The following is a 56974-nucleotide window of genomic DNA, read 5'->3' as shown; positions in this document are numbered from 1 at the left end:
TGCGGCCAACAAAGTCCTTGCCTATTCCACGGTCACCAATGACATCGATGAGCTCCGGAAGGCGTCCATCCTGGCCCGCCGCGGCCCACGGAAGTACGAACTGCTCCTCAAGGACTTGGGCGCCTACCGGGAACTCCACCGCACCCGGCAACCCGTCCGCGTCCCGGCGAGGCCGCAGGACGGGCTGCGGGAGCGGGTTGCCATCGCGCTCTTTGCCGGCGAGCGGATCATGGGATACATCTGGCTGCAGGAGACCGGTGCAGGCTTCGGGCCCGACGTCGAATATGTCCTGACCGGGTCCGCTGCCCGCGTCTCGGCCGAACTGATCCGCTACCGCAACCAGCAGTCGGTCCACATGCGGGAAGACCGGATTGCGCGGATCCTGTCGGGTCCGGCAGAAGCCGCCGCCGGTGCGCACAGCGGAAAAATCCCGTCCGAAGCTCCTGCCGCGCTCATCCTGATGGGCATGTCCGACGCCGATTCGCGGGCCGACGACGCCGCCCTCAAGCACGGCGAACTGGCCAACCTCGCCTCCATCCACGCGGCCGCGTACAAGGCTTCCGCCGTCGTGGGCCAGTTCAACGGTGACACGGCCATCATCGTCCCGGACCTGCAGTCCAGCACCGCGGAGCCGGGGCTTCGGTCCCTGGCCGAGGCAATCGTCCGGGACGCCCGGAAACACCTCGGCATCACCCCGTTCGCCGCCGTCGGCCCCCTGGTGCCGGACCTGCTGTCCCTCCACACGGTGACCCGTGTAACGGAGGCGCTGCTGGCCTGCGTGGGCACCGCAGAACCCGGCACCGTGGCGGGAGTGGCCGATTTCGAAGCGGAAATCCTGTACCGCGAGGCGGTCCGCAACTTCCAGGCCTCGCCCTTCCGGCACCGCAGCCTGGCCGCCCTCCTGCAGGAGGACGCCGAGCTCGCCGCCACCCTCCGCGCCTACTTCGACGCCGCCTTCGACGTCGCCGAGTGCGCCAGGAGCATGAACCTCCACAAGAACACCGTCTACTACCGGGTGGCCAAGGCCGCCCGGGTGACCGGCATCAACTTCGGCAGTCCCCGGGACTCACTGGTGGCACTGCTCCATCTCCAGGAGTGGGCTGCCTCCAACAACACTTCAGGCAGGAAATGACCACGACACTCAGCGCACCGCCCCTGGACATCCTCCTCGAGGAAATCGTCCGGGAGCACCGGCCCCGGAAGGAAGCCGGTGCCGTACCCGGCAACATCCCAGTCCTGGCCGCCGTTCCCTTCAACCGTTTTGGCATCGCCGTTGCCACCACCTCCGGCAAGGTCTTCAGCTCCGGCGACGCGGACGTCCCGTTCTCCATCCAGAGCATCTCCAAGGTGTTCACCCTGGCCATGGCGCTGCAGGGCGGCCGGTCCGGCATGCTGTGGTCACGGGTGCTGCGCGAACCATCCGGAACAGCTTTCAACTCGCTGGTCCAGCTCGAAGCCGAGCACGGCATCCCGCGCAATCCCTTTATCAACGCCGGCGCCCTGGTGGTCACGGACCACCTGATGGAAGAGACGTCCGACGCCGTCGGGCACCTCCTGCAGTTCCTCACCCGGCAGGCGGGTACCGGAGGACAACCAGGCCGGGAGGGGGGTCCGGCACCGTACATTGACGAGGCCGCTGCTGCCGGTGAACTGGCCGGCAGCAGCCGCAACCTGGCCCTGGCCCACTTCCTGAAGGACTTCGGCAACCTCACCCAGCCGGCCGCGGCAGTGGTGGAGAACTACGTCCGCCAGTGCTCCATCATGATGACCTGCGTCCAGCTGGCCAAGGCGGGCCTGTTCCTTGCCAACGACGGCCAGGGAGCCCCGGGGGCCGTGTTGTCCCCGAGCGAGGCCAAGCGGATCGGTTCCATCATGCTGACCTGCGGCATGTATGACGCCGCCGGCGAGTTCGCGTACCGCGTGGGCCTGCCCGGCAAAAGCGGAGTGGGCGGCGGCATCCTGGTCATCGTCCCGGGCCAGTGCGCCATCTGCGTCTGGAGCCCCCGCTTGGACGCCAAAGGCAATTCCCTCGCGGGCACGGCGGCCCTGGCCGACCTCTCCGACCGCACCGGCTGGTCAGTCTTCTAAGTTCCCCAACCAACAAGATCTTTTCCGGATCGAAAGGAATCCCCATGCCCAACAACCCCAATGACGAGGTTGAGCCGGACCATTTGATTGATGGTGGTCACGCGCATGCGTCTGAGACTTCCCTGCACGCGGAGGACAAGGGTTACCACAAGAACCTCAAGCCGCGGCAGATCCAGATGATCGCGATCGGCGGTGCGATCGGTACCGGCCTGTTCCTGGGTGCCGGCGGCCGCCTGAACGCCGCGGGCCCGTCCCTGGTCATCGCGTACGCGGTCTGCGGGTTCTTCGCGTTCCTGATCCTCCGCGCCCTGGGCGAACTGGTCCTGCACCGCCCCTCCTCAGGCTCCTTCGTCTCCTACGCCCGCGAATTCTTCGGCGAGAAAGCCGCGTTCGTCTCCGGCTGGTTCTACTGGATCAACTGGGCCACCACCACCATCGTGGACATCACCGCCGCCGCCCTCTACATGCACTTCTTCGGCAACTACATCCCCTGGATGGCCGAGGTCCCGCAGTGGGCCTGGGCCCTGACCGCCCTCGTCGTCGTCCTCGCCCTGAACCTCGTCTCCGTGAAAGTCTTCGGCGAAATGGAATTCTGGTTCGCCCTGATCAAAGTCGCCGCCCTCGTCGCCTTCCTGATCATCGGCACCTACTTCGTCATCTTCGGCACCCCCGTAACCGGGCAGCAAGTCGGCATCAGCCTCCTCTCCGACCACGGCGGGATCTTCCCCACCGGCCTGCTCCCCATGATCATCCTCATGCAAGGCGTCCTCTTCGCCTACGCCTCCATCGAACTCGTCGGCACCGCCGCCGGCGAAACCGAAAACCCCGAAAAAATCATGCCCAAAGCCATCAACTCCGTGGTCTTCCGCATCGCCGTGTTCTACGTCGGCTCCGTCATCCTCCTCGCCCTCCTGCTCCCCTACACCACCTACCAAAAAGGCGTCAGCCCCTTCGTGACGTTCTTCGGCTCCATCGGCGTCCAAGGCGTAGACGTCATCATGAACCTCGTCGTCCTCACCGCCGCCCTGTCCTCCCTGAACGCCGGGCTCTACTCCACCGGCCGGATCCTGCGCTCCATGTCCGTCAACGGCTCCGCCCCCCGCTTCGCCTCCCGCATGAACAAAGCAGGCGTCCCCTACGGCGGCATCGCCATCACCGCCACCGTCTCCCTCCTCGGCGTCCCCCTGAACTACCTCGTCCCCGCCGACGCCTTCGAAATCGTCCTCAACATCGCCTCCGTCGGCATCATCATGACCTGGGCCACCATTGTCCTGTGCCAAATCCAACTCAAACGCTGGGCCGACAAAGGCTGGGTCCAACGCCCCACCTTCCGCATGTTCGGCGCCCCCTACACCGGCTACCTCTCCCTCCTGTTCCTCATCGGCGTCCTCGTCATGGTCTTCATCGACTCACCCCTGACCATGCTCGTCACCGCCATCGCCTCCATCCTCATGACCGCCGGCTGGTACGCCTGCCGCACCCGCATCCGCCACATCGCCGAAACCCGCGACGGCTACACCGGCACCTCCCCCGTCATCGCCAACCGGACACCCATCACCTGACCCGGACCTTCCGCCACCCTTCGAACCAAAGAAAGAACATGACTCCAGAGCCGCAGCCCTCCCTGACCGCATCCCGTTCCCAGCCCGCCGCCGTCGTCGATGACCCGCAGGACCTCCGCCCAAACGTGCCGGAGAACGCGCAGCCAACCCTGAAGTCCGCCGGGCATGTCATTGTCGATTCCCTGGTGGCGCATGGCGTGGAGCGCACCTACGTTGTTCCCGGCGAGAGCTTCCTTGACGTGCTGGACGGCCTGCACGGGTCCGCCATCGAAACCATCGTCTGCCGCCATGAGGGCGGCGCCGCCTACATGGCCGAGGCCGACGGCAAGATGAACCAGCGTCCCGGGGTGGCGATGGTGACCCGCGGGCCGGGCGCCGCCAACGCCCATGTGGGACTGCACACCGCCTGGCAGGACTCCACCCCCATGCTGCTCTTCGTAGGGCTCATCCCGTTTGCGCACCGGGACCGCGAGGCGTTCCAGGAGTTCGATATCAAGTCCTGGTTCGATACCGGAGCCAAGCGGGTCATGGTCCTTGACCACCCGGAGCGGGCCTCCGAAATCGTGGCCGAAGCGATGTTCGCGGCCATGAGCGGACGGCCCGGCCCCGTGGTGGTCGGCCTGCCGGAGGACGTGATCCGGCGGCAGGTCAGCCCGGCCTTGCATCCGGCGATCCCCGTGGCAGCCGGCGGCATGGGCAGCACGGATTCCGCAGCCCTTGAAGCCGCCCTGGCCAGGTCCAGCAAGCCGCTGTTCGTCACTGGCGGCAACGACTGGACCCAGGAAGCCGCCCTCCAGCTCACCGGGTGGCTGGAACGGCACCACATCCCGGCCGCTGCCGAGTGGCGGACCCAGGGAACAGTTCCCTTCGATTCGCCGTCCTACGTGGGCCCTATCGGGTACGGCCGCCCCCGGCCTACCTACGACCTGTTGGAGGAAACCGACCTGCTGGTCTTTGTGGGCACGGTCCCAGGCGATGTCATTACTGATGGCTTCGTCTGCCGGCAGGACTGGACCAAGGAGAACTTCCTGGTCACGGTGGACCCGTCGCTGCGCGGACGGTCCGGCCCGGTTTCCCGGCAAATCCTGGCCAAACCGGAGGCCTTCGTGCGAGACCTCCAGGGCGTCACCCTGCCGGTCAAGGACGAGTGGCGTGACTGGACGGCCCGGATGCGGGCGGAACAGGAACGCTTCGCCGCGCTGCCACCCGCTGCCCCGGGGGCCGGACAGGCCAGGATGGACACCCTGATGGCCAACCTGGTGCCCCGGCTTACCGAGGACGCCGTGGTGACCTTCGGGGCCGGCGAACATACCAACTGGGCGCACCGGTACTTCCCCACCCGCCGCTATGCGTCCATGCTCAGTGCCCGCAACGGCTCCATGGGGTACTCCATCCCGTCCGCCATTGCCGCATCGCTGGCCGAGCCGCACCGGCGCGTCGTGACCATCGCGGGGGACGGCGAATTCCTCATGAACGGCCAGGAATTGGCAACCGCCGCCCAGTATGGCGCCACACCCCTGGTGGTGGTCATGGACAACCAGGAGTACGGCACCATCCGCACGCACCAGGAACGGCATTACCCGCAGCGGGTCTCCGGCACCCAACTCAAGAACCCGGACTTCGGGTTGATGGCCACGGCGTTCGGTGGCTTCGGCATCACGGTCACGGATGACCGCGACGTGCCGGCGGCCCTGGACGCCGCCTTGGCCGCCATCGACCGGGACCGCACGTTCGCGCTGATCCACCTCGTGGTGGACCAGCGCGTCAAGGCGTACTAGGCAGCACCTCTGGGTGCTGCCCTGGTGGGCGGACGACGACGGGCCGCACCCGGCGTCGTCCGCTTGGCTTTAAGGGCCTGCCGACGGCGGTGCTGCCCGCTACAGTGCCGACCATCCGCCGTCGGAAGCGAGCACGACGCCGTTGACGTTCGTGCCGTCGTCGCTGAGCAGGAAGGTGATGGACGCGGCGAGCTGCGCAGCGGTGGCGGGTGTCGGGATGTTCGCCTGCATCAGCGGACCCAGCCGCCCTGCCGCCAGCTCCGAGCCCCAGTTCGCCTCGATATTGGTGATGGTGGCGCCCGGCGCCACGGTGTTGAAGCGCAGCCCCAACGGCCCGTACATGACGGCCGAGTTCCTGGTGAGGCCCACCACTGCATGCTTGGAGGCCGTGTAGGCCGCACCCGCGGCGGAACCCCGCAGCCCGGCCTCCGAGGAGACATTGACCACGGAGCCGGTGCCCGCCTCCAGCATCAGCGGCACCACCGCACGGGTGAGCCGCATCAGCGCGGTGACGTTGATCCGGAAGACCCGCTCCCAGACCTCGTCGTCCACCTCGTGGATGGGGGCGAAATTGTCCATGATGCCGGCAACGTTGGCCAGCGCATCCACCCTGCCGCCGGCAGCCGCCACCACTGCCGCCACAGCCTCTTCGGTGGAGATGTCACCGGTAACGGCAACCAGGTCCAGGCCGGGGTTCCCGGCTGCAAGGCCATCCAGCCGTTCCTTGCTTATGTCCGCCGCGATCACGCGGCCGCCCTCCTTGGCGACGCGCAGCGCGGTTGCCTGACCGATGCCCGAGCCTGCACCGGTGACAATGACGGTCCTGCCGGCGAACCGGCCCGCGGTAGTGGTTTCCTGCCATGCAGCTTCGTTGCCCATGATGTTCCTTCCAACAGAGATATGGTGCACTGGCGTCCCAAACACTGATGGCCGGCATCGAAAACGATGCCGGCCATCAGCCAGGTTTCCGGGCTACAGCCGGTCTGTCCGGTCTTCGCCGCCCTTGTGGCCGGTCCCGCGGAGGTTCTCTTGGACCTTGCCGAACAAATCCTTGATGGTGGATTCGGCGTTGGTGATGACGTCCACGGGAACGAAGACCTCGTGGGCAGCCGGCAGGTCGTACTCATCCTTCAGGTGCGTGCCGTTTCCCACCCCTGCCAGGGAGATGTAGACCATGGCTTCCGTCCGCGCGATTCCTGCGAGCTTACCGAAGACCACCGTGAATTCATTCGGCTGGAAGCTGATTGTCTGCCCGATGTGGCTGCGGCCCAGTTCACCGGCTGTGACTGCCTTTTCCGACTGGCTTCCGGTGTAGTCCATGAACTTCTCCTTCGATCGCCGACGCTTACGCAGGCAGTCTAACCCCGCCCTTCCCCGTGGCACACGGGCCTTCCGGACCCCTGCACCGAGCCGCTGGAGGCCTGCACAAAGAAGAAGCGTGGGGCGTGGTCACTCCTCCATTGAGTTGGGCGGCAGCGTCCCTGTTTGATGGCTTCATTGGGCGGCAGTTGCCGCCGCAACCACGCCGTGCAAAGGAATAACCGTGACTTCAATGACGAGCCGCGTAAAAAGCCCTGTCCGCTGGGACCCGGTCGAGACCGGCGACCTGGTGGAACTCCGCAGGAACGGCCGCGTGGCCTTCAGCGGCGTGGTGGATGACAGGACGGACGACGGCAGCATCGTGTGGGTGACCGCGCCCGCCGGGGGCCGCCGGCTGTTCCACATCGCCGACGGCCTGGACCTGGCAGGGGTGCCGGCATGACGGAGTGCCCCGAGGACTGCCCGTACTGCACCGGACCGGAGACAGACTGAGGATGCCGGATGCCGTCCCGCGGGAGCCCTCCAGTGACCGGATCATCACGATCCGGGCATCAAATTGCCGCCAAGGCAGGTGGCATCGTTGACGCGGGCAACCGGTACGGCGAAGGTGGTGCCATGAGGTCTCAGATAATTTCCCAGGCGATTGCCCTGACGACGGCGGCAGCAGCGGCAACGCTGTTGCTCACCGCGTGCGCTCCAAGCCAGCCGCAGTCCCAAACGACGACGACACCCGCGACCGGGCAGGCCAGCCAGTCGCCCACGTCGTCGGCATCCCCGGCCCCGCCGTCGTCCTCCGCACCTGCCACAACGCCGGAATCCCCGCCCCCGGCACCAGCGCCGCCGGAGCACCTGCCCTGTGCAAGGCGGCCGGACTCACGGCAGCCACCGATGCCTCCGGCGGTGGCGCGGCGGGCAGCGTCTACATGAAGCTCAACCTCACCAACAAGGGAACCGAACCCTGCATCCTCAAGGGGTTCGCCGGCGTCTCCCTGGTTGCGGACGCCGCAGGGGCCCCGATCGGAGCCCCGGCCACGCGCGACGACTCCGCGGGAGTGGTTGACGTCCTGCTGGCCCCCGGCCAGACCGGCACCGCGGTACTGCGCTACACGCAGGCCGGCAACTACATGGACTGCTCGCCGGTGGATGCCGCCGGCTACCGGGTCTACCCGCCCGAGGACACCGACTCCCTGTTCCTCCCGCAGCCCACCAAGGCCTGCAGCAACGCGCAAATCACGTTGCTCTCCATCGGGGCGTTCCAACCGGCCTGACCGCGCACGGCCCGGCGGCCCTGGCCGCGGTCCGGCATCCACGCCGGGTCGCGGCGGGCGTCGAAACCCGGTGTCGGTGCCTTGGGGCATGATGGAGGCATGAACCAGGAACAGCGTCCTGCCGGCAGCGCTTCCGGCTCCGCTGCGCCCATGGCCCAGTTCAGCCGCGCCACCCGGGACTGGTTCCTGGGCGCCTTTTCCGAACCAACACCGGCCCAGGCCGGGGCCTGGACTGCCATCTCGTCAGGTTCCCACGCACTGGTGGTGGCACCCACCGGGTCCGGCAAGACCCTCGCCGCCTTCCTGTGGGCCCTGGACCGCCTCCTCGGAACAGCCCCGGTGCCCCCCGATCCCGCAGCGGAAACCCCGGCCAAAGGAAAGCGGTCCCGGGCACCCAAACGCAAAACGCGCGTCCTCTACATTTCGCCCCTCAAGGCGTTGGGCGTTGACGTTGAACGCAACCTCCGCTCGCCGCTGATCGGCATCACGCAAACGGCCAAGCGGCTGGGGCTCCCGGCACCGCTGATCACCGTGGGCGTCCGGTCCGGGGATACCCCCACAGCAGACCGCCGGGCCCTGCTCAGCAACCCCCCGGACATCCTCATCACCACCCCCGAATCGCTGTTCCTCATGCTCACCTCCAGGGCCCGCGAAACCCTCACCGAGGTGGACACCATCATCATCGACGAGGTCCATGCCGTGGCCGGAACCAAGCGCGGCGCCCACCTTGCGGTGTCCCTGGAGCGGCTCGATGCGCTGCTGCCCAAACCTGCGCAACGCATCGGGCTTTCCGCCACCGTGGAGCCGCGGGAACTCGTGGCGCAGTTCCTGGCCGGTTCGGCCCCCGTGGAGATCGTCGCGCCGCCGGCCAGCAAGAACTGGGACCTCACGGTGTCGGTGCCGGTGGAGGATATGTCGGACCTGCAGGGCGCTGCGGGGGCGTTCGACTCCGGGCCCGCTTCCGGCCTGCAGCCGCAGGCATCCATCTGGCCCCATGTGGAGGAAAAGATTGTTGACCTGGTGCTGGCTAACCAGTCCACCATCGTCTTCGCGAATTCCCGGCGCCTCGCCGAACGCCTCACCGCCCGGCTCAACGAAATCTACGCCGAACGCCAACTGGTGGCCGTGGGCGGCGGCTGGGACGACGCCGCTCCGGAAGGGCTCGACGCCGCGCCGGGCACCCCGGGGGACCGTCGTCGGGCCTTCCCGCTTCAACGGCCACACCCGCGCACATGATGGCGCAAGCGGGCAGTTCCGCCGGCGCGGATCCGGTACTGGCGCGGGCGCACCATGGTTCCGTTTCCAAGGACCAGAGGGCATTGATCGAGGACGATCTTAAATCCGGGCGGCTGCGGTGCGTGGTGGCCACGTCCTCACTGGAACTTGGCATCGATATGGGCGCCGTGGACCTGGTGGTCCAGGTGGAATCGCCCCCGTCGGTGGCCAGCGGCCTGCAGCGGGTGGGCCGTGCGGGCCACCAGGTGGGCGAGGTCTCCCAAGGCGTCCTGTTCCCCAAGCACCGGGCGGACCTGGTCCACACGGCCATCACCGTGGAACGGATGCTGGATGGGAAGATCGAGCGGCTGGCCATCCCGGCCAACCCGCTGGACATCCTGGCCCAGCAGACGGTGGCGGCAACGGCCCTTGGGAGCATCGACGTGGAGGAATGGTTCAGCACCGTGCGCCGTTCCGCTCCCTTCGCGTCCCTCCCCCGCTCCGCGTTCGAGGCCACCCTCGACCTGCTGGCGGGACGGTACCCGTCCGACGAATTCGCCGAGCTCCGCCCGAGGATCATCTGGGACCGGAATGCCGGCACCATCGAGGGCCGTCCCGGCGCGCAACGTCTGGCCGTCACGTCCGGCGGCACCATCCCGGACCGCGGACTGTTCGGCGTCTACATCATCGGCACCGAGGCGGAAGGCTCGGCGTCCCCGGCCGAGGACGGAAAACCGGCGCGTGGGCCCAAGGGTGGCCGGCGCGTGGGCGAACTCGACGAGGAAATGGTCTACGAGTCGCGGGTGGGCGATGTCTTTGCCCTCGGCGCCACCAGCTGGAAGATCGAGGACATCACCCACGACCGCGTCCTGGTCTCCCCCGCGTTCGGCCAGCCAGGCAAGCTGCCGTTCTGGAAGGGCGACTCCCTGGGGCGCCCGGTGGACCTGGGCCGCGCCCTGGGCGCGTTCGTCCGCGAACTGTCCGCGTCCGATCCCGGCCCGGCCACCGAACGGTGCAAAGCCAGCGGCCTGGACGACTTCGCCGCCAACAACCTCATCCAGTACCTCAGCGAGCAGAAGCAGGCCACCGAGGTGGTCCCCAGCGACACCACGCTTGTGGTGGAGCGGTTCCACGACGAACTGGGCGACTGGCGCGTGATCCTGCACAGCCCGTTCGGCATGCCCGTCCATGCGCCATGGGCCCTCGCGGTGGGGCAGCGGCTTCACCAGCGGTATGGGCTGGACGGCTCGGCCATGGCGGCCGACGACGGCATCGTCCTGCGGGTGCCCATGATGGAAGACGAGCCGCCGGGCGCCGAACTGTTCCTCTTCGACCCGGAGGAACTGGAGCAGATCGTCACCGCCGAGGTGGGCGGCAGCGCCCTCTTCGCCTCGCGTTTCCGCGAGTGTGCGGCCCGCGCGCTGCTGCTGCCCCGGCAGACCCCCGGGAAGCGGCAGCCGCTCTGGCAGCAGCGCCAACGGTCCGCCCAGCTGCTGGACGTGGCCAGGAAGTACCCCACGTTCCCCATCGTGCTCGAAACGGTCCGCGAATGCCTGCAGGACGTCTACGATCTGCCGGCGTTGAAGGACATCGCCGCCTCCGTCGAAAGGCGCGAGCTGCGGATTGTGGAGACCACCACCCAACAGCCCTCGCCATTCGCCAAGTCCCTGCTTTTCGGTTACGTCGCCCAGTTCCTCTACGAGGGCGATTCCCCGCTCGCGGAACGCCGGGCCGCGGCCCTGGCCCTGGACTCCACGCTGCTCAACGAACTGCTGGGCCGGGTGGAGCTGCGCGAACTCCTGGACGCCAAGGTCATTGAGGCCACCGAACGCGAACTGCAACGGCTGACCCCGGACCGGCGTGCGCGGGGCATGGAGGGAGTGGCCGATCTCCTGCGGCTGCTGGGCCCGCTCGCGCCGGAAGAGGCAGCCGCGCGGTTGCAGGGCACGGGCCCGGCGGTTGAGTCTGCCGAGACCACCGCGGCAGTTGGGGGCGCCGAAACCTCTCCGGAGGTTGAGGCCGCCGAAACCGGGCAGCCCGACACCCCCGCCACCATCGCCGACGCGGCCGCCCACCTTGCCGCGCTCCAGCGCGCCAATCGCGCCATCAAGGTCAACATCGGCGGGTTTGAGCGGTTCGCCGCCGTCGAGGATGCCGCACGCCTCCGCGATGCCATTGGCGTGCCGCTGCCCATGGGTGTGCCATTGGCCTTCATCGAGCCCGTTGCCGATCCGCTGGGCGACCTCGTGTCCCGGTATGCCCGGACGCATGGTCCCTTCACCGCAGCCGAAGCCGCCACCAGGCTGGGCCTGGGCGTTGCCGTGGTGGGCACGGCGCTGAAACGCCTGGCAGCGGACGGACGCGTCGTGGAAGGGGAATTCCGGCCCCACGTCACCCCGCCCGAGGCCCCACCACTGGAGCCGGCCGGGCACGAATCCGGGCCGGGGGATCAAAGCCGGCCGGCTGGTCAACCGGCACCATCGGGCAGTTCCGCACCTGACGGCCAGCAGGCGGTTGCAAGCGAATGGTGCGACGCCGAGGTGCTGCGCAAGCTCCGCCGCCGCTCCCTGGCCGCGCTCCGCGCCGAAGTGGAACCGGTGGACGCCGCAGCCTATGGGCGCTTCCTGCCGTCCTGGCAGCATGTCAGGGCCCCCGGCGGCGGGCGCGGCCAACCCTCCCTGCGCGGCCTGGACGGCATCATCACCGCCATCGACCAGCTCTCCGGGGTCCCCGTTCCCGCCTCGGCCTGGGAGCCACTGGTCCTGGCAAGCCGGGTATCCAACTACCAGCCCGCCATGCTGGATGAACTCATGGCGGCAGGTGAGGTCCTGTGGTCGGGCGCCGGATCATTGCCGGGAAACGACGGCTGGATCAGCCTCCACCTCGCTGATTCCGCGGAGTTGACGCTCAATCCTGCCCCTGACTTCGAGCCCGGGGATGCCGGCCGGCGCCTCCTGGACCACCTGCGGAACAACGGCGGCGGCTACTTCTTCCGGCAGCTCACCGAAGTGGCTGGCGGCATGGATGCCGTCCTCAGCGACCAGGAGGTGGTCACCGCGCTGTGGGAACTCGCATGGGCCGGCAGGATTACCGGCGACACATTCGCCCCGGTCCGGTCCCTGATCGCCGGCGGACATACAGCGCACCGGCAGGTGGCCCGTGCCCCGCGCGCCCGGGCACCGCGGTTGAGCCGGCTGGGCCGCTCCCACGGCACCGGCCTGATGGGCTCCCCCGGGCTGGCCGGCGGCCGGTACGGAGCGCAGGGCGCTTCAACGCCTCCTACGGCAGCCGGGCGCTGGTCCGCCCTTCCCGAGCCCGAACTCGATGCCACCATCCACGCCCGCGCCACCGCGGAACTCCTGCTGGACCGCTATGGCGTGGTCACCAGGGGCTCGGTCATGGCCGAACAAATCCTCGGCGGCTTCGGGCTCATGTACAAGGTGCTGGCGCGGCTGGAGGAGGCCGGCCGGTGCCGGCGCGGCTACTTCATCGAACACCTCGGCGCCGCCCAGTTCGCCGTTCCCGCCACCGTGGACCGGCTCCGTTCCTACTCGGAGGACACACAACTGGCCAAGGCGGAACCGGTGGCCCTGGCCCTTGCAGCCACTGATCCCGCCAACCCTTTCGGCGCCGCACTCCCCTGGCCCGCACTGCGGGACGACGCCGGTACCGGGCACCGTCCCGGGCGGAAGGCGGGTGCGCTGGTAGTGCTGGTGGATGGTGCGCTGGTGCTGTACGTGGAACGCGGTGGCAAGACCCTTTTGGCATTCAGCGATGACGCCGCCGTCCTGGCGGCTGCCGGCGCTGCCCTGGTGGGGGTGGTCACCCGGGGAGCCGTGGACAAACTGATCATGGAGAAGGTGAACGGGCAGGGAATCCTGGATACCCCCGTTGCCGCGGCCCTCAGCGCCGCGGGCGCCTACTCCACGCCAAAGGGATTGAGGATCCGTGCCTGAGGGGGATTCCGTCTGGCGGGCGGCCCGTCAACTGCACCAGGCCCTGGCGGGGCAGGCGCTGCTTGCCTCGGATTTTCGTGTGCCGCGGTTTGCCACGCTGAACCTTGCAGGGTGGACCGTCGAGGAGGTGGTCCCGCGCGGCAAGCACCTGCTGATGCGGGTGCTGGGCCCGGAGGACAAGCGGCTGACCATCCACTCACACCTGAAAATGGAAGGGGCCTGGCAGGTCTACCCGCCGGGCGGACGGTGGCGGAAGCCCGGATTCACCGCCCGGTGCGTACTGCGGACGGCCGCTGCGGACGCCGTCGGCTTCTCCCTGGGAATCCTGGAAGTGGTGGCCACGGCCAACGAGGACTCCGTCGTGGGATTCCTGGGTCCGGACCTCCTGGGCCCGGACTGGGACCTGGATGAAGCCGAACGCCGTGTCCGGTCCCGCCCGGAGGTACCGATCGGCGTGGCGTTGCTGGACCAACGGAATCTCGCGGGCATCGGCAACATCTACCGCTGCGAGGCGTGCTTCCTGTCGGGGGTGCATCCCGCCACGCCCGTGGCCGACGTCGCGGACGTGCGGACCATGATGACCGACGCAAAGCAGTTGTTAGAGGCCAACCTGGGACCGGGCCGCCGCGTTACGGTCCTCAATGCCCGGGGCCTTCCTGTAGGCAGGATGGCCGGCAGGCCCGGCTATTGGGTGTACGGCGGGGAACGACGGCCGTGCCTCAAGTGTGGAACGCCCATCCAGCGCGGCCTCCTGGGCAAGCCCAACGGCGAGGAGGAGCGGGACATCTACTTCTGCCCCCAGTGCCAGCCGGTGCCTGACTGACAGCAGCTGGCCTGGCGGGGACTCAGCAATTGGCGGGAGCCGGCTTGCTTGCCGCTTTCGGCGGTGCCGCAGGAACCATGAAGCGCGGCAGCAGGACATGGACCAAGGGGCCGATGGCCAAGGCATAAACCACGGTGCCCACGCCCACGGAGCCGCCGAGCAGCCACCCGATGGCCAGCACGGTCACCTCAATGAGGGTGCGGGACAGCCGGACCGACCAGCCGGTCCGGCGGGCCAGTCCGGTCATCAGACCATCCCGCGCGCCGGGCCCGAAACGTGCCCCGATGTAGCAGGCGGAGGCGATGCCGTTCAGCACGATGGCCCCGCCGAGGAGGCCGATTTGGCCGGCCAGGAGGGAAACCGGCGGGATCAACGCCAGTCCAATGTCCGCGAACACTCCCACAAGCACCGCGTTGCACAGCGTGCCGAAGCCTGGCCGCTGCCGCAACGGAATCCACAGGAGCAGCACCAGGAAGCTCACCACGATAACCACCACCCCGATGCTCAAACCGGTCCGGTTGGCCACGCCCTGGTGGAACACATCCCAGGGGTCCAGGCCCAGGCCGGCACGGATGAACATGGCCAGCGAAATGCCGTACATGGCCAGGCCGGTGAAGAGTTGGAGGAGTCTGCGGGTCATCATGTAAACAACCATTCCACGCAACTGGCATTGGAATACATAGCCAGTTTGAGATACTGGCTCTATGGCTGTCCTCACTCCCCAGGCTTTGTCCCGCCTCCTCGGCCCGTGGAACAGCGGCACGGGGCCGGCTTACCGCGAGCTGGCGGACGTAGTACGGCTCCTGATCCTGGACGGCCGGATTGCCCTGGATACCGCACTGCCCAGCGAGCGCTCGCTCAGCTCCGTCCTCGGGGTCAGCCGGACAACCGTTACGGCGGCGTATGCCACCCTCCGGGACCAGGGCTTCCTGAGCACCGGCCAAGGCAGCCGGGGCAAGACCCGCATCCCCGAACTGACCCCGTTCGGGCCGGCGCTATTTGGCCCGCAACCCCAATCCGCGTCCCCGCTGGCGGCACCGGGCCTGACCGCCCCCGAAGGGCTGATCGATTTGGCCTATTCCGCACTGCCCGCCAGCGGCGAAGTGGTGCACCGGGCTTTTGCCGCAGCGCTGACGGAGCTGCCGGCCCTGTTGCCGGGGTTTGGCTACGACGCCTTGGGGCTGCTGCCGTTGCGCCAGGCAGTTGCGGACCGGTACACAGCTGCCGGTGTGCCGACACAGCCGGGGCAGATCATGGTTACGTCCGGAGCCCAGCACGCCTTGACCATCATCATCCGGACCCTGGCCGACCGGCAGGACAGGATCCTGGTGGAGCACCCCAGCTATCCCCACGCGCTGGATGCCATCCGTTCGGCACGCTGCCGCCCCGTCCCGGTGGCCTTCGCCGAGTCCGGCTGGGACCTGCCGGCCCTCGAATCGGCCCTGGTCCAGCAGCGGCCCAAGCTCGCCTACCTCGTGCCGGACTTCCACAACCCCACAGGGATGATCATGCCCGACGAACAACGGCGCCTGCTGGCCCGCGCGGCGGCCGCATCCGGAACAGTGCTGGTGGCGGATGAAACGCTGCGTGACCTCAACCTCGACGGCATCGCCACCACCCCGCTGGCCGGCTTCGGCAGCGGAATCGTATCGATCGGCTCGCTGAGCAAGTCGCATTGGGGCGGCCTGCGCACCGGGTGGATCCGAGCCTCCGAAACGATGATCCAGCGCTTCGCCGCCGCGCGCACCACGCTGGACCTGGGCGGCCCCGTCATGGAGCAGCTGGCCGCAGCCCACCTGGTGCGGGCACTTGAGGAGCCGCTGCCCGCACTGTTGCACACGCTGCGGGGCAACCGCTCAACCCTGCTCGGCCTGCTCGCGGAACACTTGCCCACCTGGCAGACGACTCCTCCCGCCGGGGGCCTCTCCGTCTGGTGCAGGCTTCCCGCCCCCATCAGCACGGCCCTCACGGTCCTGGCGCCGGAATTCGGCATCAGGCTCGCGGCCGGCCCCAGGTTCGGGATCGGCGGCGCCTTTGAACGCAACCTGCGCCTGCCCTTCACGCTCGCACCGGACAAACTGGAGGCGGCGGTACTGGGACTCCGCGCCGCCCAGGACCGGCTGGACGCCGCTCCCCAGCTGCGCCGGTCACTGATCCACGCCCCCGCCGTCGCCATCGCCTGATCCGGCCACCGTCGCCTGACCCGGTCCACCGAAATCGCCGGAGGTGTGCGTAACCGCCGGAACGGAACGGCGATCCCGCACCGTTCCGGCGATCAGGGCGCAAAAAGGGAATCGTGGCTACGCGTACACGTGTTCCAGGAACCCACCCCACGCCTTGGCCGTGGTCTCGGAGTCTCCGGCGCCGCCGAAATCGTGAACCGTCATGCCCACCGGGGCGCCGAAGGCGTTGCGGCCGAAGAACCGGTACAGGGCGTCCTGGGTGCGCAGGCCCAGGAAGTGCTCGTTCGAGAAGTCCACCTCGCCCGCCAGCCGCCCCACGCCGTCGAGCTCCATGTCAAAGCTGTCCCCCTGCCCGGCGGTTCCCAGGCCCAGCGCTTCCCGCAGCTTGGCGAATCCGTCCGGTGCCTGCGAAGCCGCGGGAGCCTGAATGTCGGTGAACACCACGGGACGGCCGTCGAAGTACTGCAGGTATTGGCCCAGCGTGTGCAGGTAGAACTCGGTGTGGCGGCTGGCGCCGTCGTACTGCTCATCCCAGTTGTCGGCGAAAATGCCGCTGTGGACGTAGTGCAGGCGTGCACGGCCGCCGTCCAGCGGCTCCAGGACGTGTTCCAGCTGGTTGAACCAGCCGTCCGGGCCCTCCATCCTGGATACCAGGTGGCTGGGGTACTCTTCCACGGTCCTGACGGCGGGCCACTGGTCCGTGGGGAACATCCAGGCCGGGGTTCCGGCGGTGACGGCTTCCCACACCCGCTCTGGCGTACCGGGAAGCTCAGAGTCGTGGACGATTTCAAAGGTGTGCTTGTTGTTCATTTGTCCTGTTCCTTGCCTGGAGTGGATTCGTTGGTTGCTTTGGGGGCATTGGTTTCTTTGAGGACCGGGTGCAGGGCCACGACCAGCCGGTGCCGCCGCCCGTGTGGGGACCCGTCGTCGTGGTACTTGTCCACCAGCCGGGTGACCTCCACGCCGAGCTCCTCCGCGAAGGCTGCCCGGTCGGCGGCGGTGCGGAATGTAATCTCGCCGTCGATGGCGAACGTTGCCAGTTTCTGCCGGGCAGCGGCCGCACCGGCTATCAGTTTTCCCACTTCCCGGACCATCCGGCCGGCGAGCGCCAGCAGCCAGAATGCGGAGAAACGGTCTGAGAAATGGTGCGGATCCGGCGAGATCGAGGCCAGCGCGGACGGTGAGATCAGGTAGGAAGCTGCGGTGGCCTGGAGCACGCGCTCAGTGACGTTCCCTTTGCGCCGTTCCTCCACCAGCTCCACCAGGCCATGCCGCTCCAGCGCCTTGAGGTGGTAGTTGACCTTTTGCCTGGGCAGACCCACCCGGACCGCCAACTGCGTTGCGGAGCCGGGCCGGGCCAGCTCCCGCAGGATGCTGGTGCGGATGGGGTCCAGCGACGCTTCGGCCGCGGCCGGGTCCTCGATGACTGCAATTTCCTGCATGCCACTATTCTCGCTACCGACAACTTTTATTGTCAAGAACTTTTTTGTCGTCGGTGGTTCGCGGGATCCTGGGCCCGCTGGCCGCCCAGGGGCACCGGTAGAATAGGGCGGTGATGCAATCCCCCCTCCCCGTGCGCGACGGCGTCAACGCCACCCGCCTGCGCCTCCCGGACGAGGGCCCCTGGGACACCGCGATGGACTACATGATGCACCGCTGGGGGCACATCGATCCGCAGGGCATCGAGGACCGGTTCGACGCCGGCGAGATCGTGGGCGAGGGCGGCATCCCCCTGGACCGCAGCACCCCGCTGCGGGACCACACGTTCATCTGGTACTACCGCACGCTGCCGCCGGAGACCCGGCTGCCCGTAGAACTGAGCATCCTGCACCAGGACGAGCACCTGCTGGTGGTGGACAAACCGCACTTCCTGCCCACCACTCCGGGCGGCACCTACATCCAGGAATCCGCCCTGGTGCGGCTGCGGAACCAACTGGACCTGCCGGACCTGATTCCCATGCACCGGCTGGACCGCATGACCGCCGGTGTCCTGCTCTTCTCCACCAACCCGCAGACCCGGGGCAAGTACCAGGTGCTGTTCGAGAAGCGGCAGGTGCAGAAGGAGTACGAGTGCGTCTCCGCCGCGGAGCCCGCACCGGGACATCCCGCCGTCGAATTTCCCGTGGTGGTCCGCAACCGGATGACCAAGTCGCGCAGCTACCTGCTGGCGGAAGTCATTGACGGCGAGCCGAACGCGGAAACCAGGATAGAGCAGCTGGAAACGTTCGACGCCGGCGGCCGGGCAGGTGCCTCCGGCAGCGATGGCAGCGGCACCGGCAGGCGCCGCCTTGCCAAGTACCGGCTGGAACCGCACACCGGCAAGACCCACCAGCTGCGGGTGCATATGGCCTCGCTGGGACTGGGAATCGTCAACGACGCCTTCTACCCTGATCTGCTGGACAAAGCCCCCGACGACTACGCGAAACCGCTGCAGCTGCTGGCCCGCGGCATCCGCTTCGTCGACCCGATCTCAGGCCGGCCGGTAGAGTACCGCAGCGCCCTGGACCTCAGCGAAGCTGTCCGAACACGTCCCTGAACACCTCTTCCACCCCGGACGTGTGGAGCACGAACTCCACCACCTCCAGGTCGCTGGCCGGGTGCAGCGCCTGGAATCCGGCCAGGGCGTCCAGGGCCGCGCGTGCGACCGCATCCGCCGCCCAACCGTAAGCGCCCGCACCCACCGCCGGGAACGCCAGTCCGCGGGCGCCCAGGGAGTCCGCCAGCCGCAGGCTTTCGCTGAAGCAGGACACCAGGAGGGCCCTGTTCGTCTGCCCGGCATGCCGGTTCGGGCCGACGGTGTGGATGACCCAACGGGCCGGCAGCCGGAATCCGGCCGTTGCCACGGCGGCGCCGGTCTGCAGTCCGTCCTGGAGGTCGGTTGCCCGCAACTGACGGCACGCAGCCAACAGTTCCGGACCGGCTGCCCGGTGCAGCGCCCCGTCCACTCCCCCGCCGCCCAGCAGCGACGAATTCGCGGCATTGACCACCGCGTCCACCCGCCGCTGCGTTATGTCGCCCTGCAAAACCGTGATCCGCATGCCGCCAGTTTCCCACTCCACCATCCGTTCCGGGCACGGACGGCCGCGGAGGTATTCCTCCCCAGGTGGGTGCCCGTCACAGGCACCGCCGGCCCGCCAAAAGTGCGGTACCTTGTGGCAATGGACTTCGGCAGCGCTGACAGCTGGGGGCGGCCCTCTATTTCTGGGTCATCCCTTTGGTGGTTGGCGACGCCATTTTCCCGCCCATCCCCTCGGAGATGGTGGTGATTACCGGCGGGGCATTGTCCGCGGATGGCCGGGCCAATGTGTTCCTCGTCCTGGTGCTCGCCGCCCTGGCGTCCTGGATTGGCGACATGGTGGTGTTCCACCTGTTCCGCCGCCGGCTCAGCCACGTACTGGACCGCTGGAAATGGGGGCGCCGAGTGCACGCCGGCATCCATGCGGCACTGGCCAAGGCCGGGCGGTCGTCCACCTATGGCACCATCATCGGCGCCCGGTTCATCCCCGGCGGCCGGCTGGCCACCTCGGCAGCGTCAGGGATCGCAAATGTCTCAGTGCGCGGCTTCGGACTGTGCGCCGGGCTGGGGCGGTCCTCTGGGCCTGCTGGCTCGTCGGACTGGGGTACTTTACGGGATCGACCACCAGGCTGCCGTTCTGGGCCAGTTCCCTCATCGGGGTGGCGGTGGGCCTGGTGATCGGCGCCGTCGTGGGGCTGATCGTCACCCGGCGGCGCGGCGACAGGTCCCCGGTGGAAGACGAGCCCATTCCGGACGCAGGCTAGACGGGCAGCCACTTGCCGCGGCTGCGCCGCAGCACGCTGAGCGCACCTGTCAGCGCGACGCGTTCGACGGCGTCGCGCATCATGCTTGCCGACTCCAGCGCCTGCTGGTTCTCACCGGAGTACTCGGTGGCTTCCACAAGGAACCGAAGGTTGAGTTGCGGCACTCCGCCGGCAATCTGCAGCTGGTGCGCCTCCACGTGGTGGCGGGTGCCCAGCGCCTCCACGGCGGCGTCCATGACGGACTCCGGCGGATTCCCCGGCCGCAGCCCGGTGATCTTGAGGCGGGTCTGGAAAGAAGGCATGCCCTCCACCCTATCCAAACCCCCGCTCACATCCTGCCGCCAAAAAGCCAACCCCCGCTCACATCCTGTCCCCTAAACCCAAACCCCCGCTCACTCTCTTCAAGAGAGTGAGCGGGGGTTGGGGTTGGAACGGCAAAACGTGAGCGGGGGTTTGGGTTGGAACGGCAAAACGTGAGCGCGCGTCGGAAGAAATGCCGCCGGAAGTGAGCGGTCGTTCCTAGCCGGTGTTGCGCAGGCCTGCGGCAACACCGTTCACGGTGATGAGCATGGCCCGCTGGAGGCGCTCGTCGATCTCGGCCCCGCTGATCTCCGCCTCGGTCCGGATACGGCGCATCAGCTCAACCTGCAGGTAGCTGATGGGATCCAGGTACTGGTCGCGGATCTCCAGGGAACGCTTCAGCGTGGGCTGGGCGTCCAAGAGGATGTCCTCGCCGGTGAGCTTGCGGACTTCGGCCACCGTGAGCTCGTACTCCTCCCGGATGGTGCGGAACAGGTGGTGCAGTTCCTCCGGGACCAGGGTGGACACGTAGTAGCCGGCGATGTCCATGTCCGTCTTGGCCAGGGTCATCTCCACGTTGGACAGCACGGACCGGAAGAAGTTCCAGTGATCCATCATCTCCACCAGCTGGGCAGAGTGACCGGCTTCCCGGGCAGCCTTCAGCCCCGAGCCCACGCCAAACCAGCCCGGCACGATCTGCCGCGACTGCGTCCAGCCGAACACCCATGGGATGGCGCGCAGGCCACCGAGGCCCGCGCCCGAATCCGGACGCTTGGACGGGCGGGAGCCGATGTTGAGCGAGCCGAGCTGCTCCACCGGGGTGGACGCCATAAAGTAGGCGGGCAGGTCCGGGTGGTCGATCAGCTTGCGGTAGCGGTCGAACGCGGCATCCGAGATGGATTCCATGACGTGTCCGTACCGCTCCCGCTGGTCCTCGGAGGTCCGGGGGTTGCGGTGCAGGGCCGAACCCTGCAGCACCGCGGCGAGCGAGAGCTCCAGGTTCTCCCGGGCCAGTTCGGGCAGGGAGTATTTGTCCGAGATGACCTCGCCCTGTTCCGTGAACTTGATCTCGCCTTCCAGGACACCGTTGGGCTGGGCCAGGATGGCGTCATACGTGGGTCCGCCGCCACGGCCCACGGAACCGCCGCGGCCGTGGAACAGGCGGACGCGGACGCCGTGCTTGGCCGCGATATCGCGCAGCTTGCGCTGGGTCTTATGGATCTCCCACTGGCTGGTCATGACGCCGGATTCCTTGTTCGAGTCCGAGTAGCCCAGCATCACTTCCTGGACATCCCCGCGCAGCCGCACCAGTTCCCGGTAGGAGGGATCGGACAGCAGCTGGTCCACAATCTCGGCCGAGGCACGCAGCTCCTCCACCGTTTCCAGCAGCGGCGCGAAGCCAAGCTTGGCGTAAGGCTTGTCGCCGAACAGGTTCACCAGGCCGGCCTCGCGGGCCAGGACGGCGGCGGCGAGGACGTCGTCGGCGCCGCGGGTCATGGAGATGATGTAGGTTTCGATGACGTCCGGCCCGTACATGCGCAGGGCCCGCCGGATCTCCCGGAAGACGTCGTACGTGCCGTCGGCGGCGCCGTCGAGCTTGATCGGGTGGCCGGAGAGCGGGCGACGGGACGCCAGTTCGGAGCCCAGCACCTCGAAACGTTCCTCGCGGCTCAGCTCCGCGTAGCGCAGCCCGGGGCCGCCGATCCGGTCCATCAGCTGGCCGACGGCGTCGTGGTGGTGGTCGGCGTGTTCGCGGATGTCCAGCGTGGCCAGGTGCAGCCCGAACGAGGCAATGGCGCGGCGCACCCGTGCCAGCGAACCGTCTGCGGCCAGGGCTGCCGAGTGGTTGCGGAGCGAGAGCTCCAGCAGCTGCAGGTCGGCCATGAGTTCATCGGTGGCGTTGTAGTCGCGCCCGTGCTCGTGGTTCGAATTGACGGCCACCCGCTTGCCCGTGTTGATGAGCTTGGCCTTGATGCAGGTGAGCTTCAGCCGGTAGGGCTCCTGCGCATTCAGTTCCAGGACCCGCTTGTCCAGGCCCGGCAGGTTCTTCAGGTCCGTATCGATTGATTCGAGCAGCGCCCGGTCGGCACCGGCCAGGGCCGTGGAGTTGGACAGCACGGAGATCAGTTCATCGATCATGCCGATGCTGATGCGGATGGCGCTCTGGTTTTGGATCTGGAGGATTTCCCGCGTCACGGCCGCGGTGACGTTCGGGTTGCCGTCGCGGTCACCGCCGATCCAGGAACCGAACCGGATGGGTGCGTCCTTGGCAGCCAGGCTGACCCCGTGCTCGCCCAGGAGGTCGGCGAGTTCGGACAGCATGTGCGGCATGGCGTCGGTGAGGATGCCGCCCAGGTAGTAGATGGCGTTCCGGGCCTCATCCACGGGCGTGGGCCGGACCTGGCGCAGTTCGTCGGTCTGCCACATCTGGTCGATGATCTCGGCCAGCTGCCGGTCCTGCCTCCGCCGCGCCGTTGACCCCTCGGCCGTGGAGTGGGACAGGACGTCGGAGATCTTGCGGATCTTGTCCAAGACCGAACGGCGGGACGCTTCGGTGGGGTGGGCGGTGAAGATCGGACGGACGTCCAGGCCGTTGACCACTTCCTGCAGGACGTCCGGGCCTGCCTGCTCGGCGATCTCCGCGACGGTCTTGGCCAGCCAGCCGTCCTTTTCCGACCGGTTGCGCAGGCCGCGGACCCGATGGACCTGCTCGGCGGCGTTGGCCAGGTGGAAATAGAACGCAAAGGCGCGCACCAAGTCGGTTGCCTGCTCGATTGGCAGGGAGCCGAGCAGTTCGCGGACCTGGGCGACGACGTCGTGCGCGCTCCAGGGGCCGGTGGCGTCTGCGCCGCCGCGCGCCGCTTCCTTGGATTCCTTGGTCAGCAGCCTGACCTGTTCCACGAGGTCCAGGAGTTCAGGGCCGTGCTGGCGGACCAGGGATTCGCCGAGGAGGGTGGAAACACGGCGGACGTCTGCCCTCAGTTCGGAGGCCAGGTCTGTTTCGGGATGTGCGGCAGTGTGAGCCATGGAAGCAATCTTTCGAGGGTTTCGGACTTGGCTCGTACACTGCGCTGGATACTGTGAGCCACGTTACTAGCTAAAGATGCTACCCCCGGTCCGGCGCCACAGTGGAATCCGTCTCAAAAGATGTCGCCACCCGCGGAATGAACAGGAAATACCCGTGGTTGTAGCGTGGGCAGACGCAACCGGAAGGAACCATGTCCACCACCACCGCAGCCAAGCTCGAGCGCTGGCAGCGCTTCCGCACCAACCGGGACAAGGCGCTTGCAGCCCCGCACGGCTGGCTCACCCTCACCTCTTTCCAATGGCTCGAAGACTCACCGGCCGGCGTCGACCTCGCCCCGGGCCTCTGGTCCGTGGACGGCGCGACGGCGGTACTCACCGCGGTCCCGGCGGACGGGCTCACGCTGGTGGAGACGGGCGAAAAGGTGGACGGCGCCGTGTCCGCTGTCCTTGCGGACGAGGAGTCGTTGATGTGGGTCCGGTTCGGCGGCCCGGACGGGAACCAGGTGGTGGTGGAACTGGCGATGCGCGGCGGGAAATACGCGATCCGCACCCGGGACTCGGCCTCGCCGGTGTTCACCGAGTTCGACGCCGTACCCACCTATCCGTACACCCCGGAGTGGGAAGTCACCGGCCGGTTCGTGCCCTACCCTGAGCCGGTGGACGTACCGATCGGAACCGCCAACCCGCTGGTTGACGGCGTGCACCGCAGCGTGGGTGAGGTGGTCTTCGGCCTCCCCGGCAGCAGCCACGAGTTCCGGCTGCAGGCCGAGGAGGAGAAACTGGGCGCCCTGACCGTCACCTTCCACGACGAAACGAATGGCGACACCACGGACGACTGGCGGAAGCTCTCGCTCCCCCGGCCCCGCCCGGACGGCTCCGTGGTGCTGGACTTCAACCGTGCCATCAACTACCCCAGCGCCTTCACGCCCTACGGCACGTGCCCGATGCCGGTCAGGAACAACAGCTTGGATATCCGCGTGGAGGCAGGCGAGAAGCAGCCCTACCCAGGCGCCTGACCGGTTTCGACAGGCTCAACCCCCGAAATCAGGTTCAGCCACCGAAGACAGGCTCAACCACCGAACGCTGACACCCCTGTGATGGCCCGGCCCACGATCAGGGTGTTGACCTCGAACGAGCCCTCGTAGGTGTAGATGGCCTCGGCGTCGGCGAAGATCTTGGCCATCCGGTAGTCGGTGACAATGCCGTTGCCGCCAAGGATGGACCGGCCCAGCGCCACGGTTTCGCGCATCCGGGCGCTGAGGTACGACTTGGCCAGGGCCACCTGCGGCATGCCCGCGGCGCCCTGGTCCTGGAGCCTGGCGATCCCGGCCATCATTCCCATGCTGGCCACGGTGTTGCCCAGCATGGTCACCAGCTGTTGCTGGATCAGCTGGAAGTGGGCCAGCGGCCGGCCGAACTGGTGCCGCTCCACGGCGTACTGCCGGGCTACGTCGAACGCTGCCAGCTGCTGGCCCACCGTCTGCCAGGCCACCATGATCCGCGAACTGCGCAGCAGCTCCTTGGTGTCCTCGAAGCTGCCGATGCCGCCGAAGCGGTCCGCCTCCGGGACCCGGACGTCGCTGAAGACGATGTCCGCGTTCTGGACAGTCCGCAGGGCGATCTTGTTCTCGATCCGGCTCCGGCTCACGCCAGGCAGGTCCGCGTCCACGATGAAGCCCCGGACGGAACCGTCGGCTTCATCGCGCGCCCAGACCAGCATGTAGTCGCAGAACGTCCCGTTGCCGATCCAGCGTTTGGCGCCGTTGAGCACCCAGGTGTCGCCGGCGTCGTCCGCTTCTCCGGTGCCGGAGGAAATGCGCCGGGCACGTGTCTCCATGCCGCCGGCGACGTCGGAGCCGTGCAGGGGCTCGGTGAGGGCGAAGGCACCGGTGATCCGCAGGTCCGAGGCGTCGGCCAGCAGCCTGCGCTTCTGGTCCGCCGAGCCGAAGGCGTGCAGGGATTCGACGAAGAGGTCGTGGTGGACCAGGAAGAACGTGGCCAGGGAGGTGTCCACGCGGGTCATCTCCGCGATGACCAGCCCGGCAAAAAGGTTGCTGTAGCCGCGGTGCGCCGGCGTGCTCAGTTCCAGGGCGGCCAGTTTGGGCAGGATGTGGGCAGGGAACTCGGCTTTGTTCCACCAGTCGCCGGCGTAGGGTGCCACTTCGGCTGCCAGGAAGTCCCGCAGCTCCGCCAGCTTGTAGCGCTCGGCCTGGCCCAGCATGGATTCGACGGCGAAGAAATCCGCCACCGGCAGGTCCGTGATGTCCGGAGCACTCATCGCGGCCCCATCCGGATGGCGCCGTCCAAGCGGATGGTCTCCCCATTCAGCATGGCGTTGCCCACGATGTGCGCCACCAGGTTGGCGTACTCCGCCGGCTTCCCCAGCCGGGACGGGTGCGGTACCTGCGCGCCCAGCGAGTCCTGGGCTTCCTGCGGCAGGCCGGCCATCATGGGCGTTTCGAAGATGCCCGGGGCGATGGTGACCACGCGGACCAGCGAGCGCGCCAGTTCCCGGGCGATGGGAAGCGTCATGGCGGCGACAGCCCCCTTGGAGGCTGCGTAGGCGGGCTGGCCGATCTGCCCTTCGAAGGCGGCCACGGATGCCGTGTTGATGATGACGCCGCGCTCCGGGCCGCCGAGCCGGGTGGTCACGGGCTCGGTGGCCACCATGGCCTCGGCCGCCAGCCGCAGGACGTTGAAGGTGCCCACCAGGTTGACCTGGACGACGCGGCTGAACGCTTCCAGCGGCAGGACGCCATCACGGCCCAGCACCTTGCCGGGAGTGGCAATTCCTGCGCAGTTCACCACGATCCGCAGCGGGCCCAGCCCGGCGGCTGTTGCGACGGCGGCCCGCACCTCGGCGTCGCTGGTCACGTCCGCAGGGGTAAAGAGGGCGGACTGCCCGGCCTGGGCGTGGCTGTTGAGGTCGTCCGCCACCGCCTGGCCGTCCGAGGAGGCGAGGTCCAGGAGCACCACCGAGGCGCCGTCGTCGAACAACCTGCGTGCGGTGGCCGCTCCGAGCCCGGAGGCCCCGCCTGTGACCAGGGCGACGCTGCCTTTGATGTCCATACATCCTCCTTGATGCGCGTGCCTCCGGCCGTGGCGCGGCCTTGGGCAACAGTTAATGAATGTTAACTGAAATACGGCGCCGCCGCACCCACCCCGCGGGGCCGAGGACCCGGCACCGCCGCTAGGGTGGACGGCATGACCTCCAGCAGCACCTCCTTGGCCACCTGGCAGGACCGTGCGAACCACGCCGCCCGCTCCGTGACCGGGCTGTTCGGCCGGAACCTGTTGTTCCTGCCCGGAACCCACCTCGCCGCCGTCGTGTGGCAGGGCAGGCACCCGGCTGGGAAGGGCTCCCCCGCGGCGGGGCAAGAACCCGTTGCGGGGCAAGAACCCGCCACTCCGCCGCGCGAGCGGTGGCTCGCCGCACTCCGCCGCGCAAGGCCCGCCGCGGGACTGCTGCTCCCGTGGCACTACTGGTGGCAGGCGCATTACGTGGACTGCCTGGTGGACACCGGCCTGCGGGAATTGGCCGGCGGAGCCACCCCTGCGGTGCGGTTCAACGGACCGGACCTGCCCAGCGCGGGACACCTGGCCTCACGGCTGGTCACCGGCATGAGGCTCCGCAATGCCCTGACGCTCGTGAACAGCTACTACGACGACATGGCATGGCTGGCCCTGGCGACCCTGCGGCTGGACAGGCTCGCAGAAGAAGCGCAGCGGCCGGGACGCCGGCGCAACGCCCGGGTGCGTTCCGCACTGGCCCTGCAGTTCGACTCCGCCTGCACCGACGATTTGGGCGGGGGGACGTTCTGGAGCAAGAAGCGCGACTTCAAGAACACCCCGGCCACGGCACCTGTGGCGTTGTTCTATGCCCGCACCGGCCGGCGCGGCACGGCTCAGACGCTGCTGGACTGGCTGGACGCCACCCTCTTCGACCAGGGCCAGGGACTCTACCTCGACGGTGCACGGCTGGGTCCTGCCGGGGATGTGCTGGTTGAACGGTCGCTGTACACCTACAACCAAGGCCCGGTCCTGGGTGCCCTCCTGGAACTGGGCGGCGACGCCAACCTTGCCCGGGCCACCGCGCTGGTGGACTCCGTGCAGCGGCTGCTGACCGTCCCGGCAGCCGGCGGCAACGCTGCCGCCGCAACGGTGCTGCGCTGCGAAGGAACGGGCGACGGCGGCCTCTTCACCGGGATCCTCTGCCGGTACCTCGCGCTTGCGGCGGCAGACCGACGGCTACCCGCGACCGCCCGCGCCACAGCCGCTGCGTTGGTGCTGGCCACCGCCGAGGCGTTCTGGGCCGGACGGCGGCCGGTGGGCGCCGGTGAAGCAAAGGCGCCCCTGGCCGGCAGGAGCATCTTCTCCGTACACGCCGGCCAACCCGCGGACCGGACCTATCCGCCGGGAGCGCCGGTGGAGCTCGCCACCCAGCTGCAGGCCTGGATGACGCTGGAGGCAGCGGCCACGGTCATCGCTGCCGGCCCGGCCACCTGACAGGCACGGCCGGCCGAACCGGCGGGACCTGCGCTCAGCGGATACCGGACAGCGGCGTGACCGTGCCGGCTTTGAGCGTCAAGGGCACGTCGGCGGCCAGCTGGACCGCTTTCGGACCTGCCGGCGGGAACATGAGGGACGTCAGGGACTGTCCGTCCACGAAGACCTCCACGGAGGACCGGTCCACGTAGGCTGTCAGCCTCACGGTCCCGCCGGCGGGGCGTGCTTCCACCGAGCGGGGCTGGCGGTACTCGCCACTGCCCTCGGAGGGCTCCTTCCCCTGGCCGCCGGCCACGGCGTCCCCGTCCCGGGTAATGAAGGCCCGGCCGGCGGCGAAGTCGTAGCCGATGGTGGCGTAGGTGGTGCCACCGCTTTGCAGGAGCAGGGTGGCTTTCCCGGTGCCGTCCGCGGGTTCTTCCAGCTCGACGTCCGCCTTGAACACTCCGCTGTCCGGGATGGGAAGGGTCCGGGCATCCCGGACCGGGCCGGCGGGCACCTGGACCGGCGCCCCTTCCAGGGACTGGAGCGCCGGGGTGGGCGACTGCACCAGGGCGGGGCGGCCGGCACCGGACGTGAGCCGGATGTCGCGGACCACCGAGGCGGCCCCGAACCAGCCGTCGGTGGGCAATTGCCGGGCGTAGGCCCAATTGTTCATCCAGCCGATGGCATGCCGGAATGCCTTCCGCTGGCCATCGCTTTGGCGCGGATCATCCCAGGTGACGGCCGCGTAGAAGTCCGCCCCGCCGTCGAGCCACTGGTGGCCACCGTCCGCTGTGAAGGCCTTGCCGTCGAACTTGCCGGTCCAGTAAGCCAGGCCGGTGGTGCGGCCGTCCTTGGAACCGTTGGCGCTGGCGGCCAGGACCCAGGTGCGTTTGGCGGGGTCGCCGTCGATGTCCATTTGGAAGAAGTCCGGGCATTCCAGGATTCCCAGACCGTCCTGCTCGAATCCGGACATATAGGTCCACCGCTTGAGGTCGGGGGAGGTATAGAACCCGATCTTGTGGCCCTCTGCGAGGAGCATGAGCCACTGGTTGTTGGCGTCGTCGCGGACAATGCGCGGGTCCCGCCAGTGCTCCGCGCCAGGGTTTTCCATCACCGGGTTCTGTCCGTAGCTTTGGAAGCTGTAGCCCTGGTCCGTGGAGTAGAAGAGGGACTGGCGCTGCACACCGTCGAGCTGCTGGGTGAGCACAGCGATGACCGCCCCCTTGCCAAAGCCCGCGGTACCTTCAGTGTCCACCACGGCGGAGCCGGTCTCGATGTCCCCCAGTCCGTTGCGGAACTTGGGGATGGCCACGCCCCGGTTCTCCCAGTGCACCAGATCGGTGCTGGTGGCGTGGAACCACTCGGTGCCGTTCCCCTCCGGATAGTCGGCGTTGTAGAGGTAGTAGTAGTGCCAGAGGCCATCCAGGTAGAAGGGCCGCTGGGGATCGTTCATCCAGCGCTGGTCCGGGGTGAGGTGGTAGGCAGGCCGGTAGCCGCTTTGGTCAGCCGGCGGCGCCTGCGGCCCTGGGGGTGCCGTGGATGCTGGCGGTGCCGTGGATGCCGTACCGCCGTGCTGTCCTTCGACCGTCCGGGTGTTCCCGGCGATCACCAGGGCCGCCACCAGGAGCACGGCCACGGCTGCGGCCACCCACAGGAGGGGGCGGCGCCGAAGGGCGGCATACGCGGGTCCGAAAATTTTGGGGAGCATGGGGTCATCGATCCGTCGCTGAACGCACAAGTGCCGTCCCCCGGTTCGGGGAACGGCACCAGCGCAAGTGAACCGTCAATTTTACCCGGCGGGCCGCCCGGAGCCGAATCCGGCGCGTCATGCGGGAGCCGCTAGTCCCGGCCTGCGGGGCGCTTCTTTTGCGGATACGGCGTCTCGCCCCGTGCCAGCATCTCCACGAACCCGGCGATCCGGCGTTCCCGGGTGGCTGCCTGCTTGGCCGTGTTGGTCCGGAACACCAGGGCGAACAGGTTGGTCTTGGTCAGGACATCGAACATCTCCTGCGCTGCCGGGTTCGCGGCGATCGCTGCCGCAAGGTCCGGGGGCACCTCCACATCGGCCTGGCCGCCGTAGGCTGCCTCCCAGCGGCCGTCCGCCTTGGCCGCGGCAACTGCCGCCCTGCCGGCGTCGGTCATTTTTCCCTCTTCCTCCAGCCGGGCGATATGTCCCGCGTTCCGGGCGGACCAAATGCTGCGGGGACGTCGTGGCGTCCACCGCTGGAACGAGCTTTCATCATCGCGGCGCCGGAGCTGCCCGTCGATCCAGCCAAAGCACAGGGCCTCATCCAGGGCCGCCGGATAGTCAAGGCCGGTCACCGTGCCGCCCTTCTTGTGCAGCACCAGCCAGACGCCGGGGCTGGTGCTGTGGTTCGCTTCCAGCCAGGCGCGCCAGGCGGCGGCGTCGGGCACCAGCAGTTCCTCGAGGTCATCAGCCATGGCCCCATTCTGCCGGGAAAATGCCCTGCCACAAGCCCCACTGCGCAGCGGGCCATCACGTGGCATCATGGCCATAGAGCCGCACGCCACCCAGCACCAAGGACAACGCCATGCTCCGAGTCCGCCCCGTCCATTTCACGTCCCGCACCGAGTCCTGGACGCAACTCCTCACCGTCCTGGGCATGGTGAGGACGGAGGACGACGGCGGCTGGCAGGTTTTCGATTCGGCGTCGGGCCGCCTGGCGCTGCACCCGGCCGAGGCCGGTTCGGACCGCGACGGCCGCACCGTCTTTGCGGTGGAAGTGGGCGACGTCGCCGAATTCGCCCGCCGCACCAACGACTCGGCACAGGAGGAGGCAACCCTGCCGGCCGAACTGGTCACCGCCGACCACGGCGAAGCCTGCCGCATCAGCGCGCCGGACGGCTTCAGCTTTTTGGCCGACAAGGCCGTCCACGGCGCCCAGTGTGCCGACGCCGACCCCGCCCTGGCCGTCGTCGCCGTCTGGTATACCGCAGATCCGGAGGCCGCCGTCCGCACCATGCTGCATATCGGGGCGCGGCCGCGGCCCGTGCCGGACGACGACGAAACCGCCGACTTCACGGCCAAGAACGGCGGCGTCCTGCTGGTTCGGGCGGCATCCGGGCCGTCCCGCTCCGGCCTGGGCTTCGAGCACGGCGGCCCGCTGGAACCGTTGCGGGAGCGCCTCGCGGCCGCCGGGATCGCCGCCGGCATCACCGAGGAGGCCTTCGGAAGCACCCTCCACGTGGCCAATCCGGACGCGGGCAGCCCCAACGCGCCCGCCACCGTCTGGATCTCGGAGCGCCGCCCCATGGGGTAGAACTTAACCATGAACGTGCGCACACCTGACCCGAATCCCGGCTGGCTCTCCGAAGAAGACCTCTTTGAGGCGCGCGGGCGGCTGCCCATGGTGTACGTGGAGGCAGTTCCGGTCAGGCTGGACCCGCTGGGCTACGTCAACGAGGTGGGAACACTGCTGCAGGCCGACGCCGACGGGACCATGGTGCGCTCCCTGGTGTCCGGCCGGGTCATCTACCGCGAGACCATCCGCGCCGCCCTGCTGCGGCACATGGAAAAAGACCTGGGCCCCCTCGCCTTCCCCCAGCTTCCCCTCAGCCCGGTGCCGTTCACGGTGGCCGAATACTTTCCGGCACCGTCCCAGACGGGGTTCACCGACGAGCGGCAACACGCCGTGTCGCTGGCGTACATCATCCCGGTCACGGGCGAGTGCGAACCCCGCCAGGACGCCCTGGAACTGACCTGGATGACCCCGGAGGAAGTGCTCAGCCCGGGCGTCCAGATGGAGTTTTCCGGCGGCCGCGGCGGCCTCATCCGGCAGGCACTGGCATTCGCAGGCGTGGGCTTCTGACATCCCCGCCGGGACGTGGGGGTCCCCGGTTTTAGGTGCCCGCCTTTGTAGACTGTAGGGCGGACCGCAAGAGAACTTAAGGACTCCCATGACCGAAACACCAGCCGCCAGGCACCACCGTGAACAGCAGGCTGGATCTCTGACCACCGGCACCCACATCCTCCTTCCGGACGGCCACCGCACCGCCGAAATCGACCAGGTGGAGCTTGAGCGGGACGACTACGGCTCCCCGGCCTTGGTGCTGGCGAGCCTTTCCGGCGGCGGAACGCTGAGGGTTGCCGTGGGCGCCACGGTCACCGTTGTGGATGGAGCGCACGACGACGTCACGCAGCTTCCGCTGCCGGCGGACCTTCCTGAGGCCGCGCCCTTGGCCGAGGCAGGGGCCGTGCCGGCCCAGCCGGCCGCCGGGACGGGACCCATTGCGGTGGCGCCCGCCGTCGTCCTTCCCCCGCTGCCGCCCGCGCCGCCCGCCGTGAACGGGCCCAGCGAGGAGGAGCTCGCGCTCATCCCGGCACCGGTCGGCACACCCGAATCCGTGGTGGAAGCCGCCGCGGAAGCGCACCCTGATGCGGAGGGTGTCCTGCTCCTGGCAGACCGGCTGTCCAAAGGCGTCAACTTCAAGTCCGGCAGCTGCCTGAAGGACCTCAGCGACCTCGCGCACGAACTGTTCGTCACGCTCAAGGACGCAGACGCCGCGCTGTCCGTCGCGGACCTCCTCACCGTGCTGCCCTACGACGGCAACCCGGGCCGGTGGACCTCCGTGGAAGCGTCCCTGGCACTGGCCAGCTACATCTGCCGGCAGGACGGCCAGGACAAAAGAGCCGAGGTCTACGAGAAACTGATCCGTACCCCGGAAAACCAGGAAACGGATCCGTTCAAGGCGCGCATGGCCGCCAAGGTTCGGCAGCGTTCACTCAACGAGCCCAATCTGTACGACAAGGAAATCTTCCGCTCGATCGACAACTCCAACCACGACGCAGAACGCGAATGGCGGCTCCTGCGGCTGGAGTCCCTGCTGTTCCTGCGAGCCCACGGCGGCTCGGAAACCATCGGCATGACCGAACTTGAACGGCGCATCAGCAACGAGCTCGAGGCAGTCCGCGCCTGAGCCCGGCGGCGCCCCTCCGGCGGTAAAAATTCCCCCTACCCGGGGCGTAGCCGGAGTTGTACATTCGGGGCTATGACGAACAATCTCAGCGTAGTGATCAACGCCGACGCGCCGCAGGTCTGGACCATGCTGCGTGAACCGTCCAAGGTGGCCCAGTGGCACGGCTGGCAGGCCGAGGACCTGGAGTCCGAGATCAAGCAGATCTACTTCTCCGGCGACGAACAGGAATCCGCGGACCACACCAGCCTGACCGTGCACGGCGGGGACACGTTCGAACTCCACCCGGTGCCGGAAGGTACCAGGGTCAGCGTCACGCGCGGGGCGCTGGACCACGATTCCGAATGGGCGGCCTGGGACGAGGACATCACCCAGGGGTGGCTGACGTTCCTGCAGCAGCTCCGCTTCGCCCTGGAACGCCATCCGCACGGCAAGCGGCACACCCTGTTCCTGCACCTGACGGACGGGAAGGGTTCGGCCATCGAAAAACTCGGGCTGAAGGACCTCCCGGCCCCGGGCGAGCCGTACCAGGTCATCCTGGATACCGGAGAGGAAATCAGCGGGAAGGTCTGGTACCGGACCAGCCACCAGGTGGGCCTCACGGTGCACGGTTACGCCGAACACGGCGAAGGGCTGCTGGTGGTTGCGGACCACCCTGCCATCAAGGACGTCCGTGCGGAGGGCGACGGTTCGCTGGTGGTGGTTTCCACCTACGACCTTGGCGCCGGAGCCTTCGACGCCGTGCGTTCCGCCTGGGATTCGTGGCGGGAGGCCAACTACCCCGGGACGGACCCAGCCAGCTGACGCTCCGCCGCCGGCCTGCCCGGGCCCGGTTGCCGGCGTCGTGAGGTTTGCTGGCAGACTGGTGTGGTGCCTGCCAACCCTGCCTTCGCCCTGCCTGAAACCCAATCGCAGTTCTCCTTCACCGTGGGCACGCGGCTGGCGGACTCCTGCCCGCCGTCGGCGGCCCAAGAGGAGGAAAACGGCGGGAAGTTCCTGGGCCGCACCGGCACCATCACCACCCCGCACGGCGAGATCCAGACGCCGGCGTTCATCGCCGTCGGCACCAAGGCAACGGTCAAGGCGGTACTGCCGGAATCGATGGCGGACCTGGGCGCGCAGGCCCTGCTGGCCAACGCCTACCACCTGTACCTTCAGCCCGGCCCGGACATCCTGGACGAGGCCGGCGGCCTGGGCGCCTTCATGAACTGGTCCGGTCCCACGTTCACGGACTCCGGCGGTTTCCAGGTGATGAGCCTGGGGTCCGGGTTCAAGAAGGTCATCGACATGAAGTCCGTGGATACTTCCGGGCCTGATGATGCCGTGGCCCCCGGCAAGGAGCGCCTGGCGCACATCGACGACGACGGCGTCTGGTTCAAGTCCCACCTCAATGGCGACCGCCACCGGTTCTCCCCCGAGATCTCCATGCAGGTCCAGCACCAGATCGGCGCGGACATCATGTTCGCGTTCGACGAGCTCACCACCCTGCAGAACTCCCGCCGCTACCAGGAGGAGTCCCTGGAGCGCACCCGACTGTGGGCGGTGCGGTGCATCGAGGAGCACTTCCGCCTGACAGAGGACCGCGCGGGCAAGCCGTACCAAGCCCTGTTCGGCGTGATCCAGGGGGCACAGTACGAGGACCTGCGCCGCAAGGCGTGCCGGGACCTTGGCGCGATGCCGTTCGACGGCTTCGGCATCGGCGGCGCGCTGGAGAAGGAAAACCTGGGCACCATCGTCCGTTGGTGCAACGAGGAATTGCCGGAGGACAAACCGCGCCACCTGCTGGGGATCTCCGAGCCCGACGACATCTTTACTGCCATCGAAAACGGCGCCGACACGTTCGACTGCGTCTCCCCCACCCGCGTGGCCCGGAACTCCGCCTTCTACACCCCGGAAGGCCGGTTCAACCTTTCCGGCGCCAAGTACAAGCGCGATTTCGGGCCCCTGCAGGAGGGCTGCGACTGCTACGCGTGTGCCAACTATTCGCGGGCATACATCCACCACCTGTTCAAGGCCAAGGAGATGGTGTCCGCCACCCTGATCTCCATCCACAACGAGCGGTTCGTGGTGAAGATGGTGGACGATGCGCGGCTGGCCATCGAGTCCGGCACGTTCTTCGACTTCAAGGCGGAAACCCTGGGCCGGTACTACTCCTGAGTGTTGCTCCCGGCAGCCTCCGCTATCCTGACCAGATGCTCATTGAGATCCAGGCCGCAGCAGGCCCTGCCGAAGCCCTTGTCGTCCGTCCGTCCAGCGGTACCGGCCCGTTCCCCGGCGTGATCCTCTACATGGACGCCTTTGGCCTGCGCCCCCGCATCGAGGAGATGGCCCAGCGCATCGCGGACTGGGGCTACGTGGTGCTTGCGCCCAACGTCTTCTACCATGACGGAACCGTGGAGCAGCTGGCCCCGGCCGTTGACATGTCCACCCAGGAGGGCCGGGAGGCGGCCGGCAAGGCGGCGTTCCCGCGGGTCGGCCACCTGACGTCGGACAAGGCGCTGCCAGACATCGATGCATGGGTTGCCGCGCTGGCCGGACTCGACGGCGTCGCCCCCGGCCCGATCGGAACCACTGGCTACTGCATGGGCGCACGCCTTGCCGTCCGGACCGCCACCGCGCACCCCGAGGTGGTGGCAGCCTGCGGCGGCTTCCACGGCGGCGGCCTGGCCACTGACGAGCCGGACAGCCCGCATCTTGGGCTGTGGAAGGCACGGGCCCGCTTCGTGTTCGGCCACGCGGACAACGACAGGAGCATGGCCCCGGACGCGGTGACCCGCCTCGGCGACGCGCTGCGTGACGCGGGCTTGGAGGCGTCCAATGAGATCTATGCCGGGGCACCGCACGGCTACACCATGGCGGACACGTCCGCGTTCCACCCCGAGGCCACGGAACGCCATTTCCGTGAGCTGCGTGCCCTCCTGGACGGAACGCTGAAGGCCTGACCCGGCCGGCCGCCGTCGAACTCGCCGGAAAGCTGCCGGATCGCCGGAACGTTGCGGCGAGCCGGACGGGTTCCGGCGAGCCGGGGCATCAGGACGGCATGGGCAGGTTTTCCACATGACGACGGCGGCGCCTTCCTGGGTTGCCGCAGCGGCGGGATCCTGTCGGGATGACACTCGAGCCGCATTTCCGTCTCCCCTCCCTTCCGAGCACCGGCAACCTGTGGCGGACGGAGCAATTGCAGGAGAAGGGCCTCAATTCCCGGGCTATCAAGGCATTGGTCCTCCACGGGAAGCTGGTACGTCTTCGCCACGGCTGCTACATCCGCGCAGAGCTGTGGGAGAAACAGTCACGTTCCGTCCGCAGCAAGCAGTTGATTCGCGCCCATGCGCACGGGACGCTGACCACCTCATCCGGCGGCTATGTGTACAGCCATACTTCTGCGGCCCGGCTGCACGGTCTGCACTTGTGGGCAGTAGATGACACGATCCACCTCCTGCTTCCGGGGAACCCTTCCAGCGAGCGGCTCGGCAAGGATGTCCAGGGCCATACCCGGCCGTGGACAGCGTCGGAGGTGGTAACCCTCGGCGGCCTCAGGGCGACCTCGCTGGAGCGGACAGCAGTGGATTGCGCCATGATGCTGGGTTACCGGCAGGCACTGGTATTGACCGATCACGCCCTCCGGCTAGGGGCCGACAAAACCTTCCTCGAAAGCATGGCTGATGGCCTGGAGGGACGCCGCGGGATCCGGACCCTCCGGCGCGCCCTTACCCACGCAGACCCACGTTCGGAGTCGGCCGGTGAAACACTGACCCGCGAACTCCTGGCTCGGCTGAAACTTCCCCTGCCGGAACCCCAGGTGTTGGTGGCAACACGTGCTGGCCAGCACCGGCTGGATTTCGCCTGGAAGGATAAAAGGGTGGCACTCGAATTCGACGGGAAAACGAAGTACTTCGACTACGGGCCAACGGCTGAGGCGTTGTTTCAGGAGCGGCAGCGCGAGAAGGCCCTCACCGAGAACGGCTGGACCTTCCTTCGCCTGACCTGGGCCGACCTTTTCCGCGAACACGAGTTCAAAGCGCGTGTCCTTAACGCTCTTGGGCGGTAGCCAAACCGCCGGAACGGTGCCAGATCGCCGGTTTTTTCCGGCGACCTGGCACCTTTCCGGCGACCTGGCACCTTTCCGGCGATCTGACATCCTTCCCGCGTGGGGGTGGTGCTGTTGACAGGGACCGGCGCGGCGCTGACAGCCTCTGAGCCGCTGGATCCCTGACCATACGACGTCCCGATGCCCTGTACGTCACCACATGGAAAGCGCCCGAGTCCAGGTGGCAGGATGGGGGCATGACTTCCGTTTCCCCTGATGCGACGCTGTCCGCCGCCGGTCCCGCCGTCGTCCTCACCATCGCAGGTTCCGAGGCAACCGGCGGTGCCGGCGCCCAGGCCGACCTGAAAACATTCCAGGAGCTGGGCGTCTTCGGCATCGCGAACCTGACCTGCATCGTCTCCTTCGACCCGAAGGACAGCTGGAACCACCGCTTCGTGCCCGTGGACCAGCAGGTGATCGCTGACCAGCTGGAGGCGACGACGGCGGCGTATGGTCCGGCGTCCGGCGCACCGTCCGCGCTGGACACGGTGAAGATCGGCATGCTGGGCAGCCCGGCAACGATCAGCACGGTGGCCTCCGCGCTGCAGGAAAACAGCTTCGCCAACGTGGTCCTGGACCCGGTGCTGATCTGCAAGGGCCAGGAACCGGGCCACGCGCTGGATACGGACCAGGCCCTGAAGGCGCAGATCCTTCCGCTGGCAACCTTCGTCACGCCCAACCACTTCGAGGCGGAGTCCCTGTCCGGGCTGGACATCACCGACGTCGAGTCCCTGAAGGCTGCCGCCGTCCGGATCCACGAACTCAGCGGCGCGGCGGTCCTGGCCAAGGGCGGCGTGCGACTGGAAGGCCCGAACGCCGTCGACGTCTTCTACGACGGTGAGACCCTGGAAGTCCTCACCGCCCCGAAGGTGGGCGAGGTTGCCGTCTCCGGTGCCGGCTGCTCGCTCGCCGCGGCCGTGACCGCGGAATTGGCCAAGGGCGCCAGCCCGCTGGAGGCTGCCCGGACCGCCAAGGACTTCGTCACCGCAGGGATCCGGAACCGCGTAGCCTCGGGCGCCCCTTTCGATGCGCTTTGGCAGGGCGGCGCACGGTAGATCCGGCCTGCCTGCACCGGGTTCGCCGGAAACCCTCGAGATCGCCGGGATTTTCCGGCGAACCGGTCAGTTTCCGGCGAACCCGGCAGTTTCCGGCGAACCCGGCAGTTTCCGGCGAACGCGATGTGTTCCTAGCGCCGGGGGATGTTGCGCAGGTTGCTGCGGGCCATGCTCACGGCTTCGCCGGCACCGCGGTTCAGCACCACCTTGGACATGGCGGTGGCGAACCCCAGCACCTGTGACCCGGAGATCTTTGGCGGGATGGACAGCGCTTTGGGATCGGTGATCAGCTCCACCAGGGAGGGACCGGGGTGTGCAAAGGCCTCCCGGTATGCCGACTCGATCTGCGCCGGATCGGTCACCCGCAAAGCGTGGAAGCCCAAGGCCTGAGCCACCGCGGCGTAGTTGGCGTCCGGCACGTCCACGCCGAAGTCCGGCAGCCCGTCCACCAGCATCTCGAGCTTGACCATGCCCAGCGTGGAGTTGTTGAAGACCACCACGTTGACCGGCAGTTTGTAGGCAGCGAGCGTGATGAGTTCGCCCAGCAGCATGGACAGCCCGCCGTCGCCCGAGACCGAGATGACCTGGCGGCCCGGGTTTGCCAGTTGCGCGCCGATGGCATGCGGCAGGGCGTTGGCCATGGAACCGTGCAGGAAGGACCCGATCAGCCGCCGGGTGCCCAGCGGGTTGATGTAGCGGGCGGTCCAGACGTTGCACATGCCCGTGTCCGCGGTGAAAATGGCGTTCTCTGCCGCCACCTGGTCCAGGAGCGAGGCCGCGTACTCCGGGTGGATGGGCTGCTTTTTCTCCACCTTGCGGGTGTAGGCGCCCACGGCCTTGTTCATCAGCCGGTCGTGCTTCTTGAGCATCTGGTCCAGGAACCGGCGGCTCTTCTTGGCCTTCACCAGCGGCAGCAGGGCCCGCAGGGTGGGGAGGACGTCGCCGTGGACGGCAATGTCGACGTCGGTCCGCCGGCCCAGCCGCTGCGCCGCCCGGTCCACCTGCGCGGTCCTGGTATCGGGCAGGAACTGGTCGTACGGGAAGTCCGTGCCGAGGAGGATCAGCAGGTCGGCGTCTTCGATGCCCTCGGCGGCGGCGCCGTAGCCGAGCAGGCCGGTCATGCCGATGTCGAAGGGGTTGTCGTACTGGACGAAGTCCTTGCCGCGGAGCGAGTGCCCCACCGGCGCCTTGGCCAGCTCAGCGAGCGCCATCAGCTCTGCGTGTGCCCCCTCCACGCCGGCGCCGGCGAAAATTGCCACCTTGCCGGCGTCGTTGATGGCGTCCGCGAGCGCTTGGACGCTGGCCGGATCCGGGACCAGGCTGGCGGGACGGAAGGCGGCCGGCAGCGGGGTGGGTGCCGTTGCCTCGAGTCCGGCAATATCGCCGGGAAGGGTCACGACGGCGACTCCCCCGAGGCCCACGGCGTGCTGGATGGCGCTGTGCATGACCCGCGGCGCCTGCTCGGCGGTGCTGACCAGTTCGGAGTACACCGAACATTCGTTGAAGAGCCGGTCCGGGTGGGTTTCCTGGAAGAAGCTGCTGCCGATCTGCTTGCTGGGGATGTGGGAGGCAATGGCCAGCACGGGCGCCCCGGACCGGTTGGCGTCGTACAGGCCGTTGATCAGGTGCAGGTTGCCGGGGCCGCAGGATCCTGCGCAGACCGCGAGCTTGCCGGTGAGCTGCGCTTCGGCGGCTGCGGCAAAGGCGGCGGCTTCCTCATGGCGGACGTGGATCCAGTCGATCCCACCCTTCGCCGCCCCGCCTGTTTGCCGGACGGCGTCCACGATCGGGTTGAGGCTGTCACCCACAATCCCGTAGATCCGCTGCACGCCGGCAGCCTGGAGTTGTTCGATGAGCTGGGTGGCAAGTTCCTTGGCCATGAGTGCAGACTCCCGCGTTTGTGGTGCTGTGCTGACATGGCCCAATATAGTCCGCCCGCGCCCGGCGGACCGCCCGCCGCCAGCGGCCGCGGTGGTGCAGCTAGCCGGGCGCGTTTGCCAACGCTGCCTGCGCCTCCGCGAAGAGCGCGCCGGCGAGCAGGGTGGCGGTCCGCACAATGAACGCACGACGCCGGGCGGTGCGGTCAGGGCCGCTGCCCGCCAGGAGGGTGTCGATCTGGGGCAGGACGGGCCAGCCGTCGCAGAGGGTGATGACGGTGATCAGCAGGTCCGCGGCGTCCGTGCGGTCGATCCCGGGCAGGACGTCAAGCACCTGGCCCACCTTGATGGCGCAGTGGTCGGACCGGGTGGCACGGCTGACGGTTTCCTTGCCGCGTTCAAGCCCTTCCCAGAACAGGAGCCGGGGCAGGACGCCGTCGGTGGTATGCCGGTCAAAGAGGCGGCCGGCGTATTCCCCGAACGCTTCCGGCCCGGTGCCGGTAATGGGTACCTCGGTCATGACCCGGACCATTTCGGCGGCCAGGACCGCGTCGAAGAGCTCGTCCTTCTTGCCGAAGTACTGGTAGATGCGCTCCTTGTTCACGCCCGCGGCAGCTGCGATCCGGTCCACCCGCGCTCCCGCGAGGCCCTTGGCACTGAACTCCTCCGTGGCAGCCGCGAGCAACAGTTCCTTGGTCCGCTTCGTGTTCCACGCCATGACACAAGTCTACGCAATCCCAACCAAGTAGTTGCAATTGGCGCGGGCCGCGTTTATTGTCATTGCAAGTAAAAAGCAACTAACTAGTTGGAGTTCTTATGGACACGGTGACCCAGCCCGCCTCCCCCGCTATCGCCCATTCGGCCACCCCCATGCCACCGGAGCCCGCGGCAGTGCCCTCGCCGCCGTCTATCCATGTCCGCGCAGCCATCACCTGGCTGGCCATCTTCCCCCTGGTGGCCCTCGGAATGATGGTTTCCGCTCCGTTGATGGAAACCTGGCATCCCATCTTCCGGGCGATGGCCCTGACCATGGTGGTGGTGCCGACTGCGGTGTACGTGGTACTGCCCCGCCTGTTCGCTGCCCACGGCTTCCTGGCGCGGCGGCGGACTGCCCGGCACTAAGGACCCCCAGCGCATAAAGGAGGCGTACGACGGCGGCCTGGCAGCCGTCGTCGTACGCCTCCTTTGGAACCAGGCACCTGGGTGCCTCCCGGACTAGACGCCGAGCGGATCCTTGTCCTTGCCGCCGCCCCGCGGCGTTTGTTCCCACGCGTGGCCCTGTTCGCCATCGAGGTGGGTGGCCTTCTTGTTCTTCAGGGCGAAAATGTAGACCAGCAGCGAGATGCCGATCGCCACGGTGACGTACGTGAAGAGGAGCTCAACCTGCCCGGCCTTCTGCAGCGCGGCACCGATCAAAGGCACCGTGCCGCCGAAGAGGGAGTTCGCGATCGCGTAGCCCAGGCCGACGCCGAGGGCGCGGATGGAGGCCGGGAACAGTTCGGCCTTCACCAGGGCGTTGATGGAGGTGTAGCCGCCAACGATCAGCAGGCCGCCCATCATCAGCATGAAGGCCACGAAGGGATCCTTCGTCCCGGCGAGCGCGGACATCAGCGGCCAGGTGAACAGCACACCGGTGATGCCGAACCAGAGAAGCAAGGGCTTGCGGCCCACCTTGTCCGAAATGATGCCGTAGACGGGCTGGAGCAGCATGAAGATGAACAGCGCCCAGAAGTTGATGACCGAGGTCGTTTCCTTGGCGATGCCGCTGGTGGTGTTCATGAAGCTGAGGATGAAGTTGGTGTAGGTGTAGAACGCCACCGTGCCACCCAGGGTGACGCCGATGCAGATCAGCAGCGCCTTCCAGTGCTTGGTGAAGAGCAGACGGAGCGTTCCGGGCTGGGCTTCCCCGGATGCCTTGGCCTTTGCGGCCGCCTCGACCTGGCTGGCGGAGACGGTTTCCTCCATGGAACGCCGCAGCCACAGCACTACCAGTGCGGCCACGCCGCCGATGGCGAACGGGATGCGCCAGCCCCATCCGGCCAGGGCCTCCTTGTCCAGGACGTTCTGCAGGACCACCAGCACCAGCAGTGCCAGCATCTGGCCGCCGATCAGCGTGACGTACTGGAAGCTGGAGAAGAATCCGCGGCGTTTGGCGGTGGCCGCCTCCGACATGTAGGTGGCGCTGGTGCCGTATTCGCCGCCCACCGAGAAGCCCTGGACCAGGCGCGCCAGCACCAGCAGGACCAGCGCCCAGACGCCGATCACGTCCTTGGTGGGCAGGATGGCAATGAAGAATGAGCCCGCGGACATCATGGTCACGCTCAGCGTCAGGGCCGCCTTCCTGCCCTTGCGGTCAGCGAACCTGCCGAAGAACCAGCTGCCGATGGGCCGCATGAGGAACGTGACGGCAAAGACCGCCATGCCTTCGAGTGCGCCCTGCAGAGGATCCTTGGAGTTGAAGAAGTGTGGCTGGAAGTACGCCAGGAACGCCGTGTAGATGTAGACGTCGTACCATTCCACGAGGTTGCCCGCGGAGCCCTTCAGGATGTTGCCCACCGCCCGGCGGGTCTGGGCTGCCTCCGACTGGGGCGCGGCTTGTTGGGTGCTCATCGGTGAGTTCCTCCTGGTAGTAACCTCGGCCTCCTGCGGCGGAGGGCCTCATCCACGGTATGGGTGATCCACCGCACAACCAACGGGGAACGCACTTTCCTAACACTTCCTTAGGTTTCGCCGGTGATCCGCTTTCCCTCCTGCCGGACCTCCCGCAGTCGGGCAAATTGCGCCGCCACGCGGTAGTCTCACGGGGGCGGGAATGAACCGGCAACTGGACCTGGAAACAGTGGAAACGCGGCAAGGAAGATGGCCATGGACGTGCTGATCGTCGAGGACGACGACGCCATGGCCGGTGCGCTCACGGCCGCCGTCGAAAGTGCCGGGCACCACCCGCGACGGTTGTCCCGGGGCGCTGACGCGCTGCTCTCCCACCGGAATTTCCAGGTGATCCTGCTGGACCTGGGGCTTCCGGACATGGACGGCCTGGAGGTGCTGCGCAAGCTCCGCCAGGTCACCGACGTGCCCATCCTGATTTTGACCGCGCGCGACGACGAACGCAGCGTGGTGCTCGGGCTCCGCTCCGGCGCGGACGACTACCTGGTCAAACCGGTGAAGCTGGTGGAACTGCTGGCCCGGATAGAGGCTGTAACGCGCCGGGCCGGGCGCAGCAGGGGGAAGCCGCCGGAGGTGATCGTGCTGGACGACGTGGAGATCGACCTGGCCAAGCGCACCGCGTCCAAGGCCGGCGAACCGGTTCCGCTGACTGCCACGGAGTTCGAACTCCTCGCGTTGCTGGCCCGCCACGCAGGCTCGGTAGTCACCAGGGAACAGATCCTGGACGCCCTCTGGGGTGACGCCTTCCTGGCCTCCTCCAGGTCCCTGGATGTGCACCTCACGGGGCTGCGGGCAAAACTCCGCAAGCCGGGATTCATCATCAATGTCCGCGGCGTGGGCTATCGCGTGGAGGCGGCTGCCGGATGAGGCTGCGGGTGCTCGGGGTCCTCAGCGTGCTGTGCCTGGTGGTGGTCTTCCTCATCTCGGGCACCATCCTGACCTCCGCTTCCCGGGAGCTGACCCAGGAACTGCAGATCAATCGGGCGGCCTCCTTGAACCGGCTGGCACAAGTAGCCTTTGACGCCGCGAACGACGGCGACACCGTGCGCCTGCAGCGGGAAATGGATACCTATTCCGGGCTGTATGGCGAAGGGATTGTGGTCCGCGTCCAGCAGGCCACACTGCGTTCGGGGGACCTGGACGCGGGTCGGCCCGACGTGCAGGACGCACTGTCGATGGCCCGGCTGAACGTGAGCAATACGTCCCTGGAACCGCTGGAACCCTTCGGCGCGGGGTCGCACGTCATTTTCCGGCCGTTCGGCAGCGCCAGCCAGGTGCTCGGTGCCGTGGTCCTGGACGTCCACGCGGAGACGGCCCGGCAGAAGCTCCAGCAGCGCTGGCTCGGTGTGGGAGTTGCGGCCCTGGCGCTGGCAGCAGTGCTCCTGCTGGGGGCGGCCAGGGTCACCGGCTGGGTGCTGCGGCCCGTCCTCCGGCTTGATTCGGCGGTGCATGAGCTGGAACGGACCGGGCGAACCGAGCGGCTTCCGGAGGAAGGTCCCCCGGAACTGCGGGAACTGAGCCGGTCGTTCACGGCTATGGCCAGGACCGTGAGCGCCAGCATGGAAGCGCAACGGCAGCTGATTGCGGACACGTCCCACCAGCTGCGCAACCCCGTGGGCGCACTCCGGCTGCGGCTGGACCTGCTCCAGCTTGAGCTGAAATCCGCCCGCGAACACGACGCAGCGGAGCGGGCAGTGGCGGAGCTTGAGCGGGTGGAGGACATCCTTGACGGGGTTTTGAAACTTGCCGCCGCGGAACACAGGGCATCCGAGGGGTCCCTGCGGGCATCTGTCTCTCCCGCAGACCACGCCGCCGCCCCGCCCATCGACCCCTTTCCCGTCTTACAGGGCGAAATCGAACGGGTGGCACCCCTGGCGGACCAGGCCGGGTGCCGACTGGTGCTCGTGCCGGCGCCCCATCCGGCGGCCCTGATTGCGTGCCGGGCCGCCGAGCTGGCCCAGATGCTGGACGAACTTCTCGGCAACGCCTTCAAGTACGCGCCCGGGGCCACCGTCACCGCCGCCGTGCGGGCGGAAATGGACGCGGTTGTGGTAGAAATTTCCGACGACGGCCCGGGGCTTTCGGCGTCCGAGCGCGCCTCGGCTGCCACCAGGTTTTGGCGGTCTCCGCGGCACTCCTCGGTTCCGGGAACCGGGCTGGGCATGACCATTGTGGGTGAGCTGGCCGCAGCGAACGGGGGCCGGCTGGTGCTGGCTCAGGCTTCCCCGCACGGGTTGTCGGCCCGGATCGAGTTCAGCTCCTACTCAAACGCCGCCCCTGATGCGATGCCCGGCGGTGGTACCCGTGCCTAGCGTTTCCATCCCCGCACCGCACCCTTCCCGCCGCTCCGTCCTGACGTGGGCCACCGCCGTCGGGCTTGCAACCGTGCTGCCGGCCGCGCTCAATGCCTGCACCGGCGGGGACCGGCCGGAGAGCCTTATTGTGGCGGGCGGCGAACCGGGCGGCTTCTATCTCGAGTTCTCTACGCTCCTGGCGGCGGCCCTGGAGCGTCACGGCGTGGCCAGCCATGCACGCGCCGTAGCCACCGGCGGGAGCCTGGACAACATTGCGGAGCTCCGGGCCGGGCGCGCCGCGTTTGCCGTGGCCCTCGCGGACGCTGCCGGGGACCAGTCCAGCGGGAATGCGGCAGACATCGCCGCGATCGGCAAGGTCTACGAAAACTACGTCCACTGCGTGGTGCGCAAGGACAGCGGGATCCGGGATGTCTCCGGGCTTGCCGGGCGCCGGGTTGCCGTGGGACAGCCGGGGTCCGGCACCTCCCTGACCACCCCCAGGCTCCTCGAAGCGGCCGGCCTGGGTGCCTCGGCAACTGCCGCAGCGCCCGCAGCCGGGACCGCCGCCGTCGAAAATCTTGGCCTGAACGACGGCATCGCGGCGCTCAAGGCGGGGACCGTGGATGCGCTGTTCTGGTCCGGTGGCGTGCCCACCGCCGCCATCGCCACAGCCCAGCAGGACGTGGCGTTGGGGCTGCTGGACCTATCCGGCCTGCTTCCGGAACTGCGTCGGCGGTACGGCGGCATGTACGACCGCGTCCTCATCCCCGAAGGCAGCTACCCCGGCATCCCGGCAGTGTGGACCGTGGGCGCGCCCAACCTGCTGCTGTGCCGCCGGGACCTGGACCACGCCACGGTGGAGCGGACGGTGCAACTGCTGGTGCACAACGCCGGCGAACTCATTCCACAATCCAGCCTGGGGGTGCAGTTCCTCAGCGCCGAAAGCCTCATCAATACCGCCGGCGTCCCCCTGCACCCCGCCGCGGCCGACGCCTACCGGACCCTGCACGGCTGACCCAACGCCCGCTCACCTCCGACAAGAAAACCCCAAACGCCCGCTCACTTCTTTGGCAAGACATGAGCGGGCGTTGCTGGGATAGCCGCAAGATGTGAGCGGGCGTGCGTGGGATAACCGCAAGATACGAGCGGGCGTGCGGCTAGCTCCCGGAGTGGGCCTGCAGGAAGCTGTACACCTCGGTTTCGTCCACGCCGGGGAAGGCGCCCGGGGGCATCGCGGCCAGCAGGTGCGAGTGGGCCCGCGCCGAAGGCCAGGCATTGCCGGCCCACTGGTTGGTCAGTTCGGCAGGCGGGCGCTTGCAGCAGTTCGGATCCGGGCAGTTGGAGGTGGCCCGGGCCGTGGTCTCGCGCCCGCGGAACCACTTCACGTGCTGGTAGGGCACCCCGATGCTCAGCGAGAATTCCCCGGCGGCGGAGCGTTCCGTGCGGGCGGTGCACCAGTACGTGCCTGACGGTGTGTCCGTGTACTGGCTGTACGCGCTGAACTTGTCCGGCACGTCGAACACCGCCCGCGATGTCCACGCCTTGCACGACGGTTGCCCCTCAATGGCGCCGGTGTGGTCCTGGGGGAAGTTCACGCCGTCGTTCTCGTAGGCCTTGTAGATGATCCCGCTTTGGTGCGTTTTCTGGAAATGCGTGGTGATGCCCAGGTGCTTGGTGGCCAGGTTGGTGAACCGGTGCGCCGCGGTCTCGTAGGAGACAGCGAACGCGTCCCGGATGTCCTCCACCGCGATTTCCTTGGCAGCTTTGGCTTTCTGCAGAAATTCCACCGTGGCCTGTTCGGGCAGGAGCAGGGCGGCCGCGAAATAGTTGGTGGCCACCCGCTGGGCCAGGAAGTCGCCGTAGTTCTTGGGCGTTTCATGGCCCAGGACGTAGTGGCCCAATGCCTGCAGCAGCACCGAGCGGGGGTCGTGGTCCTGCCGCTGGCTCTGGGTCAGGTAAATTTTGCGGTTCTTCAGGTCAGTCACCGACCGGGTGGAATGCGGCAGATCCCCCACATGGTGCAGGGTGAAGCCCAAATGTGCGGCAATGTCAGCGATGACGTGCTGGCTGAGCGGACCGGTGGTGTAGCCAACCTCCTGAAGGACCTTCTGCGCCTCGGCCTCGTACTCCGGAAAGTAGTTGCCGCGCTCCCGCATCATGGCCCGCAACTCACCGTTGGCGCGGCGGGCTTCCTCCGGGGTGGCCACCTGCTCGTTCATCTTCCGTTCGAGCTCATGCAGCAGCCCCACCTGGGCCTCCAGGACATCCACCGGAAGCCGCGAACTGATGCGGATTTTGGGCAGGTTCAGCGACTCGTACAGCGGTCCGCGCTGGTACCGTTCCAGCTCAATTTCCAGCGCGGCGCGGCGGCTGGGCGGCTCGGCCCCGAGCAGCTGGTCGATGCTGACATTGAGCGCCCCCGCGAGGTGCTGCAGCAGCGTCAGTTTGGGCTCACGCTTGCCGTTTTCGATCAGGCTCAGCTGGCTGGGAGCGGTGCCGACGGCGGCACTCAAGTCATCGAGCGTCAGGCCGGCTTGCTTGCGCAGGTGGCGGACGCGGCGGCCGAGGGCAATGACGTCCAGTTCCGGGGCGGCGGTGGGCGATGGCTGGGAGACGTCCCTGTTCCAGCTTGAAGGTGACATTTCTGAAGAATACGGGAAGAAGTGCATTTCTTTCCAGAGCATTCATCTAGAAAGGTGGTTGAAAGTGCTGAAAAGTAGTTGTTACGGAAAGAAACACCGCACCGGATAAGCCGGTGGGAGCCTCAACGGCGCGGTTCCCACCTACTCCATCCGGAGCTCAATCAAGGAGATCAACGATGACTGCAGCATTTGAGCCCACCCAGCAGACGCCCGAAGAGCAGGCCGCCGCCCTGGAGCTCGAGTGGGCCGCCAACCCCCGCTGGGAAGGTGTGACCCGGGACTACTCAGCCTCCGACGTCGTCCGTCTCCGGGGCCGTGTCTCCGAGGAACACACGCTGGCCCGCCGCGGTTCGGAAAAGCTGTGGAAGCAGCTCACCGAGGAGCACAAGACCGGCGGCTACACCAACGCACTCGGTGCCCTGACCGGCAACCAGGCCGTGCAGCAGGTCAAGGCCGGCCTGCGCGCCATCTACCTCTCCGGCTGGCAGGTCGCCGCAGACGCCAACAATTCCGGCCACACCTACCCGGACCAGTCGCTCTACCCGGCCAACTCTGTCCCCACGGTGGTCCGCCGCATCAACAACGCGCTGCTCCGCGCCGACCAGATCGAGTTCTCCGAGGGCATCCAGACCGTTGAGGACTGGATGGTGCCGATCGTTGCCGACGCCGAGGCCGGCTTCGGCGGACCGCTGAACGCCTACGAGCTGATGAAGTCCATGATCCAGGCCGGCGCCTCGGGCGTGCACTGGGAAGACCAGCTTGCCTCGGAGAAGAAGTGCGGCCACCTCGGCGGCAAGGTCCTGATCCCCACCCAGCAGCACGTCCGCACCCTGAACGCCGCCCGCCTCGCAGCCGACGTCGCAGGCACCCCCACCGTCGTCATCGCCCGCACCGACGCGGAGGCAGCCACCCTGATCACCTCCGACGTCGACGAGCGCGACCAGGAATTCATCACCGGCGAGCGCACGGCCGAAGGCTTCTACAAGGTCCGCAACGGCATCGAACCCTGCATCGCCCGCGCCAAGGCCTACGCCCCGTACTCCGACCTCATCTGGATGGAAACGGGCACCCCGGACCTGGAGCTGGCCCGCAAGTTCGCCGAATCCGTCAAGGCCGAGTTCCCGGACCAGATGCTCTCCTACAACTGCTCGCCGTCCTTCAACTGGCGCAAGCACCTCGACGACGACACCATCGCGAAGTTCCAGCGCGAACTCGGCGCCATGGGCTTCACCTTCCAGTTCATCACCCTGGCCGGCTTCCACGCCCTGAACTACTCGATGTTCGACCTCGCCCACGGCTACGCCCGCAACGGCATGAGTGCCTACGTCGAACTCCAGGAAAAGGAGTTCGCCTCCGAATCCCGCGGCTACACCGCAACCAAGCACCAGCGCGAAGTCGGCACCGGCTACTTCGACACCATCTCCACGGCGCTCAACCCGAACGCGTCGACCCTCGCCCTCGTGGGATCCACCGAAGAAGGCCAGTTCCACTAATCCTTCCGACGGCGGTCCTCGCCTACGGCCTTCGGTCCGGCATTGCTCTGCCTGCTATTCCCCATGTCCGGCTCGACCTCGCTGAGCGAGGTCGAGCCGGACACAGGGCCCCTTTTACGCAGGCTGCCGCAATACCGGCACCTTCGGCCTTGTGGGCACCGCACCTCAGCTGCGTGTCGCCGTCGACCTTGCTTCTTCTCTAAGGAGAGATTTGAAATGAACAGCTTCACTGACAGCTTCACCATCAATGGCATTACTTTGACCGCCCAGCCGATTTGCCGGCAGGACGAGGTGCTGACGCCGGACGCCCTGTCGTTTATCGCGAAGCTGCACCGGGCCACCGTCGACCGCCGGCAGGAGCTGTTGCAGGCCCGCCGCACCCGGCGGGCCGATATTGCCGCCGGCGCGGACCCCAGGTTCCTCCGGGAGACCGAGCACATCCGGAATGATCCGTCCTGGCGGGTGGCACCTCCGGCCCCGGGTCTGGAGGACCGCCGCGTCGAGATCACCGGCCCGGTGGACAAGAAGATGACCATCAACGCCCTGAACTCGGGAGCGAAAGTATGGCTCGCCGACATGGAGGACTCTTCGACCCCCACCTGGCGGAACGTCATCAAGGGCCAGCTGAACCTGACCGATGCGCTGGAACGCCGGATCGACTTCACCACCGAGGAAGGCAAGGAATACAAGCTGAAGGCGGACGGCGACCTGCTCACCATCGTGGTCCGCCCCCGCGGCTGGCACCTGCCGGAGAAGCACATGCTCATCGACGGCCAGCCCATCGCCGGCGGCATCGTGGACTTCGGGCTGTTCTTCTTCCACAACGCCCGCCGCCTGCTCGCCCAGGGCAAGGGCCCCTACTTCTACCTGCCCAAGATCGAGAACCACCTCGAAGCCCGGCTGTGGAACGACATCTTCATCCTGGCCCAAGACCTGCTCGGCATCCCCCAGGGCACCATCCGCGCCACCGTGCTGATCGAAACCATCACCGCAGCGTTCGAGATGGAGGAGATCCTCTACGAACTCCGCGACCACGCCTCGGGCCTGAACGCCGGCCGCTGGGACTACATCTTCTCCCTGATCAAGAACTTCCGCACCCGCGGCCCGCGCTTCGTCCTCCCGGACCGCGGCCAGGTAACCATGACGCAGCCGTTCATGCGCGCCTACACCGAACAGCTGGTCCGGGCCTGCCATAAGCGTGGCGCCATGGCCATCGGCGGCATGGCCGCGGCCGTTCCCAACCGCAAGGACCCGGAAGCCAACGCCAACGCCCTCGAGAAGGTGCGTGCGGACAAGACCCGCGAGGCCAACGACGGGTTCGACGGTTCCTGGGTGGCACACCCAGACCTGGTGCCCGTCTGCCGCGAAGTGTTTGATGGCGTCCTCGGCAGCAAGCCCAACCAGCTGGACCGGCTCCGCGAGGACGTCACCCCCGATGACCGCGCCCTGATCAACGTCGCTGCCACTACAGGCACCATCACCGAGCAGGGCATCCGGAACAACATCGAGGTGGGCATCCGCTACATCGAGTCCTGGCTTCGCGGCAACGGCGCTGTAGCGATCCACAATCTGATGGAGGACGCCGCCACCGCGGAGATCTCCCGCTCGCAGCTGTGGCAGTGGATCTTCGCCCGGGCCATCACGGACCAGGGCGAGATCGTCAGCCACGAGTGGGTGGAGGAACTCCTGGACGAGGAATTCGCCCGGCTGGAGCGCTTCGACGGCGACCGTTTCGAGGACGCCCGCGACATCTTCGAGGAAGTCACGCTCAGCCGTGAGTTCCCGTCCTTCCTGACGCTCCCCGCCTACGCCCGCTACCTCACGGAAGCCCGCGAGAAGGCCACGGTCGAGGAGCTGGCAGCGGCCTGACCCACCACAACTTCCGTTTGCCGGGCCGGCACGCCCTTCGCAACAGGCCCCCCGAAATCCGGGGCGCCGGCCCGGCGACGGAGCACCCCTCACACCCCCGCTCACTTGTTGCAGGAAAACCCGAAACGCCCGCTCACTTTCCCCAAGAAGTGAGCGGGCGTTCCGCCATTCAGCGCAACAAGTGAGCGGGCGTTCCGCCATTTGGCGCAACAAGTGAGCGGGCGTCCGACGGCGGCCGACGGCTTAGCGCCCCTTCGGCACCTTCCGCACGGACAGGGTGGTGCTGGCGAAGAAGGTCAGCACGGAGGCCAGGATGACCAGCAGGGCCGGCGTCCACGAGCCGGACGTGTCGTGGACGAAGCCCACCAGCGGAGGGGCAACGGCAGCGAGGCAATAGCCAAGGCCTTGGACCGTTGCGGACATCCGGCCGGCGGAGGCTTGGTCGCGCGCCAGCTTGATCACGGCGATGAAGATCAGGGTGATGCCGCCGCCTTGGGCGATGCCGCCGGACGTGGACCACAGCCACCACAGCTGCGGCAGGACCAGAAGCCCTACGGGAACGGCCAGCCACAACGTCCCCAAGGTGACCGCCACCGCCGTCGTACTCATGTACTTGGCTGCAAACGGAACGCCGAGGCCGCCCACGATCGCCAGGATCTGGAAGATCGAGGACGCGGCGCCAGCCTGGGCGGCATTCATCCCCAGTTCGTCGTGGAGGTAGCTGGGCAGCCACGCGGTGACGCCGTAGTAGGAGAACGCCTGGCCACCGAAGCCCGCCGTCAGCCCGAACGTCGTCCAGCCGGAACTGCGCGCCGTCGCCACCTGCCCCTCCGCACTACCCCCACCCTCGGCCTCATCCGAGACCAGGAATGCCGTGCGCGGCCCCACCGCCAGGACCCACACCACAATGGCGGCGACGGCAAGGACAGCGACGGCGGCGAGCGCAAGCCGCCACCCGGTGACCGCTGCCAGCGGGGCCATGGCCACCGAGGTCAGGAAGGACCCGATGTTCAGTGCCGCCGTGTAGATCCCCATGGCGGTCCCCTGCCGGCGCGGTGCGAAATCGCGGCGGATGATCAGGGGCACCGCAATGTTTCCCACGGTGATGGCCACCCCGATGAGCACGGTACCGGCCACCACCAGCACCGGGCCGCCCGCGGAACGGACCACCACGCCGGCAAGGACACCCAAAATGGTCAGCGTGACGGCGAACTCTGCTCCGAACCGCCGCGCCGCCAGGGAGGCCAACGGGGCGGCGAGCGAGAAGCAGAGCACGGGGATACTGGTCAGCAAGCCGAGCAGGACCGGCGAAAAGTGCAGTTCCGCCTGCATGAGGTCCACCAGGGGCGCGACCGCCACGAAGGGACCCCGCAGGTTCAGGGCCAGCAGGCCGATGCACGCCAGCAGGATCCAGCTCTTGGGCACGCGGGAAAGGACGCCGGCGCTCACAGGGACAACATGGGGAATGGGCTTTGATTCATCACCCTCATTGCTATCACGCCGCGCGTGCCCGGGGCTCCAGGCGCCCAGCCGTGGGGCCCTGCCATACGATGAACGTGACTGTGGACGACTGGACACCGCAAAGGACACCCATGACGCAACGGCTTGCCATCCTTGATGACTACCAGGACGTGGCCCATGGCTTCGCCGACTTCGCGGCCCTGGAGGCTGCCGGCGTCACCATCACCTCATACCGGGATCCCTTCTCCTCCCGCGACGCCCTGGTCTCGGCGTTGGCAGGCACCACCATGGTGATCGCCATGCGCGAGCGGACCGCGTTCCCGCGTGAGGTATTTGAGCAACTTCCCGCCCTGCAGCTGCTGGTGACCACCGGCATGGCCAACGCCTCGATCGACGTCGCGGCGGCAACCGAACACGGAGTCACCGTCTGCGGCACACCCGGCTCACCCACTGCCGCCCCGGAGCTGACCTGGGCCCTGCTCATGGCCATCGCACGGCACCTCCCGGCCGAGGACCACTCTCTGCGCAACGGCAGTTGGCAGTCCACGGTGGGCTTCGAACTGGCAGGGAAGACCCTGGGCATCGTCGGGCTGGGCAAGATCGGCCGCCGGGTAGCGGCGTACGGCCGGGCCTTCGGGATGGATGTGGTGGCGTGGAGCCGGAACCTGACGGCGGAGGCCGCGGCCGATGCCGGCGCGCGCCTGGTCTCGAAGGAGGAACTGTTCACCCTCGCCGACGTCGCAACCCTCCACCTGCGGCTCTCCCCGCGCTCCGAAAACATCGTGGGCGAGGAGGAACTGCGGCTGCTCGGCCCCGAAGGCATCCTGGTGAACACCGCGCGGGGTCCCCTGGTTGACCAGGACGCACTCCTCAAGGCGCTGGCCGAGGGCTGGATCCGCGGCGCCGCCCTGGATGTCTTCGACCAGGAACCGCTGCCGGCCGGGCACCCGCTCCTGGCCGCCCCGAACACGGTCCTCTCGCCCCACCTGGGCTACGTCACGCAGGAAAGCTACCGGCAGTTCTACGGCGGAGCCGTGGAGGACATCGCCGCCTGGCTTGCCGGCTCCCCCATCCGCACCATCACCGCCTGAGCCGGAAGGAACCCCCATGACCCACAGCATCCGCAGGGCAACAGCGGACGACGCCGGCCCGCTGGCCGCGCTGGCAGCCGTCACCTTTCCGCTTGCCTGCCCGCCGTCGTCGTCACCGTCCGACATCGCCGCGCACCTGGCCAACACGCTCAGCGAAGCGCACTTCACGGGCTACCTCGCGGATCCGGACACCACCATCCTGGTCATCGACGCCGACGGCCCGCTCACCGGCTACAGCCTGCTGGTGGACCGGCCCGCCGCGGACCCGGACGTGTCCTCCGCCCTGACGCTGGTCCCCTCCGTGGAGATCAGCAAGTGCTACGTCCACCCTGACTACCACGGGTTGGGCGCCGCCGCCGAGCTCATGCACGCCAGCCTCGAGGCAGCCGCCGCAACCGGTGCGGACGGGGCCTGGCTGGGCGTCAACAGCCAGAATGCCCGGGCCATCCGTTTCTACGAGAAATCGGGTTTCCGCAAGGTGGGAACCAAGTCCTTCCGGCTGGGCAGCACCGTGGAACACGACTTCGTACTGGAACGCCCCCTCCCTTAGGGGAGCCTGCGGGTGCCAACGCCGGCAGCCGCCCCTTCCAGCGGGTAGGCCAGCGGGGGCCGGGGCCCGGCGAGCAGCTTCAGTCCCGGCGGAAGGCCTTCAATGGTGCCTGTGGTTCCGGTGGCTTTGATGGTCACCCGGCTTCCGTCCAGCAGGACATTTTCCGCCCGGAAGGTGCCCACGGACTCCGGCAGGATCGGGGCCAGGTGCACCACCCCGCGGGTGAAGACGGGGTCGAACCGGAGCAGGATCCGTGCCAGTTGCACCGGCGCCGCCGCGGCCCAGGCCTGCGGCGAGCACGCGGTGGGATACGGAACCGGGCCAGGGTACTCGCCACGGTCGAACCCGCAGAACAGCTCCGGCAGCCGCCCGTCGAAATGCCGGGCTGCGTCGAGGATCCCGGAGGCCACCCGCTTGGCCTCGTCCACGAACCCGTACCGCATCAGCCCGGTGGCCACCAGGGCCGTGTCGTGGGGCCACACCGAGCCGTTGTGGTAGCTGACCGGATTGTAGGCGCCCATGTCGGACGCCAGCGTGCGGATGCCCCAGCCGGTGAACATCTGCGGGGACATCAGGTTCTCCATGACGGACACGGCTTTGTCTTCGTCCACGACGCCCGTCCAGAGGCAGTGGCCGATGTTCGAGGTCAGCGCATCGACGGGCCGTTTGTCCTTGTCCAGCGCCACCGCGTAGTAGCCCTTGTCCGGCAGCCAGAACTTCTTGTTGAACTCCTCTTTGAAGGCGGCTGCCTTGTCTGCCCAGTGCTTTTCGAGGGCGGAATCGCCGCTCCAGTGGGCCAGCAGGGACCTGCCAAGGTACGCAGAGTAGACATACGCCTGGACTTCACAGAGGGCGATCGGGGCTTCGGCGATGGTTCCGTCGGCGAAGTTGATCCCGTCCCAGGAGTCCTTCCAGCCCTGGTTCACCAGGCCGTGGTCGTTGGGCCGGAGGTATTCCACGAAACCGTCGCCGTCGCGGTCGCCGTATTTTTCGATCCATTCCAGCGCCCGGTCCGCGTGTGGCAGCAGGGGCTGGATCGCGTCCCGGGAGAGGCCCCACCGGCTCAGCTCGCCCAAGGTGGAGACGAAAGGGGGGTGGCGTCGGCCGTGCCGTAATAGGCCGTACCGCCCAGGGACAGGCCGGCGGTAACGCCGAGCCGGACCTCATGCGGGATGCGGCCGGGTTCCTCCTCGGAATCCACGTCCACTTTCTTTCCCTGGATCCCGGCCAGGGTTTGGAGCGTGCCCAGGGCGAGGTTGGGGTTGACCATCAGGCTCATGTAGGAGGTCAGCAGCGAATCCCGGCCGAACAGGGCCATGAACCACGGCGCCCCGGCCGCCACCGCAGCCCGGTTGGGGTGGTGGGCATCGAAGATGCGCAGGGCACCAAGGTCGCTCTGGCTCCGGTTGAGCACGTTCTGGAAGCTCGAGTCCTCGATGCTGATCCGCGGAACGCCTTCCTCCCAGTCCAGGTGCCGGCGCACCCCTTCCCGGTGGTGCGGAAGCCGCCCCTCCTTGAAGGGCTCCTCCGGCGCCTCACCGTTGACCAGGGGCACCACGATGACGCTGGTGCTCCATTTGCCCCGCGCCGGAACCGTGACGTGGAACCGCAGCCCGTCAGTGCTGACCTCTGCCCCCCGTGCGCCGACGGCAGTGCCTCGCTGCTGGCCGTGCCGTGATGCCTCAATGACCAGCCTCCCGTCCGTGATGGCCCGGGTGGTGTCGTCCAGGCCGCTGGTACGGCCGCCCTTGACCTCGAAGAGGTCTGCCTGGTCGGCGTCGACGAGCAGCTCGATCTCGCAATCCACCGCTTCGGCCGCATAGTTTTCGAGGGAAATATCGTCCTGCAGCCCTGGGCCGATGTGGCGGACCTGGCGGACCACCAGGGGGCTGTCAAACCTGCCGCCGGGCCATTTGGCGCGCCCCACGAACGTGGCCTCGAACGGTTGCGGCCGCTGGGCTGACAATGGTTCGCGCAGTGCGCCGTTGATCCTGAGCATCCAGCGCGAGATGATCCGCGTGTCCTGGAAGAAGACTCCGTTGGTCCCGGCATCAGGACTGATGTCGCCAGTGCCGGAGGAGATGCAGAACGATGATCCCTCCAGGACCGTGACCGAGCCCGAATCGGATACTGCTGCCTCGTTGTCTTCATTCCAGGCGGTCATGGAAAGGCTCCCTTCTCCGGCAGATGCCCCCGGGGGATCGGGAAGCATTCAGGCCCCCAGTAAATTCTGGTGCACCCGGGGAACCTGCGGAACCCCTGAGGGCGTCCTCCCTTCAATGAGTTCGGCGTAGAGCTCCAGGTGGTCGGCAACCATGCGGGCGGCGCTGAAGCGCTCTTCCACGGCTTGCCGGCACACGGCCCTGTCCATCCGGGCCGCGGCCGCCACAAAGCCGGCCAGTTCCTCGGTTTTTCCCAGGAATCCCGTCCGGCCGTGCTCCACAATTTCCGGGGCCGCTCCGATGAGAGTACCAATCACCGGGGTGCCGGTGGCGAGCGCCTCGATCATCACCAGGCCGAACGGTTCTGACCATTGGATGGGGTTCAGGAATGCCGTCGCATCGCCCACCAACCGGTATTTGGCGGCATCGTCCACCTCCCCGACGAAGTCCTCGGTGGGGCCCAAAATCGGTTCAATCACTTCCCGGAAAAAGCGGACCTCTTCCGGTTCGCGCATTTTGACCGCAATTTTGAGGTGCATTCCAGCCTGCCTGGCGATCGTGATGGCCTCGAGCAGTCCCTTGTCCGGACTCGAGCGGCCAACGAAGCACAGGTATCCGCCGCTGCCGTTCCCCACGGGCACGGCGGAGAGGTCCATTCCGTGGTGGATGATCCGGGTGACGGGAACTGCGGGGGCGTGCGACGCCTGGTCCTTGGAGATGGCGATCACGGCACCACGCCGGGCAACGGCGCGGTAGATATCCGCCGCCCGGGCGTCGATGGGTCCGTGGATGGTGGTGGCCAGCGGGACCCCGGCCGGACGGTGCAGGTAGAGGGGCCCCGCCATGGTGTGGTCGTGGATGATGTCCGCGTCCTGCAGTCCCTCGTAGGCCCTGACAACATGGCTGAGTTCGCTGATGCTGGTGCCGAGCCCCTCGTACTCAGCGGGCCGCATCCCCGGAACGAGCCTTACCGGGCACGTACTCTCGAGCGGTGCCGCGAGCA

The 56974-nt window shown here is 67.8% G+C and carries 47 protein-coding genes and 2 pseudogenes (2 of these 49 running past the window's edge); 30 read left to right on the top strand and 19 right to left on the bottom strand.

Annotation, left to right across the window (positions count from 1 at the left end; genetic code table 11):
- The 4 genes in view from ACX5I6_RS08240 to ACX5I6_RS08225 are tightly spaced (at most 44 nt apart) and all read left to right on the top strand, a layout consistent with a single transcriptional unit that may run on beyond the window.
- Positions 1-1132 carry the 3' portion of a PucR family transcriptional regulator gene (locus ACX5I6_RS08240; protein WP_285247375.1) on the top strand. Its footprint begins 464 nt before the window's first position, so the window shows 1132 of its 1596 coding nt (coding positions 465-1596); the start codon falls outside the window, past its left edge; it ends in the stop codon at positions 1130-1132.
- On the top strand, positions 1129-2088 hold the full coding sequence (locus ACX5I6_RS08235) for a glutaminase (RefSeq protein WP_285247374.1): 960 nt from the start codon (positions 1129-1131) through the stop codon (positions 2086-2088). Before ACX5I6_RS08240 ends, ACX5I6_RS08235 begins: the two co-directional genes overlap by 4 nt.
- A gap of 44 nt (positions 2089-2132) precedes the next feature.
- On the top strand, positions 2133-3650 hold the full coding sequence (locus ACX5I6_RS08230) for an amino acid permease (protein WP_285247373.1): 1518 nt from the start codon (positions 2133-2135) through the stop codon (positions 3648-3650).
- 38 nt (positions 3651-3688) lie between these two features.
- Positions 3689-5428, top strand: coding sequence for a thiamine pyrophosphate-dependent enzyme (locus ACX5I6_RS08225; protein WP_461840136.1), 1740 nt, complete (start codon positions 3689-3691; stop codon positions 5426-5428).
- Positions 5429-5527: 99 nt separating this feature from the next.
- Here the strand turns inward: ACX5I6_RS08225 and ACX5I6_RS08220 are convergent, their stop codons facing one another.
- Entirely contained in the window at positions 5528-6307 is a 780-nt protein-coding gene (locus ACX5I6_RS08220; RefSeq protein ID WP_461840135.1) for an SDR family NAD(P)-dependent oxidoreductase, read from the bottom strand.
- 93 nt (positions 6308-6400) lie between these two features.
- Positions 6401-6748 (bottom strand): hypothetical protein, encoded by a 348-nt coding sequence (locus ACX5I6_RS08215; RefSeq protein WP_285247370.1) that lies wholly within the window; start codon positions 6746-6748, stop codon positions 6401-6403.
- Between the two features lie 232 nt (positions 6749-6980).
- Here ACX5I6_RS08215 and ACX5I6_RS08210 point away from each other — a divergent pair, with 232 nt between their 5' ends.
- The 5 genes from ACX5I6_RS08210 (at position 6981) to ACX5I6_RS08190 (ending at position 14010) form a co-directional block, all read left to right on the top strand.
- Positions 6981-7190, top strand: a complete 210-nt coding sequence (locus tag ACX5I6_RS08210) for a hypothetical protein (protein WP_461841688.1) — start codon at positions 6981-6983, stop codon at positions 7188-7190.
- A 247-nt stretch (positions 7191-7437) separates the two neighbouring features.
- Complete coding sequence (locus ACX5I6_RS08205; RefSeq protein WP_461840134.1) at positions 7438-8016, top strand: DUF4232 domain-containing protein; 579 nt, start codon at positions 7438-7440, stop codon at positions 8014-8016.
- A 99-nt stretch (positions 8017-8115) separates the two neighbouring features.
- Positions 8116-9252: a DEAD/DEAH box helicase gene (locus tag ACX5I6_RS08200; RefSeq protein WP_461840133.1), complete on the top strand. Its 1137-nt coding sequence runs from the start codon at positions 8116-8118 to the stop codon at positions 9250-9252.
- Entirely contained in the window at positions 9249-13187 is a 3939-nt protein-coding gene (locus tag ACX5I6_RS08195) for a DNA glycosylase AlkZ-like family protein (RefSeq protein ID WP_461840132.1), read from the top strand. Before ACX5I6_RS08200 ends, ACX5I6_RS08195 begins: the two co-directional genes overlap by 4 nt.
- Entirely contained in the window at positions 13180-14010 is an 831-nt protein-coding gene (locus ACX5I6_RS08190) for an Fpg/Nei family DNA glycosylase (protein ID WP_285247367.1), read from the top strand. The genes ACX5I6_RS08195 and ACX5I6_RS08190 overlap by 8 nt, the downstream gene beginning before the upstream one ends.
- A 22-nt stretch (positions 14011-14032) precedes the next feature.
- Here the strand turns inward: ACX5I6_RS08190 and yczE are convergent, their stop codons facing one another.
- Entirely contained in the window at positions 14033-14653 is a 621-nt protein-coding gene (gene yczE, locus ACX5I6_RS08185) for a membrane protein YczE (protein WP_461840131.1), read from the bottom strand.
- A gap of 61 nt (positions 14654-14714) precedes the next feature.
- Between yczE and yczR the strand changes: the two genes are divergently transcribed.
- Positions 14715-16193, top strand: coding sequence for a MocR-like transcription factor YczR (gene yczR / locus ACX5I6_RS08180; protein WP_461840130.1), 1479 nt, complete (start codon positions 14715-14717; stop codon positions 16191-16193).
- 117 nt (positions 16194-16310) lie between these two features.
- Here the strand turns inward: yczR and ACX5I6_RS08175 are convergent, their stop codons facing one another.
- Together ACX5I6_RS08175 and ACX5I6_RS08170 are read right to left on the bottom strand one after the other, a co-directional pair.
- Entirely contained in the window at positions 16311-17003 is a 693-nt protein-coding gene (locus tag ACX5I6_RS08175) for an SRPBCC family protein (protein WP_285247364.1), read from the bottom strand.
- On the bottom strand, positions 17000-17635 hold the full coding sequence (locus ACX5I6_RS08170) for a helix-turn-helix domain-containing protein (protein ID WP_461840129.1): 636 nt from the start codon (positions 17633-17635) through the stop codon (positions 17000-17002). Before ACX5I6_RS08170 ends, ACX5I6_RS08175 begins: the two co-directional genes overlap by 4 nt.
- Before the next feature lie 113 nt (positions 17636-17748).
- On the opposite strand from ACX5I6_RS08170, the gene ACX5I6_RS08165 reads away from it, so the two are divergent.
- Positions 17749-18729 (top strand): RluA family pseudouridine synthase, encoded by a 981-nt coding sequence (locus ACX5I6_RS08165; RefSeq protein ID WP_461841687.1) that lies wholly within the window; start codon positions 17749-17751, stop codon positions 18727-18729.
- Here ACX5I6_RS08165 and ACX5I6_RS08160 read toward each other — a convergent pair.
- Positions 18701-19231, bottom strand: coding sequence for an O-acetyl-ADP-ribose deacetylase (locus ACX5I6_RS08160; protein WP_461840128.1), 531 nt, complete (start codon positions 19229-19231; stop codon positions 18701-18703). The genes ACX5I6_RS08165 and ACX5I6_RS08160 overlap by 29 nt on opposite strands.
- Before the next feature lie 120 nt (positions 19232-19351).
- On the opposite strand from ACX5I6_RS08160, the pseudogene ACX5I6_RS08155 reads away from it, so the two are divergent.
- Positions 19352-19973 (top strand): annotated as a pseudogene (locus tag ACX5I6_RS08155) (DedA family protein).
- Here the strand turns inward: ACX5I6_RS08155 and ACX5I6_RS08150 are convergent.
- Both ACX5I6_RS08150 and ppc read right to left on the bottom strand, forming a co-directional pair.
- Complete coding sequence (locus ACX5I6_RS08150) at positions 19970-20275, bottom strand: hypothetical protein (RefSeq protein ID WP_109045907.1); 306 nt, start codon at positions 20273-20275, stop codon at positions 19970-19972. The pseudogene ACX5I6_RS08155 and the gene ACX5I6_RS08150 sit on opposite strands and share 4 nt — an antisense overlap.
- Before the next feature lie 217 nt (positions 20276-20492).
- Positions 20493-23300 (bottom strand): phosphoenolpyruvate carboxylase, encoded by a 2808-nt coding sequence (ppc, locus tag ACX5I6_RS08145; RefSeq protein WP_461840127.1) that lies wholly within the window; start codon positions 23298-23300, stop codon positions 20493-20495.
- Positions 23301-23491: 191 nt separating this feature from the next.
- On the opposite strand from ppc, the gene ACX5I6_RS08140 reads away from it, so the two are divergent.
- Entirely contained in the window at positions 23492-24316 is an 825-nt protein-coding gene (locus ACX5I6_RS08140) for a DUF1684 domain-containing protein (protein WP_461840126.1), read from the top strand.
- Between the two features lie 53 nt (positions 24317-24369).
- Here ACX5I6_RS08140 and ACX5I6_RS08135 read toward each other — a convergent pair whose 3' ends face one another.
- Both ACX5I6_RS08135 and ACX5I6_RS08130 read right to left on the bottom strand, forming a co-directional pair.
- Entirely contained in the window at positions 24370-25578 is a 1209-nt protein-coding gene (locus ACX5I6_RS08135; RefSeq protein ID WP_461840125.1) for an acyl-CoA dehydrogenase family protein, read from the bottom strand.
- Positions 25575-26369, bottom strand: coding sequence for an SDR family NAD(P)-dependent oxidoreductase (locus tag ACX5I6_RS08130; RefSeq protein WP_461840124.1), 795 nt, complete (start codon positions 26367-26369; stop codon positions 25575-25577). The genes ACX5I6_RS08135 and ACX5I6_RS08130 overlap by 4 nt, the downstream gene beginning before the upstream one ends.
- A gap of 135 nt (positions 26370-26504) precedes the next feature.
- Here ACX5I6_RS08130 and ACX5I6_RS08125 point away from each other — a divergent pair, with 135 nt between their 5' ends.
- On the top strand, positions 26505-27806 hold the full coding sequence (locus ACX5I6_RS08125) for a glycoside hydrolase family 76 protein (RefSeq protein WP_461840123.1): 1302 nt from the start codon (positions 26505-26507) through the stop codon (positions 27804-27806).
- 34 nt (positions 27807-27840) lie between these two features.
- Here ACX5I6_RS08125 and ACX5I6_RS08120 read toward each other — a convergent pair whose 3' ends face one another.
- Positions 27841-29496 (bottom strand): glycoside hydrolase family 32 protein, encoded by a 1656-nt coding sequence (locus ACX5I6_RS08120; protein WP_461840122.1) that lies wholly within the window; start codon positions 29494-29496, stop codon positions 27841-27843.
- A 131-nt stretch (positions 29497-29627) separates the two neighbouring features.
- Complete coding sequence (locus ACX5I6_RS08115) at positions 29628-30230, bottom strand: YdeI/OmpD-associated family protein (RefSeq protein ID WP_461840121.1); 603 nt, start codon at positions 30228-30230, stop codon at positions 29628-29630.
- Between the two features lie 110 nt (positions 30231-30340).
- Between ACX5I6_RS08115 and ACX5I6_RS08110 the strand changes: the two genes are divergently transcribed.
- The 8 genes from ACX5I6_RS08110 (at position 30341) to ACX5I6_RS08075 (ending at position 37865) form a co-directional block, all read left to right on the top strand.
- On the top strand, positions 30341-31069 hold the full coding sequence (locus ACX5I6_RS08110; protein WP_461840120.1) for a VOC family protein: 729 nt from the start codon (positions 30341-30343) through the stop codon (positions 31067-31069).
- Between the two features lie 9 nt (positions 31070-31078).
- Complete coding sequence (locus ACX5I6_RS08105) at positions 31079-31618, top strand: NUDIX hydrolase family protein (protein WP_018763774.1); 540 nt, start codon at positions 31079-31081, stop codon at positions 31616-31618.
- Positions 31619-31706: 88 nt separating this feature from the next.
- Positions 31707-32726: a DUF6707 family protein gene (locus ACX5I6_RS08100; RefSeq protein ID WP_461840119.1), complete on the top strand. Its 1020-nt coding sequence runs from the start codon at positions 31707-31709 to the stop codon at positions 32724-32726.
- Between the two features lie 72 nt (positions 32727-32798).
- Positions 32799-33527 carry an SRPBCC family protein gene (locus ACX5I6_RS08095; protein WP_461840118.1) on the top strand — a complete coding sequence of 243 codons (729 nt, stop codon included), beginning with the start codon at positions 32799-32801 and terminating at the stop codon, positions 33525-33527.
- A gap of 66 nt (positions 33528-33593) precedes the next feature.
- On the top strand, positions 33594-34880 hold the full coding sequence (gene tgt / locus ACX5I6_RS08090; protein WP_461840117.1) for a tRNA guanosine(34) transglycosylase Tgt: 1287 nt from the start codon (positions 33594-33596) through the stop codon (positions 34878-34880).
- Positions 34881-34915: 35 nt separating this feature from the next.
- Positions 34916-35665, top strand: coding sequence for a dienelactone hydrolase family protein (locus tag ACX5I6_RS08085; protein WP_461840116.1), 750 nt, complete (start codon positions 34916-34918; stop codon positions 35663-35665).
- A 167-nt stretch (positions 35666-35832) separates the two neighbouring features.
- Complete coding sequence (locus tag ACX5I6_RS08080) at positions 35833-36771, top strand: type IV toxin-antitoxin system AbiEi family antitoxin domain-containing protein (protein WP_461840115.1); 939 nt, start codon at positions 35833-35835, stop codon at positions 36769-36771.
- Positions 36772-37007: 236 nt separating this feature from the next.
- Positions 37008-37865 carry a hydroxymethylpyrimidine/phosphomethylpyrimidine kinase gene (locus ACX5I6_RS08075; RefSeq protein ID WP_461840114.1) on the top strand — a complete coding sequence of 286 codons (858 nt, stop codon included), beginning with the start codon at positions 37008-37010 and terminating at the stop codon, positions 37863-37865.
- A gap of 131 nt (positions 37866-37996) precedes the next feature.
- Here ACX5I6_RS08075 and ACX5I6_RS08070 read toward each other — a convergent pair whose 3' ends face one another.
- Entirely contained in the window at positions 37997-39745 is a 1749-nt protein-coding gene (locus ACX5I6_RS08070) for a pyruvate dehydrogenase (RefSeq protein WP_461840113.1), read from the bottom strand.
- 100 nt (positions 39746-39845) lie between these two features.
- Complete coding sequence (locus tag ACX5I6_RS08065; protein WP_461840112.1) at positions 39846-40460, bottom strand: TetR/AcrR family transcriptional regulator; 615 nt, start codon at positions 40458-40460, stop codon at positions 39846-39848.
- A 98-nt stretch (positions 40461-40558) separates the two neighbouring features.
- On the opposite strand from ACX5I6_RS08065, the gene ACX5I6_RS08060 reads away from it, so the two are divergent.
- Positions 40559-40864, top strand: coding sequence for a hypothetical protein (locus ACX5I6_RS08060; protein WP_461840111.1), 306 nt, complete (start codon positions 40559-40561; stop codon positions 40862-40864).
- A 93-nt stretch (positions 40865-40957) separates the two neighbouring features.
- On the opposite strand, the gene ACX5I6_RS08055 is transcribed toward ACX5I6_RS08060, so the two are convergent.
- The gene (locus tag ACX5I6_RS08055) at positions 40958-42352 is read right to left on the bottom strand and encodes an MFS transporter (protein ID WP_461840110.1); all 1395 of its coding nucleotides are present in this window, start codon (positions 42350-42352) and stop codon (positions 40958-40960) included.
- Between the two features lie 255 nt (positions 42353-42607).
- Here ACX5I6_RS08055 and ACX5I6_RS08050 point away from each other — a divergent pair, with 255 nt between their 5' ends.
- The 3 genes from ACX5I6_RS08050 to ACX5I6_RS08040 are packed head-to-tail and all read left to right on the top strand — an operon-like array spanning position 42608 to position 45718.
- A complete protein-coding gene (locus ACX5I6_RS08050; RefSeq protein WP_285247343.1) occupies positions 42608-43276 on the top strand; it encodes a response regulator transcription factor in 669 nt (222 codons plus the stop codon).
- Positions 43273-44721 carry a sensor histidine kinase gene (locus ACX5I6_RS08045; RefSeq protein ID WP_461840109.1) on the top strand — a complete coding sequence of 483 codons (1449 nt, stop codon included), beginning with the start codon at positions 43273-43275 and terminating at the stop codon, positions 44719-44721. Before ACX5I6_RS08050 ends, ACX5I6_RS08045 begins: the two co-directional genes overlap by 4 nt.
- Positions 44690-45718 (top strand): TAXI family TRAP transporter solute-binding subunit, encoded by a 1029-nt coding sequence (locus ACX5I6_RS08040; protein ID WP_461840108.1) that lies wholly within the window; start codon positions 44690-44692, stop codon positions 45716-45718. The genes ACX5I6_RS08045 and ACX5I6_RS08040 overlap by 32 nt, the downstream gene beginning before the upstream one ends.
- A gap of 142 nt (positions 45719-45860) precedes the next feature.
- On the opposite strand, the gene ACX5I6_RS08035 is transcribed toward ACX5I6_RS08040, so the two are convergent.
- Complete coding sequence (locus ACX5I6_RS08035; protein ID WP_461841686.1) at positions 45861-47372, bottom strand: helix-turn-helix domain-containing protein; 1512 nt, start codon at positions 47370-47372, stop codon at positions 45861-45863.
- A 149-nt stretch (positions 47373-47521) separates the two neighbouring features.
- Between ACX5I6_RS08035 and aceA the strand changes: the two genes are divergently transcribed.
- Positions 47522-48838 carry an isocitrate lyase gene (gene aceA / locus ACX5I6_RS08030; protein ID WP_461840107.1) on the top strand — a complete coding sequence of 439 codons (1317 nt, stop codon included), beginning with the start codon at positions 47522-47524 and terminating at the stop codon, positions 48836-48838.
- A gap of 216 nt (positions 48839-49054) precedes the next feature.
- The gene (gene aceB / locus ACX5I6_RS08025) at positions 49055-50707 is read left to right on the top strand and encodes a malate synthase A (protein ID WP_461840106.1); all 1653 of its coding nucleotides are present in this window, start codon (positions 49055-49057) and stop codon (positions 50705-50707) included.
- A 243-nt stretch (positions 50708-50950) separates the two neighbouring features.
- On the opposite strand, the gene ACX5I6_RS08020 is transcribed toward aceB, so the two are convergent.
- On the bottom strand, positions 50951-52156 hold the full coding sequence (locus ACX5I6_RS08020; RefSeq protein WP_461840105.1) for an MFS transporter: 1206 nt from the start codon (positions 52154-52156) through the stop codon (positions 50951-50953).
- A 143-nt stretch (positions 52157-52299) separates the two neighbouring features.
- On the opposite strand from ACX5I6_RS08020, the gene ACX5I6_RS08015 reads away from it, so the two are divergent.
- Both ACX5I6_RS08015 and ACX5I6_RS08010 read left to right on the top strand, forming a co-directional pair.
- Positions 52300-53259, top strand: a complete 960-nt coding sequence (locus tag ACX5I6_RS08015) for a D-2-hydroxyacid dehydrogenase family protein (protein WP_461840104.1) — start codon at positions 52300-52302, stop codon at positions 53257-53259.
- Positions 53260-53275: 16 nt separating this feature from the next.
- Positions 53276-53809, top strand: a complete 534-nt coding sequence (locus ACX5I6_RS08010) for a GNAT family N-acetyltransferase (protein WP_461840103.1) — start codon at positions 53276-53278, stop codon at positions 53807-53809.
- Here ACX5I6_RS08010 and ACX5I6_RS08005 read toward each other — a convergent pair.
- Positions 53806-55973, bottom strand: a pseudogene (locus tag ACX5I6_RS08005) (amylo-alpha-1,6-glucosidase). The gene ACX5I6_RS08010 and the pseudogene ACX5I6_RS08005 sit on opposite strands and share 4 nt — an antisense overlap.
- Positions 55974-56021: 48 nt before the next feature.
- Positions 56022-56974, bottom strand: partial view of a glycosyltransferase family 4 protein gene (locus ACX5I6_RS08000; RefSeq protein WP_461840102.1) — the 3' portion only. The gene runs 118 nt beyond the window's last position; 953 of the gene's 1071 nt are visible here — the last part of the coding sequence; its start codon lies off the right edge, out of view; the stop codon is at positions 56022-56024.

The organism is Arthrobacter sp. MMS24-T111, from assembly GCF_054888995.1.
This window is presented reverse-complemented; position numbering and strand designations above follow the sequence as displayed.

Bases quoted from the DNA above. Each gene is read 5' to 3' on its own strand.
- ACX5I6_RS08235 (WP_285247374.1), top strand. From the start codon at position 1,129: ATGACCACGACACTCAGCGCACCGCCCCTGGACATCCTCCTCGAGGAA.
- ACX5I6_RS08230 (WP_285247373.1), top strand. From the start codon at position 2,133: ATGCCCAACAACCCCAATGACGAGGTTGAGCCGGACCATTTGATTGAT.
- ACX5I6_RS08225 (WP_461840136.1), top strand. From the start codon at position 3,689: ATGACTCCAGAGCCGCAGCCCTCCCTGACCGCATCCCGTTCCCAGCCC.
- ACX5I6_RS08220 (WP_461840135.1), bottom strand. From the start codon at position 6,307: ATGGGCAACGAAGCTGCATGGCAGGAAACCACTACCGCGGGCCGGTTC.
- ACX5I6_RS08215 (WP_285247370.1), bottom strand. From the start codon at position 6,748: ATGGACTACACCGGAAGCCAGTCGGAAAAGGCAGTCACAGCCGGTGAA.
- ACX5I6_RS08210 (WP_461841688.1), top strand. From the start codon at position 6,981: ATGACGAGCCGCGTAAAAAGCCCTGTCCGCTGGGACCCGGTCGAGACC.
- ACX5I6_RS08200 (WP_461840133.1), top strand. From the start codon at position 8,116: ATGAACCAGGAACAGCGTCCTGCCGGCAGCGCTTCCGGCTCCGCTGCG.
- ACX5I6_RS08195 (WP_461840132.1), top strand. From the start codon at position 9,249: ATGATGGCGCAAGCGGGCAGTTCCGCCGGCGCGGATCCGGTACTGGCG.
- yczE (WP_461840131.1), bottom strand. From the start codon at position 14,653: ATGATGACCCGCAGACTCCTCCAACTCTTCACCGGCCTGGCCATGTAC.
- yczR (WP_461840130.1), top strand. From the start codon at position 14,715: ATGGCTGTCCTCACTCCCCAGGCTTTGTCCCGCCTCCTCGGCCCGTGG.
- ACX5I6_RS08175 (WP_285247364.1), bottom strand. From the start codon at position 17,003: ATGAACAACAAGCACACCTTTGAAATCGTCCACGACTCTGAGCTTCCC.
- ACX5I6_RS08170 (WP_461840129.1), bottom strand. From the start codon at position 17,635: ATGCAGGAAATTGCAGTCATCGAGGACCCGGCCGCGGCCGAAGCGTCG.
- ACX5I6_RS08165 (WP_461841687.1), top strand. From the start codon at position 17,749: ATGCAATCCCCCCTCCCCGTGCGCGACGGCGTCAACGCCACCCGCCTG.
- ACX5I6_RS08160 (WP_461840128.1), bottom strand. From the start codon at position 19,231: ATGCGGATCACGGTTTTGCAGGGCGACATAACGCAGCGGCGGGTGGAC.
- ACX5I6_RS08150 (WP_109045907.1), bottom strand. From the start codon at position 20,275: ATGCCTTCTTTCCAGACCCGCCTCAAGATCACCGGGCTGCGGCCGGGG.
- ppc (WP_461840127.1), bottom strand. From the start codon at position 23,300: ATGGCTCACACTGCCGCACATCCCGAAACAGACCTGGCCTCCGAACTG.
- ACX5I6_RS08140 (WP_461840126.1), top strand. From the start codon at position 23,492: ATGTCCACCACCACCGCAGCCAAGCTCGAGCGCTGGCAGCGCTTCCGC.
- ACX5I6_RS08135 (WP_461840125.1), bottom strand. From the start codon at position 25,578: ATGAGTGCTCCGGACATCACGGACCTGCCGGTGGCGGATTTCTTCGCC.
- ACX5I6_RS08130 (WP_461840124.1), bottom strand. From the start codon at position 26,369: ATGGACATCAAAGGCAGCGTCGCCCTGGTCACAGGCGGGGCCTCCGGG.
- ACX5I6_RS08125 (WP_461840123.1), top strand. From the start codon at position 26,505: ATGACCTCCAGCAGCACCTCCTTGGCCACCTGGCAGGACCGTGCGAAC.
- ACX5I6_RS08120 (WP_461840122.1), bottom strand. From the start codon at position 29,496: ATGCTCCCCAAAATTTTCGGACCCGCGTATGCCGCCCTTCGGCGCCGC.
- ACX5I6_RS08115 (WP_461840121.1), bottom strand. From the start codon at position 30,230: ATGGCTGATGACCTCGAGGAACTGCTGGTGCCCGACGCCGCCGCCTGG.
- ACX5I6_RS08110 (WP_461840120.1), top strand. From the start codon at position 30,341: ATGCTCCGAGTCCGCCCCGTCCATTTCACGTCCCGCACCGAGTCCTGG.
- ACX5I6_RS08105 (WP_018763774.1), top strand. From the start codon at position 31,079: ATGAACGTGCGCACACCTGACCCGAATCCCGGCTGGCTCTCCGAAGAA.
- ACX5I6_RS08100 (WP_461840119.1), top strand. From the start codon at position 31,707: ATGACCGAAACACCAGCCGCCAGGCACCACCGTGAACAGCAGGCTGGA.
- ACX5I6_RS08095 (WP_461840118.1), top strand. From the start codon at position 32,799: ATGACGAACAATCTCAGCGTAGTGATCAACGCCGACGCGCCGCAGGTC.
- ACX5I6_RS08085 (WP_461840116.1), top strand. From the start codon at position 34,916: ATGCTCATTGAGATCCAGGCCGCAGCAGGCCCTGCCGAAGCCCTTGTC.
- ACX5I6_RS08080 (WP_461840115.1), top strand. From the start codon at position 35,833: ATGACACTCGAGCCGCATTTCCGTCTCCCCTCCCTTCCGAGCACCGGC.
- ACX5I6_RS08075 (WP_461840114.1), top strand. From the start codon at position 37,008: ATGACTTCCGTTTCCCCTGATGCGACGCTGTCCGCCGCCGGTCCCGCC.
- ACX5I6_RS08070 (WP_461840113.1), bottom strand. From the start codon at position 39,745: ATGGCCAAGGAACTTGCCACCCAGCTCATCGAACAACTCCAGGCTGCC.
- ACX5I6_RS08065 (WP_461840112.1), bottom strand. From the start codon at position 40,460: ATGGCGTGGAACACGAAGCGGACCAAGGAACTGTTGCTCGCGGCTGCC.
- ACX5I6_RS08060 (WP_461840111.1), top strand. From the start codon at position 40,559: ATGGACACGGTGACCCAGCCCGCCTCCCCCGCTATCGCCCATTCGGCC.
- ACX5I6_RS08055 (WP_461840110.1), bottom strand. From the start codon at position 42,352: ATGAGCACCCAACAAGCCGCGCCCCAGTCGGAGGCAGCCCAGACCCGC.
- ACX5I6_RS08050 (WP_285247343.1), top strand. From the start codon at position 42,608: ATGGACGTGCTGATCGTCGAGGACGACGACGCCATGGCCGGTGCGCTC.
- ACX5I6_RS08045 (WP_461840109.1), top strand. From the start codon at position 43,273: ATGAGGCTGCGGGTGCTCGGGGTCCTCAGCGTGCTGTGCCTGGTGGTG.
- ACX5I6_RS08040 (WP_461840108.1), top strand. From the start codon at position 44,690: ATGCGATGCCCGGCGGTGGTACCCGTGCCTAGCGTTTCCATCCCCGCA.
- ACX5I6_RS08035 (WP_461841686.1), bottom strand. From the start codon at position 47,372: ATGCACTTCTTCCCGTATTCTTCAGAAATGTCACCTTCAAGCTGGAAC.
- aceA (WP_461840107.1), top strand. From the start codon at position 47,522: ATGACTGCAGCATTTGAGCCCACCCAGCAGACGCCCGAAGAGCAGGCC.
- aceB (WP_461840106.1), top strand. From the start codon at position 49,055: ATGAACAGCTTCACTGACAGCTTCACCATCAATGGCATTACTTTGACC.
- ACX5I6_RS08015 (WP_461840104.1), top strand. From the start codon at position 52,300: ATGACGCAACGGCTTGCCATCCTTGATGACTACCAGGACGTGGCCCAT.
- ACX5I6_RS08010 (WP_461840103.1), top strand. From the start codon at position 53,276: ATGACCCACAGCATCCGCAGGGCAACAGCGGACGACGCCGGCCCGCTG.